Source organism: Gimesia aquarii, from assembly GCF_007748175.1.
GTDB classification, from domain to species: Bacteria; Planctomycetota; Planctomycetia; order Planctomycetales; family Planctomycetaceae; genus Gimesia; species Gimesia aquarii_A.
The window spans coordinates 6,837,623-6,895,293 of sequence record NZ_CP037422.1 but is presented as its reverse complement, the minus strand read 5'-3'; the positions used below and the strand labels follow the sequence as shown (position 1 = coordinate 6,895,293).

The following is a 57,671-nucleotide window of genomic DNA, read 5'->3' as shown; positions in this document are numbered from 1 at the left end:
GAATATCTGTTAGTTAAAACCAGTCCACAGTCTAGCGCCAGAAGCTCTCTGAGGGAACCATCATTTTTCCACAGTGATTTTTGCGTCAGGGAGCGCTGCTTTGAGACGATTGACATTTGCATCTGAAACTTGAGCACGAATTAATCGAATCTCTTTTAAATTTGTCATAGTTGCCAAGCCGTTCACACCCGAGTCTGTTATTGGGACATCAAAGATCCAGAGAAGTTTCAGCTTCTTGAGGTATTGGAGTGAATTCAAAATGGCCTGTTCGGAATTTAAGGGCCCTCCCAAGAACAGATTCTGGAGTTCTGGAAACGCCTGGAGTTGTTCTAATCCTTTGTCATCGATTTTTGTAAGATGAATTTGTAGACCAACCAAATCTTTCAAACTGGCCATCGCCTCTAACGATCGACCTGTGACCAGAGTTTCACCAAGTGAAACACGCATTAATTGTGGATATTGAACGACAGTCTTAATAACTTCATCGTCAAGACCGAGGTTGTTATTGACGTACAATATTTGAAGCTCGAGTTGATCGCTCAATTGCGATAATCCCTGTTTAGTTATATTCGTTCCGGGAACATAAAGGTTATGCAAGTTCTTGAATTGATTGATGACAGCAATACTACTATCTGTGATGTTAGTGTCGTTGAGTAACAAAGATTGTACAGAACTCAGTGGTTGAATATTGGCAAGAGTTGCATCAGTGATATCACACTGAATGAGATCAATTATGGTAATCTCAAAAGGACTCTGTGGTAAATCTGCAGCGCGTTCTATCTTTTGCCCCGTTTTTGTTCTGATTTTTCCACCGACAGAAAAAATCCATGCGATGGCCTCTGCTTCTGTTTTTGCTATAGGAGCCGGTGTGGGAACGGGATTCTCTTGATTCTCAATCACCGCTGGTTTCGTAGGCGCAGGTTGTTTTTTCATGCTGATGGGTTGAGCACGAAGTACCTTTTTCTCATCTTCCGTTCGTGGGCGCTGATAAGCAAAGTAAGCCATGATCAGAAATCCGACCAGAATCACAGATGTGATTCCCAGGAATCGAGGCATTAACCCACTACCTTCACCGGCAGGCCTGTTGGAATCGGGATCGAGGTTTTGAAGACGCTGCTTACTTTTTTGCCGTTTGAGGACCAGCTTGACTCGCTTGTCATAATCTTCACGAAGCTCGGGGTTTAACAGAGTCAGTTCCGCTTCTTCAATTTCATAAATCAGCTGTGTCGCTTCTCGGTGATGTGCACCATGCAAATGATCTTCAATCGAAGATCGTTGACGCTGGGCTGCGGTTTGAATGACTTCTGAGTCCTGTTCATTCACAGAAATTCCCAGCAACTGATAGTAATGGGGTGGCTGTTTTTCCGGCGGGATACCCAGCCATTTATGATAGGAGTCAAAAGACATATAAAAGTTCCAAATGTGTGTTGCGTTGAAGATAAATTATTATCAAGTATATGTGTGCAAATGTGATCTTTTTATTGTAAGATTGGTATGAATTCAAGTCAATCAAGTGATAGTGAGTCGACTGACATCCGCTGGTGGCAAGTGTATCCTTTGACAAAGTTCGTTCTTGATTTCATTTTTTGTAAAAAGGTTTATCTATGCCGTCTCGGTCATCACATTTTGCGTTCATAGTGGCTGTGATTCTGTTTCTAGTCGCGTTCGCAGTATTTATAACCGTCAAAGCGCCGCCGCTGAATCAGGGGCCAGCCGCGAAGGAATTGATTTCCTACGAAAAGGCGAATGAATTACTGCGATTTAAAAATGAAGGCATTGCTTATCTGGAAAATGCACAGTATGCAGAAAGTGATCCATTGCTGGAACGTTTGACAGAAGAACTCCCCAGAGAAGTAATTGGCTTTCGTAATTTAACCATCTGCCGCTTGTTACAACTGACACCCGAAAAAATACAGGCTGACCAGGAATTTGCTAAACAGGCAATTAGTACCGTTAATCAATTGATTCAAATCGCTCCAGATTCTGGTGTCAGCTATGTTCTCTCAGCACGAATCTATACTGCGCTGGGTGACCTTCAACAGGCTTTAGCTGCTTTACAACGTGCGATTCAACATAATCCAGAAGATGCTGCCGTCTGGTATGAGTTATCAGAGGTACAAAAACAGATTCAAAAACCTGAGGAGCAGGAGAAAGCAAAGTCTTCACTTGAAAAAGCCTGGGAACTGCAATCGGATAATCTGTTTCTGACACTCGATTATTTACAAGTTGTAGTAGGTCAGAAAGCAGAACAAGCTGTTCCTGTGTTTGAGAAAGTCAAACAGTTGGCTGGTCCATTGGCAGACAGTGTCAAAGATCATACAAGGCTGGATTTAAACAAACTGATAGACGATTCAGTGACCGCGATTCGGGATCAAAAGTGGAAACTTGTGATTCGAAACGCACGAATTCTGAGAAATGTGTTGATAGCAGAGGATTTAGTCAAAAGTGATCGACGACGTGTAGAGCAGAATCCGCTTGAGTTTGTGATACACGATTTTCCGGCTGAATTTTATACTGCTGTCGAGTGGCCACCACGACAAAAGCCTTTAACGGTTGAATTTGCTGAACCTGATCCATTGAAATTTTCTACGGAACTACCACCTGATATCAGAGATTTACAGATTGCTGACTTCGATCTGGATGGTAAGCCAGATTTGATTCTGTTGAGTGCAGAGCAGGTTTCCGTGTTTACACAGAATGAGTCCGGGATTTGGGAAATCATCGTGAACCAAACTAGTAATGGAGATTATTCTGAAGTCCACGCAGTAGATTTGGACGCAGACGTGCAACAGCTAAACCAGGCTGCTTCCAATCAAAAAAAAGAGCAAACACTGTTTCCAGTGTCGCCGTCCCGCGATGCAGATTTGGATCTGGTACTTTCTGGGAAATCAGGAATCAAAGTTTTCGAGAATCAATGGGATTTTAAAACGGGAAAAAGAACACTCGTTCTGAAAGCGCAAAAGAATGATCTGGCAGTATTAAGCGATGTACTGGCTGTCAATTTTTCTGACATCGACCATGATGGTGACCTGGACCTGGTGGCTTCGACTTCTCGCGGATTATCACTCTGGTCGAATCGAGGTGATTTTTCCTTTCAAGATATCAGTATGAATTCTCAGTTACCTCCTGACAGTCTGGCGGCGACCTCTATTGTACGTGTTGACTGGGATCGGGATGTCGATCTTGATTTGATCTTATGCAGCCGTCAATCGAAGCAGGCAGGCTATCTGGAAAACTTGCGCCATGGCCGATTTCGCTGGAGACAATTTGACGCAAAAGAAAAAGAGTCAGCCATTAATCAGTTTGAGGAATGTCGACTGGCTGATTTTGATCGCAATGGTTCATGGGATCTGATTGGTATTTCCGGAGCACAGATGATGTTGGCAGAGACGAACCGACCTCTACCGGGAAGCGTGCAGATTGCCAGCGTGCGACCTCTCAAAGAGGCAGAGCCTGTCAAGAACGCCGAGAATGCAATGCTACAGACAGGGGATTTAAATAATGATGGAGTTTTGGATGTGGTGGCGTCGAGCTCAAATGGATTGCAGCTATGTTTGGGAACAGCTGAGCAGAAGGCAGGTCAAACTGTCTATGTGCAAGACCAAATGATCGAGTTTCCTAGGCCGATTCAAAAATTCTTGCTATACGATCTGAATCAAGACGGCAGCCTCGACGTGATTGCCGTTACAGAAAACCAAATCGTTCAAAGACAGAATAAAGGCAATGATTACCATTGGCTTGATATTTCACTCCGAGCAGAACAGGTTAAAGGAGAAGTCAAATCAGCCAGTGGTCGTGTGAATCATTACGGAATTGGAAGTTTGCTGGAACTACGGAGTGGTACGATTTATCAGCCACAAATTGTAGCGGGGCAGTCGACACATTTTGGTCTTGGTAAACAAACTGTAGCTGAAGCGATTCGTGTCCTATGGACTAATGGAATTCCCGTAAATATTATCAATGCGAAAACCGATCAGCGAATTTATGAGAAGCAGACTTTGATGGGATCTTGTCCTTATCTCTATACCTGGGATGGCGAACAGTTTTCTTTTTATACAGATCTGCTCTGGGCGGCGCCTATCGGCTTGCAGTTTGGCAAAGGCATTGTGGCCCCTTGTCGTGACTGGGAATTTCTCAAAATTGATGGCGACCGTTTAAAAGAAAAAGACGGTTCTTATGAATTACGGGTGACAGAAGAACTTTGGGAAGCTGGTTATTTCGACACCATACAGTTATTGGCGATTGACCATCCAGCGGATGTCGAAATTTTCTCGAATGAAAAAGTCGGTCCTCTCGATCTGGCTGCGTTCAAAATTCATACGGTAAAAAACTCACAATTACCTGTTGCTGCTATCAATCAGAGAGGTCGCGACGTACTGGCAGAGATTAAACACGCCGATGATGTCTACGCGAAAACCTTCGATCACAAATATCGCCAGGGACTGACCGAAGATCATTTTCTGGAACTGGACCTGAATACTGAAGCGGTACTGAATACGAAGACGCCACCACGGTTGAAATTGTTTCTGACCGGTTGGATTTATCCGACAGATACCGGTATCAACTTGGCTTTATCGGAAAATCCATCGATGCCGTCGCCTCGGCCGCCGTCTCTGTCGGTTCCTGATGAGAACGGCGAATGGAAAACTGTCATGCCTTTCATGGGATTTCCTGGCGGGAAGACGAAAACAATTGCCGTTGATTTGGCAGACCAGTTCTTAACTAACGATTATCGCGTACGAATTAATACAAATATGGAATTCTACTGGGATCAGGCTTTTTTCACTGTAGACGAAGAATCAGCGGAATTTATGATGAGAGTGCTGCCGCTGGAATCAGCGACATTGAAATATCGCGGGTTTTCCACTCCCATTAATCATCCTGGAAATGGCCCGGAACGTTATGATTATGAAAGTCTGTCGTCAGACATCCAGTGGCCACCGATGCAAGGGGGGTTTACACGCTATGGTGATGTGAAAACTTTAGTGGAATCTGCTGACAATCGTCTGGTGATCATGGGCGCCGGCGATGAGATGCGGTTACGATTTGCAGTATCAGCAGCACCAGATAAACCTGGTTGGAAACGCGATTTTATCCTGCATAATGTCGGCTGGGACAAAGACGCTAATTTGCACACAATTCTAGGGCAATCAGTAAAACCACTACCGTTTCGGGAGATGGGGGGGTATCCCTATCCAACCCAGAAATATCCAGACGATAAGGTGTTACAGCAGGACCAAACGCAATATCATACGCGTCGGCAAAACAGTGCCCGCTTCTGGAACGCTCTGCAGAAACCCTGAGTATTTTTTTATGAGTGCATTTGCTTCTGATTTACGATAATATGATTCTTGGTGTTCTTTTTCCTTATCTCGATCAGGTGTTCAAGACGATGCGCTTTTTACCTCGTAGTTTTTCCTGTATTTTGTTTCTGGCATCCTTTTGTACGACTGGTGTGAGTCGAGCTCAGGAGATGTTGTATCCTTTGTCTGTAGCAGCTTCTGACAAAGGGACCGTTTACGTCGCGGATCGGAAGTTACCGGGAATCTGGAGTGTCGAGAAAGGGAAGACCAAAAGTTTCTTCACCGGTTCCAAAGTATTTCGTACTCCTTTGAATGCGGTTCGCTGCGTTACAGTAGACTCGCAAGGGCGAGTCATCGCCGGCGATTCCTCGACGCGCGAAGTGTATCGTTTCGAAAAAGAAGGCGAGAAACCAACACCGTTAACCAATGGGGGTATCGGGATTCCCATGGATGTAGTGGTAACAAAAAACGGCGATCTACTCGTTTCTGATCTGGAATTACATCAAATCTGGAAGGTTCCCGCCGTGGGAGGGGAACCCACACTTTTTGCAAAAGTGAGCGCACCCCGTGGGTTAGCGCTCGATCAGGCAGAGAATCTTTGGGTTGTTTCAGGAACCGCGGACCAGCTTTTGAAAGTCAGTCCCGATGGCAAAGTGACGGTGGTTGTCAAAGGACGTCCCTTCAACTTTCCTCATGACGTGGTCGTGCTCGACGATGGGACGGCAATTGTCAGCGATGGTTATGAGAAAGCACTCTGGAAAGTCACAACTGATGGAAAAACGGAAAAATGGGTGTCCGGTGATCCTTTCAAAAATCCGGTTGGTATCACACTACAAGGCGAAAATGTTCTTGTTTCCGACCCACACGCGAAAACGGTGTTTTCGGTAGATCCCGAGAAAAAAATCAGTGATTTATTGAAGCCTGCGAAATAGCGTCAGAACCTAATTTGATTTCACAGGACCTTCATTCCACCAGATCGAAAACCATTCATTTTGGTCAGTGTCCTGAACTTCAAATGCTCCGACTGCCAGATCAAGGTCTCCATCCTCGTCAAAGTCACCTGCTTCGATCACTGCATGTTGTCCATTTGAAAAATCGAGAGGGTGTCTACTAAACTGCCCCGGTGCTGTCTGTTCGTACCAGACAAGTGTGTTGCGAGGTTCCTGATAATTCCACGTCATCGTACAGGCAGCCAGATCGATGTCGCCGTCTCCATCAAAATCTCCGTGAGTCGCGCAATACGCGCCAGTCAGAACTGCGATATGATGATGTTGAAAAGGAAACGTACCCTTGTTTTCCAGCCATTGCACGGAGTGACTGGGGCGTAATTCAAACGAATCCATTGTATCGCCATTCGTATACAGCAGGTCGAGATCTCCATCCTGATCAAGGTCCACCAGTGAGATACTGGAAGAGCCATAGGCGGGTTCTGGAGCCTGGTAGATCGTCTTTTTTTTGAAGCGACCTGCTCCCTGATTCAAAAAGGCTTCGATGACTTCATGCTCCTGTGAAAAGAGTGTGATCAGATCAGGCAGACCATCATGATTCAAATCTGTGATTAAAACATGACTGGCACCATGACGACCATCGAGCACCTGAAATTCGAATTTCAAACTTGCTTTCGAAGGCGAGACATTTTTCAGATAGAGTAAACGTCCGGTATCTCGCCAGCCAAATTCGGCAATGACAAGGTCCAGGTCTCCATCTTTGTCGAAGTCAGCCGCTTTTACATCGGCGACACGTCCTAATCCTTCCTGGAGGGTCTGTGGTCGATAAGCTTGCTTTTCATTATCGAATACCAACAATGCCACCTTGCCAGAATCATGATCCGCTGGACCGAAACTACCCAGGTCCGCAATCAGATAATCATCATTCTGATCCAGGTTCAGATCGATGCGTTCGATGTGGGCCGGGTTCATCAATTTCGCCACAGGATAATAGCTGGGCTTGGATGAATCGAACTGAATCCACCCGACTTCACCCGAACCCATATCGGTCATCAGGAGTTTTCCTGATTCATTTGCTCCTGGGATCCAATTCAAATGCGAAATGCTGGGCATTTGTTTGTCAGACTGTTGCGGAAACTCTACTTTTCTAAACTTGATAGGACCTTGAGGGGTATCGACAATTGGTATTGGTAAATCATGTTGTTCTGGAGCCTGTGTGACGAAGTATTGAATCACTTCGGCCATGGGTGGTACGCGCAGATTCTTGCGCGGGGATAATTCATAGTGTGCATATTCTCTGGGGATCTGCATCCGCCAGGCTTCTTTGGTTAACACACTTGGATCAGGACAGAGATGACAACTTCCGCAGAAGCTTTGAATTTCGGCATGAAACTCCTGAAATTGAGCTTCAGGTGGAAGTGCAGCATTCGGTTTAACGCCGTCTTCCTGCTTTTCACAGGATAGCGATAACATAAGAATCATGCATAAGCTGAGGCGAATTTTCATTATTGAGACTGTTGGTCAAGAATAGGTTTTAGTACTTTTTCAAATGCATTGGCCTGTCTGAAAAAACCAAGGTCGGTGGGGTGAGATCCATCGACAGTATCTTCGCTGTCATTGCCCAGCAGAGATTCCCCATCCAGATAATACAGATGTTTAACACCTGCTTTTTTCAGTTTTTGATAGGCTTCCTGGAGCGCCTGACGGCTCGTACGATGTCTTTCCTGGCTACTCTTTTTGAGATAAGCATTTGAATAAGTGCGATCTTCTACAAGTAAGATCGGAGTGTCTGGATGCGCTTTACGTAATGTGTTGACGATGGACTCAGTCTCTTTGGCAACCACGGGTGCGGTTACATTGGGCAGGCAATCGATGATGAAGACGCTGGCGTCCAATTCGGCTATCAGCTTCGCGACTTCCGGTTCCATGCGCCCATTGCCAGAAAATCCGAGGTTGATCACCGGACGATTCAGCCTGCGGCCTAGAATGGCAGTATGAACCATGCCGGTTCGAGAAGCACAACCTCCCTGAGTGATCGAAGTACCCCAGAAGACCAGTGGTTTATTTTTACCTGGCTGTCGCGCGGGGGCTTTCCAGAGATGACTGGATTCCGGGATGCCAATCTCAACCGATTTGACACCATTGTAGAGTGGCAGATAGAGAAAATACTCTCGTTTTCCCGGCATCAGGCCTGAGATCAGAGTGACGCTATTTTCTTTTTTTGAAGGGCGGCCTACTGCCAGCCAGCGCCACTTGTCAGAATCGGTTTTGACATAGAGATCTAAGCCACTGACACCAGTTGCAGCCATATGATTCATTGCGATATTGGCAGACGTCAGTTCCCATTTTGCTTTGATCGTGGTGGCATCTGTGACAAAGCGAACGGCAAGACCAGCTGAATGTTTACTGAGCGACCAGACTGGAGGGCGAACAACGCCTTTTGCTTTTTTGGGTAGTCGATCAAAAAATGTTTCCGTATCAGTCCAACCTTTGCCTTCGACACCCAGGTTCTTGATATCGAACCAATGCGTTTTATCTTTTTCATCGACCTTGAATGTAGAGACTGGTTGCGTTTCAGCAAAGACATCTTGTGATAGAAAAAAAGAAAGTACAAGAATCGCAAATACTGATAGCCGAGCGCTGTGTTTTAAACTCATGATTTTTTCCGTGGTCAAGTCTCAGGATGTGAATCAAATCTGAACTTATTTCATATTAGCAGTAGCAATTATGAAAAAGAAAGTCGATTTTAATGGTGGAATTCAAAGTTTCTCCAAGTTAGTTTTCAGGAATCCAGTTTATTGAGTTGAGCAATAAACTTTGATAGCTCTCGCCCTTGAGTCAGAATTTGCTGCTGCTGTTTTTCATTTTTCAAATTACCGGATTCATCGAATGCATCATGGGCACTGGACACGGCCAGTTGTGCGGGGAGCATGATGCATCCCAATCCACCAAGAATTGCTCGTAAATGAACGAGTCCTCTGAGACCTCCTAATCCACCGGGAGAGGCACTCATCAGTGAGACGACTTTCCCACGAAAGGCAGGCAATGACCCGGGAGCTTCACCCGCATCCGCGCGGGTGGCCCAGTCGATGGCATTTTTCAACACGGCTGAAAGTGAGCCATTATATTCAGGTGAGGAAATCAAGATACCATCACTGTCAATCAGCAGTTGTTTGAAATCGCGGGCAGCTTCATTTTTTCCTTCTTTCGTTTCCAGATCTTCATCGAATAAAGGCATGGGGAAATCGCGCAAATCGATCAGCTTCACATCAGCCCCTGATTCTCTGGCGCTGTTAGCTGCAATTCTTACTAAACGTTTATTATAAGAGTTCTCACGTGTACTACCGGCGAAAGCTACAATACGAGGTTGGTAGCTCATATTTCTCATTCCTTAATCTATTAATCTATTTGAAGTATCTCGAATCAGAAAAGCGCTTTGCTTGATTGTTTCATTGTTGTAGATCGATAGGAATTTAGGGAAGGCTATGAAAGAAGAATTCACGTTTTTTTTGGTAGTTTCGGTACGTGTTGGAAGCTCTGGTTTAATGTTAAATTTTTAAAATGAGACAACACGTTTACAAAAAAAGGAGTTGACCTGAAACCAGGTCAACTCCTTGGGATTGAGTCATAAAGCGACTAAAAATCAGAATTCACCCAGGACTTCGCCACCACTTCGTGTGCCTAATGCGCGCCAGATATCAAGAGAAATATTTTCGCTGATAGTACGCACTGAACCATCGACAAGGACCGCGTTGACGACTCCTGTATGATAGCTACGTGAAGTAATAATGGCATAGGTGGGAGAGCCGGCACTTCCATCTCTTCCTTCCTGCCAGGAATTAAAGTCGGCATCATATTCTGTGCCCGCATTGCTATAAGACACATGAGTATTGGGATTCATCGTTACAGTAAAACCGGTATGATGCACTCGGCCATCGGGCCATTCAGTGTGTCCTGTATTGACTTTAAAATTTGCTCCCGATGCGACGATGGTTGCAGCTTCGCCTGCATTATTCGGAATTGTCGTCGTTGACGGTCCTCCATTTCTAGTATAGGCCTGCCAACCTTTCACTTCCGCTGCCAGCAGAGTATTGCTGGTTCCATCTGTAAATGTCGCCATTGTTAAACTGGCGTTTGGGAAAAAAGCGCCATTGCCACCACTTCCATTGGTGGGGTCATACACAAACCAGGTTCCATAATTGAAACCGTAATTTGTAGGATAAAGCTTCACTCTTCCACTACCCGGATCACGCACACGATCGCTATTCGGATCGCTAGGGCAGGCATAAACGGGAATTTTTAAGCCATCGATGGCAGTTTGGAAGTCCCAGGCTATGGAGAGGTCTACATTGTTATAAAGACTTCCTTGTTCAAGCAATGGTAAGATACGACCATGCACGCCCCATGAGCCGTTATTTCCGGTTGAAGTCACTGATAAATCGACGCTTGCCCCGGGAGGCAGATAGCGATAGCTGCTGGTGTAGTTATGAACTGCCAACCCTAATTGTTTGAGGTGATTTTTGCACTGGGTACGCCGGGCTGCTTCGCGTGCCTGCTGCACCGCGGGCAGGAGTAAGGCGATTAAGATCGCGATAATGGCGATCACCACCAGTAATTCGATTAATGTAAATCCACGTCTGTTACGCATTAAAGAGTTTCCTTGTCGTTGTACATGATTTTTTCAGTAGTTCCATTTTAGAAGACCATGACGCAAAATGTGTACCGAAACGACTGTTTTCCAGGGACTTCCGTAATTTCCTGAGTCTGGAGTTCGGTTTATACCGACTTGAGACTAGTTCGGCCTGCAAACAATCCCGGAACGTGTTCTTAAAATAGACACAAGCGCTGAAATGTACGACATATTACCGGCTTACATTCTCAAGTGATGTGATCAACTGCGAGATAAATCTGTCAGGTTAATCATGTTTTCTGCTCCCCACATGACTTAAAATGAAGGTGATCGGAACCATTTTAACAGTAAGAGAAAGCACCCTTGATGATGCGCTGGCCGTTGAGATATCAGATTCTCATTCCCATGGTGGGAATTATGGTTTGTGCTATTGTGAGTGTGACCCTATTACACGCTTATCTCTCGACGAATCAAATCAAGTTGCAGATTCGTGATCAGTTTCGTCAAATTGCGCATACTTTGAATGAAGCGACATTTCCGCTGACGGAAGCGGTTTTAAATCAAACCAAAGGTCTCTCTGGAGCCGACTTTGTACTCGTAGGGAAAAATGACGAGGTTCTCGCTTCGACCCGCCCTGATTTTGTACCACAGGCTGTTGCAGTTGGACCTCCTATGTGGAATGAGTTACAAATTTCCGATGTACTTCAAACTGGCGATGCTCCTTTTTTTCATACCGTCGTAAAAATTCAACCACGTTCCCCAACGCAGGGGCAACAGTATCTGCATATTTATTACCCAGCGAAAGAGTATCGGGATGCATTATCGAATGCCATATATCCTTCTCTGATCGCAGGCAGTGTTGCGTTGGCAGTGGTCGCGTTTTTGGCAACGGTGATTGCAGCCCGCGTGACACGGCCCCTGCAACGTCTTGACAAAAAAGTTGCGCAGATTGCACACGGAGATTTTCAGCCCATGATTCTACCAATCCGCAATGATGAGATCCGCGATTTGAGTATTTCGATCAATCAAATGGCTGAACTGTTAGGTGATTATGAAGATGAGATCAAACGCAGTGAGCGGTTGAAAACTTTGGGGCAGATACGAGGTGCGATTGCACATCAGTTACGAAATGCTGTCACGGGTTGTCGCATTGCCCTGGACTTACATCTCCGTAAATGTGCCGAGAGTCAGGATGAAACGTTACAGGTTGCCAATCGTCAGCTATCGATGATCGAACAGTATTTACAAAGTTTTCTGGAGAATAAGGGGGGCGATGTTTCCCGTTTTGGTCCCATTTGTCTCAATGAGATCATTTCCAAAGTAGTAAGTCTGGTCATGCCGACTGCGAAACATTTTGGAATCAATCTGGAAAATAACGCCGCTTCAGATTCAATTACCGTTCAGGGAGATTCCGAAGCTTTGGAGCAACTGATTTCCAATTTGATCTTGAACGCGATTGAAGCGGTAGTTTCCGCTGAGTCGGAAAAAGACTTGATGGCAGGCGATGTTGGTCAAGTCAGTATCAGACTATTTCAAAGTAGTCCGGAGTCTGTTACTTTGGAAGTACAGGATACAGGAGCAGGTCCAGATTCAAAAATTATCAGTAAAATGTATGAGCCACTCGTAACTGACAAAAAAGACGGAACCGGGTTAGGCTTGTTTGTGGCCAGAAAAATTGTGAAGAATCACGCCGGGCAGATACGCTGGGAGCGGCAAGATCGGACGACATGTTTTGTCGTCGAATTGCCTTTGGTGAACGCGGAGAAAGAGCATGTCGAAATTACTAATCGTTGATGATGAAGAATCCATTTGCTGGGGTTTAAGCCAACTGGGTGAAAGTCATGGTCATCAGGTGATGACAGCATCGACTGCAGAGCAGGCGTTGAGCCTTGCCGAGGAAGATCGTCCCGATGTCGTTGTGATGGATGTGCGTTTGCCAGGTATGGACGGACTGACTGCGATGCAGGGGCTTCGTGATCGAGTTGGTCCTGTGCCCGTGATCGTTATTACCGCTTATGGTGATTTACAAACAGCGGTCGAAGCTGTTCGCAATGGTGCCTTCGATTATATTGTGAAGCCCTTCGATCTGAATCAGATGGAACAGGTGTTGGATAAAGCGATTTATGAGTCGCGGCGTGAGGAACCATCGGTCGGAGAGACTCGACAAGTGGACGGTTTGGTTGGTTCTACTCCTGAAATGCAAGATGTATTCAAGTCCATCGCGCTCGTTTCCGGGTCAGAGGCAAGTGTTCTCCTTTCTGGTGAAAGTGGAACAGGTAAGGAGCTCGCAGCACACGCGATTCACCGATTCAGCGAACGCGCTTCAGGACCGTTTATTGCGGTAAACATAGCTTCTCTGAGTGAAAGTCTGGCAGAAAGTGAACTCTTCGGCCATCTGCAAGGTGCATTTACTGGAGCCGAGTCAACACGTGTTGGTTTTCTGGAGCAGGCTGATCAGGGAACATTGTTTCTCGACGAAGTTGCCGATATTCCACTACCGATTCAGATCAAGCTTTTAAGAGCACTTGAAGAGGGAGAGGTCTTGCCTGTTGGGTCAACCCAGCGAGTGAAAACCAACTTTCGTGTGATTGCGGCGACACACCGGAACCTGGAATCATTAATCAAACAGGGTAAGTTCCGACATGATCTTTATTTTCGATTGTGTACTTTTCAAATTGATATTCCTCCGTTGAGAAAGCGTGTGGGGGATATTTGCACCCTTGCTGAATTTTTCCTGGAGCGATTAGTAGACCGTCAGAGTGGGGTGCAGTATCGATTAACTGCAGAAGCGATTTCAGAATTGGAGAAACGTCCCTGGTATGGAAATGTGCGTGAGTTGAGAAATTCAATTGAACATGCGGCCTTACGTGCTCGCGGGGGGACTATCTTGCCTGAGGATTTGCCGGCTCCCGTTTCCAAGTCATTTCTGGGAAGCGAAGAATCAGATGCAGACTCTGATATCATGATTATTGAGTTGCTCAAGCAGTGGGCTGAACAACAATTGATTGATCCCGTTCAGGCTACGAATCTCTATGAAAAGCTTATGGCACTGATCGAACCTCCTGTGATGAATGTCGCATTGGATCAATTTCATGGGCAATGTGCGCCTGCGGCACGCTGTCTGGGGTTGCATCGAACAACATTGAGTAAGAAACTAAAACAATACGGTATTGAAAATAAATGAAGAACATTCAACTGGGTACATCCTGATGAAACAGATGGCGCGCTCGATTCCAATATTAATCTTCACTTTATTGATATGTGAAAACACATTTGTTTTTGCTGCGCAGAAAGCCACGCAAAAACCGTTGAACTTCGTATTCATATTGGTGGATGATCTCGGCTATATGGACGTGGGCTGTAATAATCCAAAAACATTTTACGAAACGCCTCACATTGATCAGCTTGCTGAAACAGGAATGCGATTTACCAACGGCTATGCTGCCAATCCTGTGTGTAGTCCTACACGTTACAGCATCATGACAGGAAAATATCCGACGCGCGTGGATGCGACCAATTTCTTCTCCGGCAAACGAGCAGGTAAGTTTCTGCCTGCACCGTTGAATAATCGAATGCCTTTAAATGAAGTGACCATCGCTGAAGCCCTTAAAGAGCATGGTTATTCGACATTTTTCGCAGGGAAGTGGCACTTGGGACCGACAGAAGAGTTCTGGCCAGAAAATCAAGGGTTTGATGTAAACCATGGTGGATGGCATCGTGGCGGACCGTATGGTGGCAAGAAGTATTTCTCTCCTTATGGAAATCCACGTTTAACCGATGGACCTGCAGGAGAGCATCTACCCGATCGACTGGCCAGTGAAACGGCTAAGTTCATCGATGAACATCGAGAGCAACCATTCTTTGCCTATCTTTCTTTTTATTCAGTGCATACACCTTTGATGGGACCCAAGCCCTTAGTCGCCAAATACAAGGCAAAGGCGCAACGGTTAGGATTGACAAACCAGAAAGAATTTGCAGAGGAAGAGCAGGTATTCCCGGTTAAAGAAAAGCGACGTGTACGGATTCTGCAAAATCACGCCGTGTATGCGGCGATGGTAGAGTCGATGGATCGCGCAGTGGGCAAGGTACTTAATCAATTAGAGGAGTCAGGCCTGGCTGAGAATACAGTCGTCATGTTATCTGCCGACAATGGTGGCTTGAGTACATCTGAAGGTTCTCCTACCTCGAATCTCCCGCTTCGAGGAGGCAAGGGTTGGTTGTACGAAGGGGGAATTCGCGAAGTATTTCTGATTCGCTGGCCGGGTGGAACGAAGCCTGGAAGTACCTGTGATGAGCCGGTGATCAGCGTTGATTTTTATCCGACAATTCTGGACCTGGCTGGTCTACCCGCTAAACCAGAGCAACATCAGGATGGCGTTAGTTTAAAGCCTTTATTGAAAGGAATGTCACGCTTGGATCGAGAAGCCCTCTATTGGCATTATCCACACTATTCCAATCAGGGCGGAATTCCCGGCGCTGCCATTCGTGAGGGAGACTGGAAGTTGATTGAACGTTTTGAAGACGGAAGCGTCCGACTCTACAATCTGAAAGACGATCTGGGAGAGCAGATGAATCTTGCTATAAAATACCCGGAGCGAGTTTCTTCAATGCGTCAAAAGTTACATCGATGGTATCGCGAAACAGATGCGAAGTTTTTACGCGCAAAACCCAATGGACCACAGCCCTGGCAGCCTGGAAAATGAACGGACGTATTTGGGGCTAATAGGTTTTCTATCTTAACAATAGAGATAACTTCATCAAAAATTTAAAATTGATTTACTCACTTCGAAATATTTCCTTGTCGATCCTTTCATTTTTCTATGATCTGTTATAATTCAATATGTCCCTTGGGTTTGTGATGAAATATCATTTTCGATACGTCACATTGCATCTGCATATCCCCTATCAACACCTAATGATGATTGAGAAGTCATATGGCGCAGTCCACATTGCCGGAACAGAGTGAAGATTATTCCGAAATGCTGAGCCTCTTGAGGAAAAATCTGAGTAACGTGATCCGGGGAAAGTCGGAAAGCATTGACCTGATGATTGTGGCGTTGCTCTCCAGCGGTTCAGTTTTAATGGAAGACGTTCCGGGAACCGGCAAGACCACACTCGCTAAAGCGCTGGCACGCTCTTTGGATGTTCCCTTCAATCGAGTTCAGTTCACCCCCGACTTATTGCCAACCGATATTCTGGGGTCGTCGATTTATAATCCGGTCGATGGTACATTTCATTTTCGAGAAGGTCCGATCTTTTGCAACATTTTATTAGCCGATGAAATTAATCGCGCCTCGCCTCGTACACAGTCTGCTTTGCTGGAAGCCATGAGTGAATCGCAGGCGACCATTGAAGGTGTACGTTATATTCTGCCTGCTCCTTTCTTTGTTTTAGCAACTCAGAATCCTGTCGACTTTCACGGCACCTATCCTTTGCCAGAGGCGCAACTGGATCGATTTTTGATTCATCTGCAACTGGGATATCCTGATGCAGAAAATGAGATGGAAATTCTGTTTGCACAGTCAACCGAACATCCGGTCGATCATCTGAAGCGAGTACTCAGCCATGAGGAAGTTGTCTGCATGCAGGATCAGGTAAAATCGGTGCATGTAGATCAGAGTGTAGCTCGTTATATGATCGATCTGGTACAGACCACGCGCGATGATCCACGGTTGAAGTTGGGGGTCAGCCCCCGTGGTTCATTAATGTTATTTCGAGCTTCACAGGCATTTGCCTTCTTGAAAGGCAGAAACTATGTTCTACCGGATGATGTCCAGCATATGACAGACTATGTATTGGCACATCGTCTCATTTTAACTTCGAAAGCAAAATACAGTAGTATTACCAAACTGGATGTAGTGTCTGATATTGTTCAAAAAGTGAAAGTACCCAGTTAGCATTTTATTGAATGAAGATGAGTGGAATTATCATTTCAACTCATTAGATTAGAGAAGTGTTGAATCTAAAATGCATGTCTCGGAATACGATCCTTATTCACCCACGATCAGAAAGCAGGATTCGTTTACCAATCGTCTTCTCCTGGTACGAATGCACAAGCACTATTGGTACTACCGTGTAACTTATCCGGGAAAGTTGTTGTTATTCGGGTTTTTTCTGTCAGGGATCGGTACGGTTTCGGTCTCTGTGCCGATCTATAATCTTTTCAGTATCTTGATGGCGTTGATTCTCGTCGATGGCATTGTCTCGTGGATTTTCAGGCCTCAGTGTGAATTAACAGGAGATTTTCCTGCTCAGACAACAGCTGGCCAGCCTGCGGTGGGGCATTTTACCGTGACCAACCGGGGTTGGTTACCCGTTTACGATATGGCGGTTGCCTTTCGTTGGTTGGAGAAACCACTCTCACAACCTGATCGCGATGATACATTGAAATCTCTGCCGCGCGGAGAATCTGTGGACGTTACTGTCACTATTGATGCACCACAACGTGGGTTTTATGCACTACCCAAGCTGGGTGTGCATACCTTGTTTCCCTTTCATCTCAACCGATCTGGTAATGCAGCACTTCCCGGAAAATCATTATTGGTACTACCAGCCTTTCATAAGTTGAACAGTATCGATTTACCTGTCGGTAACAAGTTTCAGCCGGGGGGGATTGCTCTGACTTCCAATGTGGGAGAATCTCCCGAATATGTTGGGAATCGGGAATATGTTCCTGGCGAGCCAGCGCGCAGACTTGATTTTCGATCTTGGGCCCGACTTGGTAAACCTGTTGTACGAGAATTTCAGGAGGAGTATTACTGTCGCATAGCTCTGATCTTAGATACCTATATGCCTGCAGATGACAGGTTGACTCGAATGATAAAAGCCATCACTCAGCGTTATCAACCCAAAACGGAAGGTGCGCAACCCATGGATGTGCTGGAAGCAGGAATCAGTTTGACTGCTTCGATAGCAGATGTTCTCTCGCGGGGAGAGTACTTGATAGACCTCTTTGCTGCCGGACCGGAATTGTACGTATTTCGCGCAGGTCGGCATACGGCACATTTTGATAACGTCCTGGAAATCCTGTCATGTGTCGATCGTTGTCCACATGATCCATTCGATACGATCGGACCAGCCGTATTTGAGGAATTGTCCAATGTTTCGACCGCAGTTTGTATTTTCCTTGATTGGGACGAACAACGGGAAAAGATGGCACGGGCTGTATTAGATTCCGGTTCCAGCTTAAAAACGATCATCATTCATGATGGAGAGACTACGCTCCCTTATAATTCAGAGAAATTCGGCCCAGCTTTTCATTTCACACCCGATCAAATCGCGAAAGGGAAGGTGGATTCAATATGAATGCACAGCGTACAATTGCGTTCATTTTGATTAGTCTGGAGAGCGCCGCCTTTGGTGTTCTTTCAGAAACTTTCTTTTTTTCATTCAGCATTGTATTGCTGTCCGCATTATCGTATATGCCAATTTTACGGCACCCTTTTTCCAGTCGGCAGGTATTTTGGACTACCAGTATTTTGGCCATCATTTTCATGGTCAAATACATGATTTCGCAGCATGAATTTGGCTTAGATCAGCTCGCAATTCGAACTCCCCTGGCTTACGCAGCCGCACAGTTTGTAATGGCGGTGCAGCTACGTCAGCTCTTTGATAAACACTTTGTTCCTTTTCTGCCCAATTCCTTTCCTTTATTCGGTATCGTGGCGTTTATTCTGATTGGTGATATTCTTGTTTATGGTTCCAGGCATCTTCTATATCAGGTTCTGGTTTTTAGTTTCGTGTTGTTTTCCGGAGTGTTCTATCAGTTAGGGCATTCTGTGCGTAATCAGAAGAAAAAAGAGAAACATCCGTGGGGAATCTATTTCGTTCGCGCTAACTTTTTTGTCGTAATATGGCTGCTGGCGTGGTTGACCGCGACGGGATTGTACCGTTATGAGCGAGAACTGGATCAACTCTACTACCGTATCATTGAGCCGCGGACATCCGGAATCGCCTCCCGTGCCGGTTTCTCAACAATTTCCAAATTGGGTAGCCTCACCAAACAGTTTGACACCAGCGCGAATCAAATCAAATTACGTGTTAAATCGACTGATGAACCAGGCTATTTGCGTGGCCGGGCATTCGTGCAGTTTCTTAACTCAGAATGGCATTCAGAAATCGGTAACCACAATGCAGCAATTGTTGCGTTACCACCGGCGGGAGTCAAAACCGATGTTTTACAAGATGGCGACTGGTTTCAGATTGGAGAAGCGAAATCTTCTGATTGGATTGAATTCGAAATTTGGTCAGAGACATCGGGGCATATCTTTGCCCCCCTGAATACTCCACTGGTACATGCTGTGGCTGATAGCGTGCAATATGACAGTCAGGATATTCTGACATCGCGTAGTTTGAAATTTGGTTATCCTTATGCGATCTTTTTTCCGAGAAAATTGATCCCACGTCGACCTGAGCCAGAGCAGGCATTACAACGGCTCTTACAACTGCCTGATACTATTTCTCCCGAAGTCAAACAACTGGCCAAACGCATTTTTGCTGACTGTAAGACAACTGCTGAGAAGATCAATCGTGTTCAGGAATACTTTCAGGATCACTATCAATACGAGTTGGGAATTACGGTACCAGCAGGTGAAGATCCGCTGACCTATTTTCTCCTGAAAAAACCAAACGCCCATTGTGAATATTTCGCATCGGGAACCGCGCTATTACTCAGGTTGGCAGAAGTTCCCTGCCGCTATGTGACTGGTTATGTCGTACGCGAACGAAATGATTATGATCAATACTGGATCGCCCGCAACCGTCATGCACATGCCTGGGTAGAAGCATGGGATGAACAGCAGGGTTGGGTGACAGTAGAGTCCACACCTCCTGCCGGTCAACCAGACAAACGCGCTCCTGGCTCCTTCAGACAGTATTGGGAATCTTTTATTAGTCAATTTTCCCGTATCAAAACCGCCTTACAACAAGGGCAGTGGATTCTGGCTCTCTCAGAGGCACAATTACCTTTGGCTCTCATTGTTTGTGGAGTGCTACTCTGGTTTGGTTTGAGCTGGGGGATTCGGCACTATCGAAAGCGGATTCAAGAAAGGGCGACACTTCGCCAAAGGCCGGCTTATGTCCAGGAATTGCATACTCTGTTGGCACAAATGGATCGCTTATTAGGAAAACAAAATCTCGTCCGCAAGCCGGGAGAGACATTGATGCAGTTTTCCAGGCGAATTGAGAGTCAAAGTATGTCGGAATGGTACCAAACCTATGCTGGTAGTAGGTTCATGCCGGAAAGTATGGCGAGACAAGAACTTATTGTTCAATTGAAACAGCAGTTGCAGGAATTCGCCAAACGCACGTCTGCTCGATGATGTTTTTTCGGCAAATTTTGCCTGAGGAACAGGGCTTGGCAGGCAATCGAAGTCTGGCTAAAATCTGCCCCTCATCTCTCAACTCTCAAATGAAACACTTCCCATTTTGTATTAACAAATTAATTTAGACAGGCAACAAATGCGTATTTGCTGCTTGCGCGTCTATTTTCTGAGTACTCATATTGGAACGGGATTCTCTCTCAATGAAAACTCTCTCAAAAGCACTCATAATTGTGACCATACCTTGTATCTCCCTTGTGGCATCCGGGTGCGATTTGCTTCCGCATGCGATTCAGCCCAGCCAGTGGCATAAATTGAACCGTGGCCCGGCTCCTCGTGAAGATACACATTTTTCTGTTCCCGATTATATTCCGGAACTACAACAGAAAACACAATCTGAGCAAGACCACTAGTCGGACAAAGCACATTCCGCAGGCTTATTAAAGAAAGTCCGCCACAGGCTGCGCGCTTATGGTGTTGTTTGTTTACGTACCGGTTTGGCAAAGCTCTGGCGATCCAAGACTTCATTTCCCAAGCTCTTTATCTCAACTTTCATCTCGCCTGAGCTTCGATCACAAGTCAGCAATAAATAAGAATCTTTGCCAGCCAGGAACTTCGAATGCGGATCTGAATATTGTTTTCCTTTTCCACTCAGTGATGTGTTGTAATAAGTCAACCCATCCAGTTCTGCTCGTTCGGCAAAATGACCGAAGCCGGTTACACAAATGGTTCCTCGCTGAAACAGTTGGTGCCATTCTCCCTGGAGTTGATTGCGGATGCTGGCGTTACGCTCGTTGTAAAGTGTGACAAGATGCCCCGGTACATTTTTGGTAATCGATTGATACCACTGGTACTGTTGAGAATCGCGCCCGAAGGCATGACAGGTTTGCCAGTTATTGCCAAAATCGGAAATGTGATTGAAGTCCAGACCAATGAATCGCACACCAAACTCTGGTATCTCAAAGTGCCATTTCCATTCTTCATCGGGAAGTTCAAAAAAGCGGCAAAAGGCAGTGGCATCCACATCATAGACCGCATGTGCAGGAGGCTTACTACCACGGGGATGAATTTGACGATCATGATTTCCCAGAATCGGCATGAAGGGTGTGGATCGAAATAATTCAGGATAGGCGTCAATCAAATTGACATAGGGTGTAATGCAGTTACGTTTTCCAGGTCCACATTTCTGCCAGAGATTGTTTATATTATCTCCCGCAGTCAACAAAAGATGGACATCGTCTTTGATCAAACTGGATAAATCAGGTTGAGATTGCCAGTCTGCTATGATGGCGACACGGAGAATCTCGGTGGGATATGCTTTAAATTTTGCAGCGGCAGACCGTTGGTTTCCTGTTTGAACTGAGTAGTGATAGATTCGATCTCGATGATTCAAAGGAATTTCCACATGATGCAGCTTTGTTGATTCGTTGACTTGTGCACGTTCCATTGTTTCTGGAGAGATTCCATACATTACAACCGAATCACCAGGCTCATTTGTTAACCAGTTCACAACAATTTTATTCGGTTGATTCGTTTTGTGCGTCAGCCAAATACGCTCAATCTCTGCTGCAGCTACCATGGAAGTAAAAAGATGAATACAAGTGAAGAAAACGAGAGATTTCATGAACACTTTCTTGATTGAAAATCGACTTAAAAAACAATTTCGATTCTGATTTGCATTGAACCTTTTAGGTACTGCCATCAGTCTTACCAGTTTCTAAATGACAATACCATCAAAAGAGCCACTCTTAATAATATTTAAAAATACAGCATGATCCTGTGAATTTTTGGCCAACATCGTTCAAGTCGTATTCGTAGTACAGGTTAATCACTATTAACTAATGATAAATCAGTAATTTTATGATTGATTTCTTCATTTGGACAGGAAAAGTACAGATTAGACACCTAAAATTACGTTCTACGGAAGCAGCAGTATTATTCATGATATGATATTTCTGGTGATCGATTGGCAACCAATATTAGCGACTCAAAAGATAAAAAAGCCCTCTCTAGTGCGCGAAATAAAATCGTTCTCTCAGTCATCATTTTTTTCGTTGTCTTATTGAGTTCTTTTGTCTGGGGGCGGGGACTGTGGCTTGATTTCTTTCACCACCGTGCAGAGCTCTGTTTGCAAGATCGGAATCCAGACAGTGCACAGCAATGGCTATCTTATGCACAAGCTCTGAATGCGAAGAATCCAAGGACCAGAATACTGCTCGCACGCTCATACAGAAAATCACACGATGTCGAACAAGCATATCAAGAATTAAAAAACTATTATCAACTGGCTGGATCCAGTGAGGAGTATCTTCAGGAGCAATGGTTGTTAAAAGCACAGATTGGAGATAACGCTGACTTACGCATTCACTTGAGTGAACTTCTCATTAAACCGCAGGGGGATATTCAGGATATTTGTGAGACATACGTAAATAGTTGCATTCTCAACTACCAGTTTGATGATGCACTAAAAATTTTGGATCTTTGGGAAGCCGACTTTCCAGAAGATCCGCTTCCCAATTTTATGCGTGGGAAAATCTTCGAACATAACCGTGCATTGCAGGAAGCAGTAGAAGAGTTTCAAAAAACACTCAGTAAAGATGCCAGATATGCACCAGCGGCATACAGTTTGGCTCGGATTCAGTTAACTCGTAAAAAAACTGAAGCTGCAATGAAGTACTATCAAATAACACTGGATAACACAGAACATCAGGCACCCGCCAAAGTAGGATTGGCGCGTTGCTTACGATTATTAAACAGGAATCAGGAAGCGAAAAATATTCTGACAGAGGTGATCTCAAAAGATCCCGAAGAATTGCAAAAAGACTATCAGGAAATGGGGGATCATAAATCTTCAGCTTACTCTTCAGCACATCTTGAAATGGGAAATCTGGAACTTGCTGAAAAGAATTATGAAGCTGCTTTAAAATGGCTGGAGCCTGCAGCGAAGGCCAATCCCAGAGATCTGGGAGCAAAAAATTCTTTAGTGATTGCTTACAGCCGCTTAGGAAGGAAACAGGAAGCAAAGAAATTAAGTCTGTTGATCAAAGAAACGAATGATGCTCTGGAAGAGATTCAGAAATTGTTGGATCAATTGCTGCAGGAGCCCAATAATGTGGAACTGCGGTTTCAAATTGGAAAAGCTTACTTGAAATATGTTTCCGAACTACAGGGTGTCGTTTGGCTTAATAGTGTTGTACGTTATCAGCCTAATCACCGGGGCGCTCACTCTGAATTAGCCAGGTATTACGAACAAAATCTTTCGCGTGGCGAAAGCTTTCAACGTTTGGCGAAGCTGCATCGTGAGAAAGCAGATGCGATAAAAAAGAATCTCTGAAAGGGCACCTGCCAGGACTCCAGTCTTGTCTGGCCAGAAATAGAAGTCTACCTGGAAACAAACATGATCAAATCAAATGGTTATTTAAGGGGTTTCACCGAGCAGTATTCGTGTTTCAATCGACGAGTAGTCCTGGCATTCTTGGCATCTGGTTTATGCGTTTTGTTAGTCGGGTGTAATTCTGAGACAGTCATGGATGAGCGTCCACAAACGGTGGACATCAAAAATCAGGCACAACAGAAACATTCTGAATCGAGAATTCAGCCCGAATTCATCAATGTTTGGCCTGAGCAGAATTTAGAGTTCACTTACCGTAACGGTCGGGAAGCGGGAGAACTGGCAATTCTCGAAACGCTTGGAGGGGGTACGGCAATTTTCGACTATGATCGGGATGGACTTCTCGATCTCTTTTATACTGGTGGTGGTACATTTGAGAACAAAACTGTCAAAGGTTATCCCTCTATTTTGTTACGACATACTGGGGAGTTTCGTTTTTTTGACATAACAAAGAAAGCGAGCATGGACCTTGAAGCATTTTATAGTAATGGATGTGCCGTCGGCGATTATGACAATGATGGTTTTCAGGATTTGCTTGTGACTGGTTATGGAGGTTCAATTTTCTGGAAGAACTTAGGCGATGGCACGTTTGAAGAAATTTCTATCGCTGCTGGCTTGCGAGACTGTTTCTGGGGATCCAGCGCTGGTTGGGGAGACCTTAATGGAGATGGCTTGTTGGATCTTTACCTCACTCAATATGCTGACTGGTCATTTCAAAATCATCCAGAGTGTGATCTGACGCCTGGTGTTGCTGATGTTTGCTCTCCTCACTCCTTCACAGGAGTCAAAGATCTTGTTTTTTTTAATCGAGGCGATGGCACTTTTTATGATGCCAGCGAACAAGTAAGTTTACTGCCAAAAGGTAAAGGGCTTGGTGTAATTCTGGCAGATTTAGACCATGACACCGATTTGGATATCTATGTTTGTAACGATACGGTCGAGAATTTTTTGTATCTGAATAACGGTCAAGGGAAATTTGAGGAGGTTGGTTTCATTAATGGTGCTGCCGTTGATGATCTGGGAACGCCCAATGGAAGTATGGGCGTTGACATCATGGATTATAATCAAGACGGCTTGACTGACTTATGGGTTGCCAACTATGAGAAAGAAGCCTTCGCTTTATACCGCAATGATGGCGATGCCCAATTTTTACACGTCAGTAATGATACTGGAGTGACTTCGATAGGAGATTTATTTGTGGGTTTTGGGACAGCGTGTGCCGATTTTGATTGGGATGGAGACGAAGACCTGATTGTGGCAAATGGGCATGTCGCGTATTTTTCTACGAATTCTCCGTTTCGACAAAAGCCTCTTTATCTGGAAAACCAAAACGGACGTTTTGCTCAGATTGAATATGACGATTCTTCTTATTTGGGACAGTCCCATACTGGTCGCGGATTAGCTTTGGCAGACTTTAATAACGATGGCAATCTTGATGTGTCTATCTCAAATTTCAGTGACCCTCCAGCAATCCTTAAAAATACGACCAAAACAAAAGGCCAGTGGGTTTCCGTACGTTTCATTGGAAGAGGAAGTAATCGCGATGCAATTGGCACACGTGCGGTGCTACATACAAGTCAAGGGAACCTGATACGACAGATCAAAGGAGGTGGTAGTTATCTCTCTTCCAGCGATTTTTGTCTGCATTGGGGAGTAGGCGAAAAAGTAACTCTCAATGGCATAAGCATTTATTGGCCTTCAGGTGTTCAGCAGAAATGGAATTCACTTAAAGTTAACGCTACAAACCTTATTCTGGAACCTGACTCAAAAAATGATCTTTTCAAACAATAAGAAGCTGTTTGAATCCAGTGCAAACGCTCACTTCATATGCCTCTATCGATATACACGTCTACAAGACTAATTAAATGTAAGTTATTAAAATTAAGGTACTTAAATAAGTGTAATTACTTAAATAAAGAGTGTTTTATCATGATTTTGATAGATGAAAACATTGTTTTTTCTTTAAGAAATCATAAAATTGTATGCTTAGTATGAATAACCATAAAATTACTGTCTATTGCCAAGTCATCCTCTTATTTCCACCCTCAACAGATAGTATCGTTTTCTACTAAGTCAGTAGTTTAACGTGTCCTTTTTACCTTATTTAAATTACTTATCAGGAGAGTCTCGATGCATCTTTTACGCAGGAGAAGAGCCTTTACGCTCATTGAATTGCTTGTTGTGATTGCCATCATTGCGATTTTAATTGCACTACTATTACCTGCAGTGCAGCAGGCGAGAGAGGCAGCGCGCCGATCAACGTGTAAAAATAACCTTAAGCAGTTTGGTTTAGCTTTGCACAACTACCATGAAACTCATCGTTGTTTTGGCCAGTTGGTACTTCCTGGTCAAAGAAGTGGGGTGACTACACCTTGGGTTGGCTTTAGTACCCAGACAATGTTGCTACCATTCATGGATCAGGCCAGTATCTATAATTCTATGGATTTTAATTTTCACTGCGATGAGTCTCCTAACACCGATCAAGTAATTAGAGCTGCTGGGATTGAAGTTTTTCGGTGTCCTTCCGATCCGCGATATCAAATCTATTCGGAAGGTCATTTGAATTACTATATGTCGGCCGGTCCTTGCATGGGATTTAACCCGGACCGCCAATTTCAGTTAGGGTTTTCCCGTTATCAGCTTGTTACCCGAGTTTCTGATATTCTGGATGGAACATCAAATGTAGTTGCTATGGCGGAACGCATTATGGGATCGGCTAATTCAAGTGCTTTTGATCGTAATGGTGATGTACGCCGGAATGTAACGTTCACTTCTCCTACATCTCCTTTCAGAAATACAACATTTCCCTCAAAAGCACTGCTGGATGCACATGGGACAGCGTGTGCTGGAGCAGGTGCTTTCTATTCTCATCGTGGATCGCGTTGGATGCGGGGTGATGAAACCTGGTTCAACACCTGGAATACTCCCAACTCACCTAATGATGACTGTAGCACTGGTAACGGAGGTCATGCAGGAGGTGATGCACCAGCAACTCAGGCAGCACGAAGCCGTCACACCGGAGGTGCTCATGCTTTGATGGCCGATGGTTCTGTGCACTTTGTATCAGAAAATATTGATCTGCTGAAATGGCAGCAATTAGGAGCGATTGCCGATGGTGCCGCTGTTAGCATCAGCGAGTAAGCCACCGATTGTTTAACGGCATTCATCAATCAGCTCGGTAATTTCTGTTTTTTGCCGAGCTGTTTTTCTTCTCAAGATAAAAATTTAAAAAGTAAAAAATTATTTACGAACAAAAGAAAGGCTACCAATGAATAAACTGGGTTTATTCTGTCTGTCATTTAGTATTTTATTTACAGGCTGTGGAGGAGGAGGTACTGTTGATGTAGCGCCTGCCAATCAGGAAACACCGCCCGTTCAGGACTTATCGGCCATTAAAGCAACATTAAATAGCATCGCAGAATCCGGGGTAGTCGACAGTGGTTTCTTTGGAATTCCGGAAAGTCTGGAACAAGCGGGTAAACCAAAATTGGCTGAAGAAGCAAAAAAAATGGAGTCATTGAAGAGCAAAAAACAAATTCAGGCTGCAGCCAAGAAAATCGCTGATCAACTTTAATTCTATAGCCTTAAATATTTATCATATTTGTAGTATTTTTTAATCACCTTCAACATATTACTGTCGGATGTGTTTATAGCGAATTTCTTGATTTGGCATCTAAAAAAGGGAGCCGGCAAATACCGGCTCCCTTTTTTGCTATTTCTCGTTCCTCAGAAGCTAAACCGCATCAGACTTTGGGTTCCCAGCCTGGTTCGTAGTCTCGCGTCCATAGTGCCATGGCGGCTTTATCGTTTTGAATATGACCATTCGAAGGATCACAGGTCATTGTGCGACCTGTGCGATGTGCAATGTTTCCAATATGGCATAACAACGTGCTTTTATGACCGATCTCAATTTCGGCATTCAGGCTGAGTGGTTCATTGTTACGTATGGCATCAATGAAGTTTTGAGCATGCTCGGACATGCCTTGCCCACCGCCTACTTTTTCAACTTCTTTATCTTTGGCATCTAATACTCTGTAGCCGCCTGAGCCGCCAATAATCAATGTTCCTTTACTACCGAAGAAAGTGACAAATTCATTCTTGTGACGATTGCAGCTAGTTCCCTGCCAGGTAATCTGTTTCCCTCCGTCAAACTCGTAAGCGACGACGTGTGTGTCTGGCGTTTGTTGATCATCGTTGTAGGCGTATCGACCGCCACTCGAAACAACACGTGTAGGATAATCTACATCCAGTCCCCAACGACAAACATCCAGGGAATGCACGCCATTATTACCCAGTTCACCGTTGCCATAATTCCAGAACCAGTGCCAATTATAGTGTACGACGTTATCCATATATTTTTGGCGAGGGGCTGGTCCCTGCCAGAGATCGTAATTCAAATAACCGGGGACAGAAGCAGGTTTACCGGTGCCAATTGAACCACGGGCACTTTGGTAGAAAGCGCGTGCGAGGTATACATCGCCAATAACCCCCTCTTTGACTTTTTGAATCCCTTCCATAATCGATTCACTACTACGTCGCTGGCTTCCCATCTGGACCGCACGTTTGTTTTTGCGAGCGGCTTCAACCATCATTTCACCTTCTTTAGGATTATGACTGCAAGGTTTTTCAACGTAAACGTGCTTGCCTGCTGAGCAGCCTAGAATAGTCGCTGGTGAATGCCAGTGGTTGGGAGCTGCAACGATCAGGGCATCAACCGCTTTGTCATCCAGAATTTTACGGAAGTCTGCGATTGGCTCGGGTGCTTTTTGGGTCGCTTTCTCAACAGTCTTGGCTGCGTTAGCCGCTCGGTTATCGTCAGTATCGCAAACATACTTGATTTCGACGCCGTCCAGAGCACCAAATGTTTTCGCCAAAGCGAGTCCACGTTGCATACCCATGATACCGATAGTGACTTTTTTGCTAGGGGCTTTATTCGCGGCTGAAAGAAGTGCTGGGGCAGCGAAACTCGCAGCAGAGGCTGCTGCAGTTTGACCTAGAAAAGTACGACGGTTGACAGAATCAGTCATCTTTGGTTCTCCATAGCAGGGGAGTTAAAGCGAGGCAGGATTAAGCATAAAACAAACTTTGTATTTTATACGCTTCTCAAAGTGATTAACACGGAAAAAATAAGCAATGTGGCAATTTGTTAAAAAAACTAATAATGTGGTACGGGTCAACCATGAATAACAGATTCTGTATGCACCAAATCACGCCTTTCGAATATAGTGGGCTGCGTAACTTCTTATTTCCTGGCCATTAAGGACATGGAACATTCTGAGTTGCTGGATGGTTTCCTGACTGAATCGTCCCAGTGGGACATGAATCAATTTTTTCTGATAACGTTTTGCTAAGCGTCGCCAGCCAATCCCGGGAGGCGCCTCACTCAGCAGGGCGATATGTGATTCTTCACTATAATGGCAGGCAGCAACCAGCAGACGCTCTTCGAGTGTATCCACAAAATCAAACTGGAGGTCATTCCAGATATCACTGACAGGCCGGGGAGGGAACAGGAAGAGTGCTCCGCCGTAAGTTGCCATACCAATTCCAGGTCCTACCATTTCTTTACGGTGGTCGGTCGCAAAAAATGCCAGTGTCGATTCATCCTGGTGTTCAGCATGCCAGGTAAGTCGATAGGGATAGTCTCGGGGATCTGCGGGTGAGTCGAAGAGCATGATCACACAATCAAGCCGACCTCGACTCGGAGGAAGCACTTTGACATGGATCTCACCGGTATGCCAGTTCCTTAGCGTTTCGCGGAGATCAAGTCCATCTTTCATGCTTGTTGTAAACTTTTCGGTTCGTGCCAGATCCACTCCCAGAAGAGAAAGTGCATGATCTTTGACACTGGTACGAAACTTTTCTATGGCGACGTCTTCCGGTGGCCAACTGCATTGTTTAAATGGATCCCACCTCATCTCCCATTCATCCTGTTTTGGCTTAGGAGGTTTTGGGGTCAGTTCACAATTTCTCCAGGAAATAGGGTTACCCGGTAAGCGGTTACTCAACTCAAACATTGTGCCATTGGGGAGTTGAGCTTGTTCAATTCCAAAGCTGATTTTATCGAATGGCAGCAAATGCACGAATGGGTATTCTCGCGCTGTTTCTGCAATTTGAATGGCAAATTGATCGCCGGCGACTTGTTGGGCTGCTTTGACCAGCGTATATAGGTCGGGTGTCATACGTCGTTCGATAAGTGATAGATTGCGTATATAACGAAAATAGACGGAAAGGACTTTCGGGGTGATTTTTCTGCCGCGTGATTTCAATTCCAGTCGATAACGATCTCGAGCAGTCAATGCCAGTTCCTTGATGCCATCGACTGACAGATTCTCATCATCATTCAGTTCGGAGCGGGCTGCTTCATACAGACCTGTAATATAGGGGAGCTCACCAAGTAAAAATAAAAGGGTTTCAGAATCTGCAGTGTAAATATTCGTTTCGTTGACTTCTTCGTCTTCGACCTCCAGTGGCATTTGTTCGATGTAGGCATCGTGAATCCAGGGCCAATCCAGAAGTGAGCAGACCAGCAGAATCGATTTATATTTCTTCTCCAATTCGCGCAAACGATGCGCCATCATCTTACAGCGATCCAGAGGCTGTCCTTCAGGTAATTTATTCAGGGCTGGCAATACTGCCGCGGAAAATTTTTCAAGAGGCACTTTCTTCAATGCATAGGGATCAGGTAATGAAGCAGAAATACTTTCAAAGCGTTGTGTTTCCAGATCGATAAAATGGCGATCAATGTGTTCCATCATCGCAAGCCTGAGGGCGGCAATCACTCCCTGACAGGGATCGATGGGAACATAGCTGCAGACACGCTGAATATCGTCTTCCTCTTCCTCGTCATCTTCTTCCCAGGGAGCAGAACCGGAGATGGGAGGTTCTTCTTGCAAGACAGCGGTGATACTTGGCAAAAACGAGATACCTCGTTCGACGTTGGCTTGAAATGAGGGGGGCAATGGAACGGCCAGACAATCAAACTCGTTGTTCAACATGACACGGCGTACTTCAATGGCGTAATCGCCACTACCATGGATCAGTGGTAAAACTGAAATACGGGGACTGATTTTGAGAAAACTGGAATGAAGTGATGTCATTATGAATGTGTCCAGTTTCTTGCTACTGAAGATATCAATATGCGTAGTTTGACAATAAAGTTACTTTGGCCATTGCCAGCCGGTTGTATTTTTCAGATTCACAACGCACTCCTGAGGCCAATCTCCCTGATATAATTTTACAATGTTCTGAGCTGCCATGGCATACGCATCACGGTGAGATTCCTTGTCCAGACCGCCGATATGACAACTCAATAACACATTTTCTAAGTTTATCAGCGGACTTTCAACGGGCAAAGGTTCTTTTTTGAAAACATCCAGACCAGCGGCACGTAAGTGACCAGACTGAAGAGCTTCAATCAAGGCCTCCTCGTCAACGAGCCCCCCGCGCGCCGTATTGATCAAAACAGAACCGGATTTCATTTTTGCCAGGGTCTCTTTATTAATGATGTCGATAGTCTCTGATGTTACAGGCAGGTGTAACGTGACGTAATCTGACTGTTTCAGTAATTCATCGAGATCAACGAGTTTGATCTGATGTTCGGCCACAAATGATTGATTAGGAAAGGGGTCATAAGCGAGAACCTGCATTCCCATTCCAATCGCACGAGTTGCGACTGCCTGACCGATACGCCCCAGCCCCACAATGCCAATGGTACTTCCCCAGACACGGGGTGTAAGAGCTCGTTCCCACTTTCCACTACGAACAGCACGGTCTTGTGAGCGAGTCAAGCGTGCTACTCCCATTAATAGAGCAAAAGCTTGTTCTGCGACCGAATGATGGTTCACACCGGGTGTAATTGTGACGGCAATTCCCAGGTCATCTGCGGCTTGTAAATCGACGGCATCAAAGCCAACCCCATAACGTGAGATCACTTTTAAGTCCGGAAGTTGTTCCAGGACTTCTCTAGAATAGATCTCCGCGCCGGCAAGGATGGCATCGAAGCCCTCTACTTGTTCGACGACTCTATCTGGTTCTTTTCGTAAATCAACCTCGGCGGGGACAGTGGCTACTTCAAATCCACCGTCTTGAAGAATTTCAAAATGGGGTCCAAATTCACACATTTTCGCAGTACAAATTGTACGAGGCATGATCAAATATTTCTAAAGAGATAGAGTTAAAATAAGAAATTACCGGTACTGCTACTCTAGCGAAATGCTCGATTGACTGACACTGTTCGCAGGGCAAAAAAACGAAATGCGTTCTAATCCTTACTTATCGAACGATGAATAAGCGTTCTGCGCTTTTAACTGTTTTCGGATCTTTTTCACGCAGTTTTTTAAGCAACTGCTTTGCTTTTCCCGCAGTATTGGGATCGGCACCAATTCCTTTTTTGTTTCTGCCTTTAGAGGCGACCAAAAGATATCTTATAATAGCGCGTTTGATCGAAGAGTTATTATAGTCTTCTGTTTGATACATTTGCATTAGACGATCCAGTACGCTCCAATCATTCCAGCGTGCAAGATCCGCGATTACCAGATCGGTTAACTCAGGTCGATCCAGCAGCAATCTCATTGACTTTCGCAATCGTTCTTTGCTGATCCGTTCATTTCCATAAGCCCACATAAAATACAACGCTTGTATCGCGGCTTTTGTTTCAGAGTAAGGAACTGTTTCGGAAACGAATTTAGTTTGTTCAATTTTGTTTAAACCATCTGCACCGGTCTGTAGCAGGTATCCTGAGATCAGGCCATCAATGCCAAATCGAACTTTTTTAACGGGTTCATTGATCTTCGATTCCATAAATGCAATATCTGATTCCTGTCCACACAGCCCCAGTAACAAGCCATACAACCCCAATCGGACTACAGGGGTATCAGGACTCACAATCCATGTTCGAATTTTTTTTCGCGGCAGCTCTTTGGCGAGAGGAGTGATCTTTTCATAGGGAGCATTTGCAAATTCAGCAAAGGCATCATTGGCGATCATCGGATCTGAGTGTTCCAGAAACTTCAGGAAATACCGCAGGCGTTTGGATGTTTGTTCTTTTGCGGGAGGAGCTTGAGAAATGTATTGAAAACAGGTTTCAGTAATTGGAATCAGGTTTTTCCAATTCATACTGGTCTCGTTGGTTCCCAGTAATAAAAACAACTGACTTCTTTTCCCGGAGCGATGCCGATTGATGATGATCTGACCGCCAACATCCAAATGGTCCTTGTCGGACTTACGAATAACTTTTTTGATTTCAAAAAGCGTATTACCAGATTTTTCCAGTGTCCCTTTTTTTGTTTCAATCCATTTCGCGAGAACAGTTATTTCAGATTCAGAGAGTTGCTCAGTCAATGTTCGCGAGGGGCCAGAGCAGAAAGGGCATGCATGAAGCACAATTGCATTTGAAAAGATGAGTAGTGCACTCAGCAGTCCTATATCAATGCGAACTTTCATGTGTTGTTTTCGTCCAGTCATTCCAGATCCTTCTGGTGATTGAGACAAGTTTTGTGACCGTTAGTCCCTCACGCGGCTCCAAAAAATCCAGATGTCAAAATGTCTGTGTTTCTTATTTGAAGAAAAAGAAGCGTTCTGCACTTTTAACTGTTTTGGGGTCTTCTTTACGTAATTTGTCAAGCAGCAACTTTGCTTTTTCCGCCGTTGCCGGGTCTGCACCGCCTCCTTTTTTGTTCTTGCCTTTGGAAGCGACCAGCAGATAACGCACAATGGCACGCTTGATAGAAGGGATGTCATAATCTCCCGTACCATACATTTTCATCAAGCGATCCAGGACGCTCCAGTCATCCCAGCGTGCGAGATCAGCCACAACGAGATCGGTTAACTCAGGACGATCCAGTAATAATCGCATTGATTTGCGCAAGCGATCTTTGCTGATGCGGCCATCCGCGTAAGTCCACATGAAACGTAGTGCCTGCATGGCGGCGTAAGTTTCGCTGAAGGCAACTTTCTTGGGGATAAACTTGGTTTCATCAATTTTGTCCAAACCATCTGCACCAGTCAGTAGGAGATATCCAGAAATGACACCATCAATGCCCAGTCGAAACTCTTTGGTTGGTTCATTAATCTTCTTTTCCATAAAGGCGACGTCAGATTCCTGTCCACATAACCCCAGTAACAGACCATATAGCCCCAGGCGAGTCACGGGAGTATTGGAATCAACGACCCATTTCCGAATTTTTTCCCGTGGCATGTCTTTCGCAAGAGGAGTGATATCTTCATAAGGAGCATTGGCAAATTCTGCATACGCATCGTTTGCGACCATCTGATCAGGATATTCCAGGAACTTCAGGAAGTAACGCAAACGCTTGGATGTCTTTTCCTCAGGAGGAGGTGCTTGTGAGATGTAGTGGAAGCTCGTTTCTGTCACTTCAATCGGGTCCCCCCAATCAACGCTCGTGCCTTTGGTACCGAGCAGTAAAAACAAGTTTCCTTTTTTACCAGGACGATGACGATTGATAACGATCTTGTCGCCGACTTTCAGTTTGTCTTTGTCCGACTGTTTGACAATTTCTTTAATTTCAAACACCGTCTTACCGGCTTTTTCTAACGTGCCTTTTTCCGCCTCTGTCCATTGTGCAAGTACTGCGACATCAGATTGCGAGAGCTGCTCGGTTAAGGTTAGTGATGGGGCAGAACAGAAAGGGCAGGCTACCGAGGAGTTTGACTGTGAAATCACAATCAGACTGCAGAGGAGTCCCATAAAAAATCGGTTATTGATGTAGTGTTTGAGACGATTCATTGCCTGACCTCGTGGCGATTGAAATATGTTTCTTGAAATTGAATTTTTAATATGTTTCTAACAGTGATTCTATCATCATTTTTGATCGATAACGATGGCGTCGTCGATCATATAGATACGCTCTAGTTCATCATCGATGGATTCCGCTTTTATATGGAACGTGCCTACCACGTCAAAGGGGCGGTTCAGAATATAGTCGGTTGTCACACCGTCACGCATCACAACAGGAAATAAGTCATAAATTTTCGGGTTTTTCCCAAAACAACAGATCTGATTGTCACGGGCCAGCATGAAAAATTCATTTCCAGTTTGCTGAAAGGGAGGGTACATAAACCCTCGAATACGAATCCGTGCGCCATCCAGATTCTTTAACCATTGTGGCATTAATTCTGGTGCATTGGGAGTGACCGGTTCCATATTCAACACTTTCAACAAATCAATATCGTCATAGGAGACACGCAGAGCGTCTCCGGGTGATGTTTTTTGAAAAGTACGATTTTTGATGAGTAATTTGACTTCCCGCGGTTCGAGAGCAGCCAGCTCTTTTTTTTCCTGTTCTGTTAACGCACGATCTTTCGGATCCGGTTTGCGCGCGATAAGAGCCAGAGTTTTATCTTCCGAAGCTTTGGTTTCCGTTTTTGGGGCGATCTGTTTTGCGGTTGTCTTGGCCAGTGTTTTGTCTTCAGGGGTTTCCTTTGGATTGGCTACTTCTGTTGGAGATTTTGTTTCAGCATTTTGTGTTTGCTGACTGTCGACAGATGATTTTGAATCGACAATCTCAGTGGGGCTAGTATCCTGACTCTTTTGGTCAATCTGATCGCTGAACTGGCGATACTCTGTCGGCTCTGATGATGTACAGCCTGTTTCTAAAACAGAAAGACTACTCAGAATCAGAAAGGCCAAAAAAAATATTGTCAGCCGGGTGGGATAAAGGTGGGCCTGCACGTGATCAAACTCCTGATGATCGGGTGGTTGCACCAACTTCGTTACAAAGTTGATAATGGCTCAGACTGTCAATCAATCTGAGCCATTCGGTAAACAAGTTTTATAATAGTTCTTTCTCTCTGTTTCTCAAAGACACAATGATTAATAGGCGGTCCTTGCCTGTTCAAAATGTGTTCCCTTTAATTGATAAACGGGTCTCAGTTCACCTGCTTGTGTGGGGGCTTCGGCCTGAAATTCGCCAGCCACTGCTACCAGTCCAGCATAAAAATCAGCACGGTGATCGCCTTGCATTTCAACCAGGATCATATCTTTGGCATCAGGTTGTCCCCCAAAGCAGCACTGGCCATTGTCTTTCACGAGAATAAAGTTTTTCAGATTTTTAGTATCTCTGGTAGGGTACATGTAACCTTTGAGGAAGATCTTTTGTTTGTCCAGCTTCAGTACTTCCGGATCAACTCGCGTAACCCCGTCTTTCTGAATAAAATCTTTGGCGGAAATATCACTGGTAAAATTGAGTCGCTGAAAACCGTCTGGGACTTCATGCGCGTAAACATAAGACTGATAGGAAATTCCAGTGGCTAAGAAAAATGCGGAGAGCGCGACCCCTGCAATGGCCACTGTTTTACCTCCCAGTTCACCCGCAGCGCGTTTGATACTGAATAAGCTAATGAGAGAAACAATGATTCCGACGACGGCAATCCCCAGACCAATAATTCCAAACAATGCGATGAACGAGAGCAATCCTAATGCTAAACCAACAACGGCAGTAGGAGGCACAGGTTTGTACGAAAACTCGTTCTCGGTATCGACGGCGTCGTGCAAAAATTGATTGGATCCATCAAGAACTTGCGACATTTTGCAAGGCCTTTCAAAATTCAGCAAGAATGAAAATTAAGAAAAAACGAATATGATAGTTATAGAGTGTGACTACTCACTTACACTGAATGCGTTCAGAGATTCGAGGTGGTCCAACTCCTATTATTTAAATCATATCATGCTAAAAGGGGCAGATCACCCCTGAATTCCCATAGAAAACCACAGAAATCATGAGAGAGGAGTCAGAACCCCTATTAATTTCAAAGACCGGAATAATCACTCCATAGTTCTCTTCTCTAAGCAGCTTACATAATACTACTAATATAGTATATACGGAGAGAATTTCATTTCTGTTGATTATTTAACCAATCTTAAAGAATGCAAGGCATGTATCTGACAATCAGAATCATTCAAAAAATGAATCTGAAGAGATAGAAAGAGTATAAAACATTATTAAATAGACACTTATGAGCCTTGTCTTCAATACACTATCAGACAGATCCACTAGAAATTGCTGGAAGTGTTTTTTTGTATAATTATTCTTATGGTTTGGTCCATAAGCTTAGTCACTTAACGTACTGGCGACATCAGTTCGATATGCGGTCATAGCTGGGATAAATCCTACCAGTGAAGCTAGCACGACAAGGATCGGCAGCAGGATCAATTCGATTGAGCTGAATGCAAACGGGTTGATCAACAGTCCGCTACGTGCTTCGATGATGGGAGAGGCGATGAAGACGAGACCATGTCCAAGGATGATTCCTAAGATGCCTCCACCCAGACAGAGCAGCACGGATTCAGAAAGAATGATCGAAAAGACGGTAGTGCGCCCGGCACCCAGGGCGCGCATAATGGCGATTTCTCTTTTGCGATCCGACATCGAATTATAAATGCTGACGAAAATACTGACGCCGGAAACGACAATGATCAACGATGTCAAAATGATGAGCATCGTGCGCACATTGCCCACGATATTAGTCATCAGCCAGCTGATTTGCCGAATCGGATTGACGGCCATCGCTTGATTCGCCTCTTTGAGTTCAGACTGAAACTTGATTGTTGTAAATCCGCGTAATCGGTCCCCCTTCATTTGTACAAGAATCGCGGTGACTTCTTTCTGGGCATCGGGTACTTCATGTGCGTGGTTGTGTCCATGATCATGACCACTATGATCATGGGCTGCATTCTCTTTCATCAACCTTTTCAGTTTTTCTTCATCGAGCGTTTCTCCAAAAAAAGCGGCTTCCCGTTTGAGCGCTTCATCCAGAGGTTTTTCATGCCCGGAGACCTGATAAAAACCACGCAGGTTTACGAACACAGTACGATCATTGGGGGTTCCCGTTGGTGCCAGAATACCCACAATTTTAAATTTTTCATCATGGACGTGTCCACTTTCTGCGGAACCGTGAATCAGTTGGAATTCATCGCCCATCTTCCAGTTATTTTGTTTCGCAACCACAGAGCCAATCACGGCGTCCCAGGTTCCCGGTAGAAATTTTCCCTCTTTGTTAATGCGAAAATGGCGACCGGGAATGTATTCCAGCGCAAAGTAACGTGGAATGGTTCCCACGATGGGGAACGCACCTTTCTGTGTCACATCACCAATGGCAAAAGGAATGGCTTCCTCAATGCGTGGGTCTTTTTTCAATTCGGTGTAGTATCGATAAGGCAGATTTTCGATCGGTGCTCCGACGCGAAAGACGGTACTCAAGACCAATTGCAGTGGGCTGCCTTGCGCGCCAACAATCAAGTCATAGCCACTGGCAGTCTGATTAAACATACGGTCAATGACGTCATTGATGACCAGGACGGAGACCAAGAGTGTGACACCCAAAGCGACACTCAAAGCCGTTAACAGTGAGGAGACGCGACGTTGTTGGATACTTTTCCAGGCAATAGTGACAGTATTCATAGTGGGGAATTACTTCGTTCACTGAGGATAAAAAATATCATGAATAAAATGAGTGTTATATTTCTGCGTGAATTTTATTAAAATCAGATAACGTTTCCACGCGGTCAAACTGTTTGGCGACTTCTTGCGAGTGGGTTACCAGCAGCATCGAAATCTGGTTCTGTGCGCAAGCATCTCGTAATAATTGCAGAATCGTTTCCTGGTTGGAAATATCCACATTGGCGGTAGGTTCATCTGCGAGTAAGAGCTTGGGTTGATTGGCCAATGCGCGAGCGACTGCCACACGCTGTTGTTCTCCAACAGACATTTGTTGGGGGCGATGATGTAAGCGATGTTCCAAGCCAACCTGTGCCAAGAGTTCTTTCGCGCGATTCCGATTTGGTTTTTCGCGTGAGAAACTCATACCTAGTAAGACATTTTCCAAAGCAGAAAAAGCGGGTAACAGATTAAATGTCTGGAAAACAAAACCGATCCGTTCGGCTCGAAATCGATCGCGGACCACCTCCGCCATCGAAGCGATTTCGGTGCCGGCAATGGTTACTTTTCCACTATCGGCTGAAGTAATTCCCGAGATGACATTCAGGAGGGTCGATTTCCCTGAACCACTCTCGCCAATCAGCACGGCCTGTTCACTTTCTTTCAGTTCAAATCGTTCAATATTCAGAATGGGGAGAATGGAACCATTGGGTTCCCGGTAGCTCTTTTTGACGTTTTCCAGCAGCAAAGACATGCTGACCTCGTTTGTTCGATGGAAGAATGATACTACGGATGAAAATTCTTTCGCTGATTAGTGCTGTTGTTTTTGCAAATGTTATGCAATAAGCCAGTTGTTCGCTAGTGTTGTTTTCGCAAATCTTTGCAATTATTCCCGATCAGAGGGTCTTAAAAAAGTCCCTTAAACAATTGTCGTTAGATAACTTATGTCGCAACAATTTCGACTTATTTTTATCGGGATCGCGGTAGGCTTGTTTTGAGTGTTTTGCTATAGTTCCGCCTCTTTCGTGTTAAAACAATCTGCGAAATAATACATGAAACAACTGTGAATCAAGGATGATTACAAGATGCGAAGTCATCAACGGAACCGACTAATGACTCCCTTTCGAGTCGTAATGTTTATAGGGCTGGGAATTTTGGGGACTGCTGCCTGGAGATATGAGTGGATTCCATTTCATGTGGGCGGAGCACAAACCGGGGCCTTGATTGATGATTCTTCTCAAAATTCGTCCGAGACTGGTAAGCGACAAGAAACTTCCGATGATGAAGAGCCGGTTTTGGAGCAGGAAACCATCATTGCTCAGTCGGAACCTCCCGCAGAAGAATTAACGGAGGGAAGTGATAATCAACGTACATACCATAGGAGAGAAATCGAAGTACCTCGTATTTATAAGCGAACGATTACCGGTACGATTGTAGAGACGGCTCCTCAAGTCGATTCTCCTGTGAATGCTGCTATTGAACCCAATCATTTCAAAGCTTCTGCACAACCTTTGGCCAAAGAGGATCAGGTCTCGCCTCAACTGGCTTCAAAAGAGCTCAATGCTCCGAAGAAATTGAACCCGCCAGAAGGGATCAAACGTGCGAGTGCTCGTGTGATCAAAACGGCCAAGCATGCGAGTTTTGATGAAGAAATAGGGAAAAGCCAGACAGAAAATTCCACTCCTGATCTGATCGCCATTGATCAACTCATTCAGCAGGGAAAAATTATCGATGCTCATAAGCGGCTTTCTAAAATTTATTGGAAACAACCTCAATTATACCCGGTCATCAAATCACGAATTGAAGAGACCGCACGCATGATTTACTTTTCTCCTCAGCCACATTTTATGACACCTCATGAAATAGAGCCCGGAGATCAATTGCGAAAAGTGTCAAAACAATATCAGATTCCCTGGGAGTACCTGTCAAAGCTGAATCGGATTGACCCCAGAAAAATCAGACCTGGTCAGAAGCTCAAGGTCATCAAGGGCCCATTTTCCGTATTTGTGGATTTGAGTGATTTTACTTTGACCGTGCATGCACATGGTTACTTTGTAAAACGTTATGCCATTGGAACTGGCAAAGATCATTCCACACCGACGGGTAAATTTCTCGTAAAAGACAAGTTGGTGGATCCTACTTATTATGGTCCAGAGGGAGTGATCGCCAACGATGATCCGGCGAATCCCCTGGGCGAACGATGGATTGATATTGGCGATAGCTATGGCATTCATGGCACAATCAATCCTGCTTCGATTGGTAAAGCAGAGTCCAAAGGCTGTTTGAGGATGCACAACCAGGACGTTGCTGAGGTTTACGACATGCTGGGGATAGGCTCAGAAGTTGTGATTCGTCCCTGATTTCTTATTGTTATTTCGCAGGCATTCTTAAGCGGATCCTAAGAAATCTTTATGGGATAATTTTTTAGTCCCATGGCTTTCGAACGTAATAATAAACTCGAATTCGGGTGATTCTTTCTCTGCAGTCTGTTTGAATGTGGAATTCGAGCCTGTAGAATACGTGTGGCTGAACCAGAGAGAGCACAAGGATAAAGCATGTGCTTATCAATGGTTCTTCATCATAATGACACACATTCAGGGTAGAGAAGAGAATATTTATGTTTGATCGGGAAAAGCTGATCGAGTTATTTCGAGAGCGCGCTTTAAAGTTTGGAGACTTCACACTCGCTTCGGGTAAAAAAAGTAGTTATTACCTTGATGGAAAACAGGTTGTACTACATTCGCATGGGTTGCGTTTAGTGAGCACCGGATTATTAGAAATGTTGGCTGACGTCGAATTTGATGCCATTGGCGGCATGTCAATAGGTGCAGATCCAATTGTAGCCGGTGTGCTGGCGATAGCTGCGGAACAAGGAAAGTCGCTCAACGGGTTTATGGTTCGCAAAGAACCCAAAGGACATGGAACGAATAAATATGTGGAAGGGCCTGTCCAGCCAGGTGATAAAGTCGTGATTGTGGATGATGTCATTACCACGGCTGGTAGTGCGTTGTTATCTGTTGATCGTGCCGAAGAATTTGGCTGCGAAGTGGTGCAGGCTTTAGGGGTCGTCGATCGTTTACAAGGGGGGGCTGCGAACTTTGAAAAACGCAATATTCCCTTCAAAGCGTTATTGACGATTCAAGACTTTGGAATCGAACCACCGGCGGAAGATGAGTAAACTTTCAAGCTTTCATGAAAGAGACATTTCTAATGGCAAATTTCCTACGCTATGATGATTCAGCAGCTCGACGTTTGATTGATAATCAATTATACGAGGCACTCCAGCCAGATCTAATCGCAGCACGCGAAGAAATGCTGAAAGACGTGACCCTGCTGGGGACCGACCAGATACCGTCCGGCAAACAGCCTTTAGATGCTGGTTTCCAGAATTTGCCGCAGCAACTCCTAGATGAATATGAATCGCAAAAGAGTGAAAGTTTACTGGGAAAAATCCAGGCCAAGGCCCAGGAGTTGCGCGAACAGTCGGATCGATTTCTGGTTTTGGGAATTGGCGGTTCTTATATGGGGATGCGGGCATTGTTCGAAGCTTTGGCGCATCCCTGGCATAATGAATTAACGCGTGAGCAGAGGCAGGGTGTTCCCCGCCTTTATTTCGAAGGAAATAATGTCGACAACGATTCGGTGACGGCACTCAAGGATTTACTACAAAGCGGTTGCCAGGATCCACATGATCTGCTGCAACGTTGGAGTCTGACTGTCATCAGTAAATCAGGGGGCACATTAGAAACCGCGGTCGGATTTCGGCTCTTTCGTGAAGCGCTGGAAGCATACTACGGAGCCGATTCGGATGAAAGCCGTTCGCTCGTCGTTCCTATTACCGGTCTGGAAGGAAAGTTGAGAAACTTTTCTAATGAGAAAGGATATTCCAGTGTCTTTCCGATTCCCGATAATGTCGGAGGGCGTTTTTCCGTTTTCACCGCAGTCGGTTTATTCCCCGCTGCCGTGATGGGGATTGACATCAAACAACTTTTGCAGGGGGCAGCCGATATGACACAGAGATTTGTCACTCAGCCGATGGGTGACAATGCGGTGTTAGACTACACGGCGACCTGTCATCTCTTTGAAAAAGAGAAGCAGAACACGATTCGGATCCTTTCTACTTGGGGAAAACGACTTGAAGCATTAGGACTCTGGTATGATCAATTGCTGGCTGAAAGTCTGGGCAAACAGGAAAAAGGAGCGACTCCTTTGACGGTTGTGAACACCAGAGACTTACATAGTCGCGGGCAGCAGCACCAGGAGGGAGCTCTCGATAAATTGATTACAAACCTGATTGTCGAGCAACCCGATTCGACTCCCGTTTCAGTTCCTCTGGTTCCCGAAAGTCAAAACCAGGATCAGCTTAATAAACTGAAAGGGAAAACGGTTCCTGATATTCTTTCTGCAGCGATTGAAGGAACAAACCGCGCTTATGCCGACGTAAATCGTCCCACGGCAGATTTGATCCTACCCTGTCTGAATGAATATACGTTGGGGCAGACTTTGCAGATGTTAATGCTGGCAACCGTTTTAGAAGGTCGTTTAATTGACATCAATCCGTATGGCCAGCCCGGTGTGGAAGCCTACAAAAAGAACATGCAGGAAGTGTTGAATCGCTGAATGATGAGAACTCTTGCTTAGCTGGTTCCCGGGATTTCCTGATTTTTATCAATTGGCACGCCAATCATTTGACCACTGAAAACCATGTCTCCATCAACGAGACCTTGGAAGTTGAACTCGGCTCTCTTGCCAGCGCGGATGCGTGCCAACTGCGCCATGATGACCAGACGCTGGTTAGGAAAGACAGGGCGGCGAAAACGAACATCGTTCATTCCACCAAATCCCAGGAAGTCACCGCCGAGCAACTTGAATTTGCGAGCGTAAAAACCAGCCAACTGGGCTGAACATTCACAAAGCACTACCCCTGGCATCAAAGGAAAACCGGGCATGTGCCCACGCACCCAAAATTCATTCTCAGTAATATCTTTAAAACCGACAATGCCATGCTTTTCGTTATCGATATGGACGATACCGGAAAGTTGTTCCATCTCAAATCGCTGAGGATTGATTTCTCTGATGTCTTCGATTCCGAATAAAGGGTTCTCGAAATCGAAATCAATTCCATCATAAAGCAACTTGGGTGGCATGGTCTCTTTTCTCCAAAAGGGGCATTATCGAAAACAGCACTCGATTTTTAATTGGGGTCATCAAATGAATGAAATAGTTTTTCAAGGTAACTACTGTTTTTCCTAAGATTCACAAGGTAATGAAGTCAATACTCATCGCCCTTGAAGCCTGTGATCTTAGCAAACTCGGTAGCATTTGTTAATCGAGGATTTCAGCTAATTGGTTCAGATTAGTGATCAACCTGTCAGGCTTTAAATCAGGATTTCGAACTTCTTTTTTACTCGCTTGCATACTCAGTGAATCGCCTGCAAATAAAACGGTCTTCATTCCAAAGCGTCTGGCCATCGCCAGGTCTTCATGAATACGAGTCCCAACATGCAGAATTTGCTCTGGTGAAATACCCAATTGTTCGAAACGACTGATAAGTCTTTCATAAAGAGACATCGATGGTTTACGGACTTCTTCACGATAAGACAAACAGAAACACTCCTGAGTGAAGAGTTCCGAGAGTGGCGGCAGTGTACCTTGAGAGCTTAATCCCCGCAATACTTGGACTAAAGTGAAAGGCTGTGCATCTGCGAAAAGGGCGACTTTTTTACCTCGTTCTCCTAATTTGTTAAGAATAACCAGGGCTTCAGGCATTGCCTCGACACCTTGCAGACAGGAATGAAAGAAATAAGCTACTTTTGCACTGAAGTCATCCAGCCCACCATAAAAGGATTCGTCAATGTGATATTCATTCTTCTGCAGTCGAATGATAAGTTGTTTCCAGATTTCGACAGAGTTGATTTCCGGTTTTTCTCCCTTAGCAATTTTGCGAGACATTCTCTGGTCTTCAAGGATGTTGCGATATTGTGACAGCATATATTCCCAGGGAGCACCTGGTTTGCGTGACATGCTATTCCACATATTGAACTCTTTGATTGTCTTATCGAGAGCTATTTGCATCCGCAATTGTTGTTCATGATCGAACAGTAAACAACCATCAGAAATATGGAGTAATGTTCCATAGACGCTGAATGTGACTGCAGCGACGTCCCTCATAGGCTTCAAAAAAGGCGTTGCCTTCGGGACCACTAGCGCTGGAGGGATCGGCCAGATAAGATCATCACGGTGAGCCAGCCATTCAGCATATTCTTGGAGAGATTGAGCCATAACAATTCTATCAGTTCAGGATCGAGAAATTTCGATCATTGAATTTTAACGAATAGAGGACAAGAAGAGGAGTCTATGAAAAGAAGCGTCAAGCGCAGGTTCTAAGAAATGTCTATATCGTCATGATGCTAAATCTTTCATAAGTGGTAGATAGCGAAAGAGTTCCTGGAGAACCTTGGATTATTGTGTTCTGATCTTAGACCAGCCAGCCATGATAGAGCAAGCAAAAAAGTGAGATTTCAACGACTTTCAAATTTGGAGAAATAGGTATCAATTTTCGAAAAGCGACCAACAGAAATCGGCATAATTGACGTAATAGATCTGAAAGTTCAATTGCATGGAACCCGATGCTGGTCGCTGTTGTCATAACGATTATCCGACCGTTTCTCTCCGACTCACGAGAAAAGCGGCGGGAAGCGGTATGAAAAATTCAAGTCCCCCAAGAAATTTGGTTCATATCTTAAGTATTTTCCAGAAGTGGATTAAGTCCCTGAATTGTAGGGGATTACGGCATAATATTCCTCACAGTTGTTTCTTCCCTATCAGCTATTCCCAGTGTCTCTCTCACTACTGCACTCTCTCTTGTCAAAGAACTTAAAGTCCTCACCGTCGATTCGTCGATGCAATTAGGGCAGACGGTTGAAACCGGAAAGACGTAAAAACCACGTCGAACCAGTCAACATCAGTTTGAATGGTTCAGTCCCTTCGATCGTTTGTAAGGGGGGAGAGGACAAGATGGATCTAGTCTGACGAACTGATCTGAATGGTATTGCGATTGTCATTCAGTCCGACCCCAAAAGTATTACGTACCAGATCCCAAATTTCCTTAAAATTAAAGATTGGCAATTTGAAACAGTTTTTAGAGATGCTGTCTCTGAAAGCAAACCCCGACCCAAGACTACTCAGGTTACAACTTTAAAGTGACTGGCCAGGATAGCCGTTGACAGTAGTAGGGGTTAAAGCAGAAGAAGTGTAACCCTTCTTCGATTGAAATTTGCCAAACATGTGATTGGAGAGCCCGCAATGAAAACGATCTTCACTACTGGCCAAGTAGCAAAGATCTGTAAGGTTGCACCCCGCACGGTTAGTAAGTGGTTCGACTCTGGACGCTTGAGAGGATACCGGATCCCCGGTTCTCAGGATCGTCGAATCCCACGTGAGCACCTTATTCGATTTCTTAAAGAACACGGCATGCCGTTAGGCGAATTGGAAGATGAAGCAATGGGCAAATTGTTGCTCGTTGGGGCAGACACTCAGGTTCGTGCAAGTCTCGATGACCTGATGGCTACCGAAGATTTCAAAATTGAATATGCCGTAAGTGGTTTTGAAGCTGGTATCCAGGCTGAATCTTTGCATCCCGATTGCGTGATTGTTGATTTTGCAATGGGCCGCAATGAAGCTCTGATGATCGCTCAAAACCTGCGACGAAACAAAGACTACACTGATTCTGTATTGATTGCCCTTCTGAGCGATGAGGATAATGCCAGTGGGTTTGACAGAACTCTGTTTAACGAAACTTTCCGGAAGCCATTTGATGCTGCATTACTAGCTGAACGGATTCGGACCTTGGTTGGACGAAAAAAGCAGATCGCCTAATGAGGGGCAAGAATGCCCTGTGGTGAGATTGCCAGGGACGTGTAGTTCTCGATATTATGGACGGTGTCGAGAGAACGGCCCGCTGGTCAACCAAAACAATCGCAAAGGGATTTGCTGGTTTGCGTGAACGAATAGACCCGGCCAAGAGGTAAGACTCTTGGCCGGGTTTTTTACGTGCCTGGTGTTTCGTTACAAACCGATATGAATCTATTAAATCAACATCACGAATCCGAGAAGAAAAAGCGGTTACCTAATTCCGTCTGGTATCTGCTGCTTGCTCTTATTGCTTTTTTATTTGTGTCCTCTCAGCTCGATTGTGCACAGGATCTTTACTTTACCGGGGCGGGTCCCGGGATGACTGTAGATGAACCGTTTAATGTTGGACAAGGAGTGTTCCTCGTTCGTGCGATTGAGGTCTATGGCCTGGGAATCTTCTCGCCCGACAGCTTGCGGGAGATTTTTGAACATCCCAATTATTTGCCTGATCACCCTCCATTGGGACGTTTACTGATTGGAGTTTCGCACGAATTGGTTTCCTGGTTAGCAGGGAGTGATGATCGTCCTTTTGTAGTAACCTATGGTCGATATGCTTCAGCCTTCAGTTTAGCCTGTCTCGTGTTTGTGGTGGGATGGTTTACCTTTCTCCAATGGGGGCACAAAAGCGGTTTGATTACTGCTGCCACGTTGATCTGCTTACCTCGATTATTTGGGCATGCACATCTGGCAGCGTTGGAAATGGTAACAGCACTGTTTTATGTATTAGCGGTATTATCTGTTGTACATTTTTGGAATTTAGAACAGCCTCCCGGGTACAAACGGTCTTGCCTCACAGGGCTGTTATTGGGACTCGCACTGCTAACCAAGATTCAGGCAGTTTTGATTCCGATTCCTGTGATCATCTGGGCGCTCTGGAAATGGCGACAAAAAGCGATTGTGCCATTACTCTGTTGGGGGAGTATAGGGGTATTGATTTTCTTTGCAGGCTGGCCTTGGCTCTGGTTTGATCCCGTGGATCGGATCAGTGAATATCTTGGCAGAACCACAGAGCGTGCGGCTCTCTACGTAGAATATTTCGGTATCAAATATACTGATCGTAATCTGCCCTGGCATTATCCCTGGGTCATGTTTCTGACGACGATTCCAGTAGGGCTTGCTCTCTTCGGCTTATTAGGTTTCTGGAACACAATTCGTTCATTTCGTGAATCTCCAAAACAAAAACCTGGTGGAGAAATTTTGTTGCTGCTTTCGATATTGTGGCCCTTGATCTTATTTTCTTTGCCAGGGATTACCGTCTACGATGGTGTGCGATTGTTTTTAATGGTCTTTCCGCTGACGGCAGTATTTATTGGTCGCGGCGTAGCGATAGTCATTGATTGGGTAAACCAACAGCTTCCACCCAAGTTTGCAATAACTGCTGTTGCCTTGCTCCTGCTCTCGCAATCCTATGCCACCTTCGTATTGGCTCCCTGCTGGCTTAGTTATTATAGTTTGCTGACTGGTGGCCTGAATGGGGCAAACGTTCTTGGTATGGAAGTCACCTACTGGGGCGATTCAATTACCGCCGACATGTTACAACAAGTTGTGAACGATGTACCTGAGAATTCAGTCATTCAAGTCGCACCAGTTTTGCATCCCGCTTATTTACAAACCTTGCAGGAAACACCCGAGCTAAAACGGAAGGGGATTCAATTGGTACCCTTCGAATCAGAGAAACCAGTTTCCGAATACGTGTTATATTTTCAACGGAATCCTTATTTGCCAGAGATCCTTCAAGCAGGGCAACAGGAATCGCAGAACATCATTACCGAAGTTTCCAGGTCGAATATCCCTTTAGCTCGTCTGATTCGTTTGAATAGTTCGCGATGATGTTGTTACTTCTTGACAGGCAGTGCTGGATGAAACCCAGGGATTTTACAGGGAATCCGATATAAGCCGCTACCCGCAGTGATATAAAGCGTTGACGCATCTTTACCAATCCCGAACGTGCAGTTGGTAGGCAGTGTGGGAGTTGGGATATATGCCAGTTCTTTTCCTTCGGGTGAAAAGACGACAATGCCGAATCGGCTTTCTGCACGGAACGCCGCGTAGATATTCCCGTTTTGATCAACGGTCATTCCATCAATTCCAGTCTCTTTAGCACCGAAGTCCGCAAGTATTTTCTTCTTACCCAAGGAGCCATCTTTATGAATCGGAAATGCGTTGAGGGTCATCCGTTTCTTGGGTTTTTTGGGGGGATTTTTTTCCAGACCAGTGGCCCCATTATTGGTTTCAGCAACATAGAGTGTTTTACCATCAGGTGAAACAACCACTCCATTAGGCTTACTGATATCAGTTGTGACCCGTTCTACGGTTTTCGATTTTGGGTCGTAGCGAAAAACACTCATGTGATCCAGTTCCAGTGGTTCAGTGCCGACATAACGTGGATCCGTAAAATAGACCCATCCTTTTGGATGCACAACCAGATCATTGGGAGCATTGAATTTTTTTCCTTGATAACGATCAACCAGGCATTTCACTTTCCCTTTTTTTGAGATTTGTGCCAAACACTGTTTTCCATTATTCGCACCGCAGGCAGCCAGCATTTTACCTTTTTGATTGATCATCAATCCGTTGCTTTGCCCACTGTCTGAACTGAAAACTGTGGTTTTTCCGGTTGCAGGATCAAAGGCCATAATTTTTCCCAGACCGCCGGAGAAATTAATATCGCTGAAGTAGATGATGCCATCAACGTCAACACAGGCCCCTTCTGTGAATCCTTTATCGTTCCACAGTTCCTCCACTTTGGACTGCGGTGAAACAATCGATGAATCACCAGAGGGGCTAGGAATTGCCGCATAAACCATTGAGCAAGCCATTGCTGAAAATGCCACTCCATAGATGAAGATGTTTTGCCAGTTGATCATGGTTTGTACCTCTTTGCTGTTGCCTGTTGAAAACAAGTTATGTTTGGTTTGTTAGTTACGCCATCATATCTGTTTCTGCTTCATTCATTCGATGCTACTTTTATTCTTCCCCACTATCATTGGCAGAATTGTTATTACGGACAAGCCACAGTGAGGGCACGGCCAAGGCTGCTCCTGCAATGGGACCGACAATATAAATCCAGAGAGACGTCAAATTCTGGCTGACCAGTGCGGGGGCTAAAGAGCGCGCCGGGTTCATGGAAGCACCGGAGATTGGTCCGGCGAACATTGCTTCCAGCGCGATCACAGCTCCGATGGCAACTCCTGCCAAAATTCCGGTTTCTTTCGCACCTGTACTTACACAAAGCACAACGAACATCAGTATCCAGGTCAAAATTCCTTCCAGAACAAGCGACTGCATTTCGCTGCCAGCAGGAAGTGTCATTCCGTAATTCTTCAAATCGGGAAAGAGGAATTTCAAAATCAGACATGCCACCATAGCACCAATGATCTGGCAGACAATATAAGGAATCACCTGTTTTGCTGGAAAGCGGCCTGAGACCCAGAATGCGATGGTAACTGCTGGATTGATATGGGCACCAGAAATTTCGCCAATGGCATAAATGACTGCAGTGACAACGAGTCCAAACACAAGAGCAATTCCAACATGTGTCACGGCTCCCTGTGAAGCCTGATTGGTAACGATGGCACCCGCCCCTGAAAATAGCAGGATGAATGTGCCAAAAATCTCAGCATAGTATTTTTGCATCAGTTGTCGATTCCAGGTTGTAGATTCAATGACTAATCATTTTCAGGGCGGGCAGGGTTAAGCCAATGGCCGGATGGATCTGTGCCGGCAACAATCACTCCTTTGGCATTCCAGTCCATTCCCGCTCTCACATCCGCGGCACAATAACGGAGTGTTAAACCACAACGTCTACGGTCTGATTCATTCGCTTCTGAGCCGTGTAGTAGTAAATCGGAATGAATAGAAATTTCTCCGGCTTTCAATGAGTCGTCAACCGGTGATCCATATTGCTCCGGGTTTTCAATCGTCTGGTTCAATACATTATCTTCGTGCGAGCCACTCGGACGATACGTCATGTGACCATGGTGATGACTCCCGGCAATAAACCGCATGTTGGCGTTTTCGGGATCAGCATCATCAATGGCTAACCACACAGTGACTGCTTTGGAAGGAGATAAAGGCCAATAGCTGGCATCCTGATGCCAGGAGACCGATTTCCCATCATGAGGCATTTTGCAGAAAAAATGAGAACCCCAGGCAATCAAATTGTCTCCCAGTAAATCTTTGACATAGGCAACGATTTTAGGATGTGTCAGCAGATCATAAACCTTGCCATACTTCATATGAGCGGTACTGATGGAATAGCTATCCCCGCCTTCAGCCATGACTTTTTCTAACAACGCGTCAAAATACTGTCGGTTCACAGCGACTTCCTGTTCATTGAAGATGCGGAGGCTGCGGAGATACCCGTCCTGATTGAATTGCTCGATCTGAGCGCTGGTTAAAACTTGGGGGTCCGTTGTTGTAGAAGGATAGAATTTCAAGTCACGTTCGATTTGAGAGAGTTCTTCTTCCTCGGGGACTGCCTGGAATTCTTTGGATTCTGTCATGATATGCCTTTTCAATAATATCAGAGTCAATCAGTCGTGGGCGAAACAGTTTTTGGCGCGTCGTTCCCAGGAAAGAAATATATTCCTATTGTAAATAGGGCTCAGTTCAGGAACAACTTAGAAGCAAGAATTGCCGGAAGTCGGAACCATTTTCATTAGAAGATAATAAACCGATGAAATCTACTAAGATGTACTTCGCGTTTTCGTTGGCTTGCTTTTTGGGGCAGGGGCAGTGGTTTTGCGGCTGGCAGCATTCGTGGCCAGGCCTTCTGCAGAGATGAGATGGACCAAATCTTGTGAATTCTGATCCATTTCCATAACAAGAGCATCGACACGACCTGCAAGGTACATATACATAATCAATGAAGGAATGGCAATTCCCAAACCGAAGGCCGTTGTTAACAAAGCCATCGCAATACCAATCGCGAGCTCCTCTGCCTTGCCCATGGCACTGCTATTGGCAATTTCGTTGAAGGCTTGAATCATTCCGATTACGGTGCCCAGCAGTCCCATCAAGGGTGCCACTGTCGCCACTCCATTAATGACTCGCAGATGCTTACGTAATTGGGAAAGTTGACGTTCACCGCCATCGATGATTGCCTGTTCCACTTCGACACTCGGTTTCCCCCATTTACGGACGCCATGCGCAAAGACCGAAGCAATAGGGCTCGGATTTTCCTCACATAATTTTAAAGCTGAGCGCGCATTCAGTTTTCCATCTTTGAGTAGTTTCAAGAAACGACTGACAAAGTGACGCGGGATCACGCGTGCGGTTCTGAGAATAACCAGTCGCTCAATAATGAACCACATAGAGATGATAGAGGCAATGACAAACGGGAGTAGAAAATACCCCATTTCATCGATGATTGCTTCCGGCGTGGAAGGAATACCTGAATTCCGTTTGACTGGCAGTACTCCATCCGGTAGCGGACCTTCGGCTTCCACAAATCCTCCATCGACGGGTTCTACCACTTTGGGTAATCGTTCTTGTGCTTCCGTGGAGCTGGATATCAGAAGTAGAGCGGTAACGCTAATCACGACGAACGGTAGCAGTAGTCGGGAGAACCACATGAATGTGAAGTTTGTAGATTTTCCTCGATGGGGATGATCAGCGGAGGGATTTTGTTGATTGCTGATAAAATTGACCATGAGAAATAATTGTCACGCTAAAATGAAGGGGACTGGCTAAGTGCCTCTGTTATCTGATCCAGATTTGGGTTACTCGTAGCAGCATTTGCCCCGTTAGTACTTTATCGTAAGTCAACATACGATTGTAAGAAGCGGTCTAGTTTACGCCAGATTGGCTTTCCCGTCGAGCCTGGAATCAAATTTCCTGATCAAACGTTTGTAAGACAAAATCTTACTTTGGGTTATTTATTGCGACTTATCTTGGCTTGAACTGTTTTCATCCGCTCTTTGGCACGAGGAACCAGTTCATGTTCAGGGAAACGTTTCAGAAAATCCTGATACGTTTTTAAAGCTTGAGTCCATTCGTTCAGCGCTTCATGGCAGGTACCGGCTTGAAAGAGTGCAGGGGCTTGCCATTCGGGAAATTTGTACTGAATATCAACCTGCAAATACGCCAGAAGTGCTGCTTTGAATTTTTCTTGAATCATCAAAGTTTCTGCCAGAAGAAATTGGCACTTGGCTGCGGTTTCGGTGCGTCTGCTATTTTCAGATTCTGTGATTTGTTGAAATACTTTGCGTGCCTCTTCAAATTTTGCCTGATTTTTCAAGCTGCGTCCCAGAACTTCTTCTGCTTGATAGAGGAAGGGGTTTTTCGCATCCCAGCTACGAAAACGCTCCACTGTTTTTTGCACATCATCATATTTTTTCTGTCGAAAGTATGTTTCTGCTAAAAGTACCCACGCGCGCGGATACCAGGGTTCCTGACCCAGTTTCGCACTTTTATCGTCATTGACGATTTTCAGTAGTTCTTCCTGTGCTGTTTTGGTCTGATTTAGATACAAGGCCGCTTCTGCCTGATGGAATTGAGCAAAGGATGCGTATTCATTTTTGGGAAATCGTTTGAGCAATTCTCTGGCAAATTTTTCGACGAGGTCCCATTTTTTCAACTCCAGATAAATTTCAATCAGCCGATAAAGGGAGACTTGTTGTACTTTTTCATCAGACTTTGCAGAGGCTTGTAATTCATCGAATGCTTTTGCGGCTACCTGTAATTTACCGGCGATCAATTCACTTTCTGCCAGACTCAAACGTGCGTTATCAGCTAGATCGCTATTGGGGGTCTCTTGCACCAGGCGCTGAAAGATCGTATCTGACATTTCAAATCGCTCTGCCTCGTAGTTGATCAAAGCCCACTCATCAAGAATTTTGTCGAGATTCTCAGGTTTGGGGAATTTCTGCAAGAGGGTTTCGTAGGCTTCGTTAACGGCATCGATTTTATTGAGTTTGAATAACGTTCGTGCTGCCTGTAAACCCGAGAGCATTGCATAACGCGAAGGGGCAAATTTGGTCAACGCGTTCTGGAAAACAGTGGCGGCTGCCTCCAGTTGTTTATTGTCTTCCAGACTGCGCCCCTGCATGAAAGTTGCTTCAGCAGCCAAGGGGCTTTCTGGAAACTCTTGGACAAATTGTTCAAAATGTTTTGCCGCAGATGCATACTCTTCGAGTTGAAATTCTGACCAGGCCAATCCCGAGAGTGCAGCCGGATATTCTGGAGTATCCAATCCGGGTTTTACGATTTCAGCGAAGAATTTTTTTGCGCGTTTCCACTGCTTTTGCTCGTAGTTTCTTTCTGCTAACTGACTATAGGTCCGAAGCAACAACTCAGTATCTGGTTTGCGTGCTTTCAATTGATCGAGATATTTATCAACTTCCTGGGGTTTATTATTTTTATTAGTGATAATAATCAGATTGGCAAGGATCTGATTAACTCTAGGACCATTTGGGAATTGCTTGAGATATTCGGTAGAAAGAGTTTCTGCCTCGGCATACTTCTTTAGAGAACTGAAGCTACTGCTTTGCAGAACCAGTGCGTCGGCGTATTCGCTTGATTGTTTGTTGACTTTAGGGTCGTTTAAATACGGCTCCAGCACTTCTACTGACTTGTCAAATTGATTCAATTTTTGGAACGTGCGTGCCAGATACAACCGTGCCAGTAGTTTTGTGTTCTCAAGCTTGGTTTGTGCAAGTACATTTTGAAAATGAGCCAAAGCGATTTTCAGATCTTCGGTGCTACCCAATGCATCTCGAATACGGCCTTTCAGCAGTTCCTGATGCAGCCGCAGACCACTCTGTGGGTACTCCTTTTCAAACTGCATTGCCAGTTGTGCCGCTTCCGTTAATTGATCGTTCAGCAGTGCAGATTCGATGGCAAAATGTAAACTGTCATCGGCGAGATCACTGGTTGGCCATTGTTTTATGAAATCAAGAAATAAAGGCTTTGCCTTGGCTGGTTCTCCAGAGCGTAACAGAGTATCCGCCAGTTGATAGGTCGCTAACTCTTTTTGCTCTGGACTGGGTTTTGATTTGAGTGTTTGTTCTAAGACCGCGATTGCTTCAGGAAATTTCTGCACTCCTTTCAGACTGACTCCCTTCCAATACAAGGCATTCGCAGTTTGTTTCGGATCTTTGGCAACGAGATCAAACTGCTCGATTGCTTTGGCATACTCATTTAGATCGTAAAATGCATAACCTGCATTAAGTCGCGCGGTTGTACCAAGGGGGCTCTCAGGGAACTTCTCAGGTATTTCCAGAAACGCATTTGCAGCCGCTTTAAACTGTTTACGATCAAATAAAGAGGTGGCTAGCGACATTTGAGCATCACTGGCGCGGGAGTGATTTTTTTTGTCGGCGATTTCTTTAAATCGTTTTTCGGCTTCTGCCGGTTGTTTATTTTGCAAGTAAGCTGATGCGAGACCAAATTCAGCATCTTCGCGCATGGCTCCTTTAGGGTGGCGTTCTAATGATCTCTGAAAACTTTTTACAGCCATTTCGGATTTGCCACGCCTAAGCATGACATCACCAAAATAAGGGTAGGCCCACTCTTCCAGTGCGTGCTTAGGATGGAGTTTGAGAAATTCTGTGAATTCTTTGTCCGCTGCTTCCAGGTCATCCAGCAAGTAACTGCATTCACCGATGCGATAAAGTGCATCGGGTCTATTCTGGTTTTGGGGGTACTCTTTTACAAAGTTTCTGAGGACGTCTCTCGCTTCCCGATACTTTTGTTGATTAACGAGAGTCAGGCCGAGATAAAACTTAGCCAAAGGAACGCTGGCGTGCTTAGGATAATTCTTCAAATATTTTTGAAATGTTTCTGTCGCCAGTTCCCAGCGGTTTTGTTTGTACAGGCCGATCGCCAGCTGAAATTCATCGGACGCTTTATCAGCAAGAACAAACTGAACAGGCAAAAATGTGAATGCCAGGAAAATCAGACAAATTTTGCCGATACGTAAGTCATATGAGAAGAGGGGCCGGATACGGTTATTCATCATCATGGAATCGCGAAATCAATTTAAAGTGGTAAAGTGTGAAACATTCATATTATCGTGGCACTTCTGGCTGAGGCAAGCGGCGTTGTCGAAATCTCCTTCTGGAGCAGCGAAAACCCACGATACACGTACTTTGTGCACTGGTATTTCTGCTGATAAATCACCAAATACGTAGCTCTTGATTCAACTTCGTCGTCGAGAGAGGTTAGATCTATGGGGTTCAGCTGCCACGAAAGTGTCGATCTGCGAAATCGAGGTATTGCTTCCAGTCATAATCGATTACATCATGTTTGCCGGTACGAATATGATATCCCATCTGCTGCTGTACGGGTTGATTGACTTCCGGCATCTGTTTTGCGCCGAATCCGGAAGTTCCCAATAATTTATAGACTGGCTCTGCATTCAGTACAGATAAGAACTCACCACGTGGATCTGCCCAGCGGTCCTCAACTGCGCTGGCTACATATACAGGACGGGGTGCAATTAAAGAGACCAGCATGTGTTGATCAACGGGAAGTTGCTCTTCTTTGTCAATGTACTTATTGAAATTATCACAAAACCAATGCGGGAATGCATTGTTGATTACATTCAGTGTTTCGCCAAAACGACGGCGGCTGAGGGCGGCGCCTCCGCAACCAGAATTATTGGAAATGACCAGTGCAAAGCGTTGATCTTGTGCTCCGGCCCAAAGCGATGTTTTGCCAAGTCGTGAATGACCGATGAGGGCGACATGCTTTTGATCGATTTGATCGTCTGTTTCGAGATAATCCATTGCACGACTCAAGCCCCAGGCCCAGGCGGCAATAGTGCCCCATTCGTCGGCCGCAGGCTTCTTTTGTCCTGCCTTATTAAACAGAGGATGAATGCCGTTTTGAAAGCCATCGTCATAATCAGGATCAATGTCACCACAATAAATGGCAACTAACCCATAGCCACGGTCAAGGATTTCATCAATAGCCCAGCGCGAGGCCGAGGTGCCTCTTGATTTTTCAGTCGCTCGATGATTGACGATAGCTTTCGCTTTATTGGCCCGCATCCATTTGGTTGAGAGTGTGATTTCAGGATCATTGGCAATGGTGTGATTACCATAGAAATTGAGTCCCATGAAGACCGGCACCGGTTTCGTAGCTTTGGCCGGCAAGTAAATCAGCAGGTCCATACGGGGCTCTTCTTTTTTTCCGGAAAAAAAGACGGAAACCTCTTTTCGGATTGCTTTGCCATGCAGTGCATCATTTTTTTGTGATATCACTTCGAACAGAATATTTTCTGGTGGTGCCGGACTTTTTCCATAGACTTCACTTTCAAACAGATGCAGAATTTCCGGGCGTCTGACTTTCCACCAAAGTTCAGCAGAGTCGACCTTCCTGCCATCAGAAGTTTTCAAAACAGCGGGTAATTTATATTGCGGAACCTTTGCTTCATCATAATTGGGTTTAGGACGCTGTGCCTGCGCCGTTTGCATAGAGACTACGAATATGCTTAAGAGGGTCAAGGTGGCAAAGAGCAGTTGTTTCATATGATTAGTGGCCTTTATTCTGGTGGGATTTTCAGCAATCTGAAGTCTGACGATGTCGTTCGGAGCCTGTCAGGCTATCATAATGAGGATAAAATTTTCAAATCTCTCTTATCATCGTGTTCGTTTCTGTGACGATTAGCAATATGAAATTATCTCTGTATGTGAAAAAATGGCTAACTCTTTATTTATTTGCACAGGGAATTGGCGGCATTTTATGGTGGTGTCTACTGTTTAGTGTGCCAGCGAGTCGCTCATTTTTTCTATCGGATATGCTTCCGGATCGTGTGTTGATTTCGTTCTGGCTGCCCGATTTATTTATTTTTATTCTCTGTTCATTGATGGTTGCTTATGGATGGAGGAAAAACCGGGGCTGGGTTCAGCCTGTTCTTTATTTTTTAACCGGAGGCATTGCTTATGCCAGTCTCTACTGTCTCGCGTTGAGTCTCTCAACGAGAGGGGGATGGTTGGGGACTCTGATTATGTTGTTTTGTATGTTCGTCATGTTCTATGTCTGTAGCGTTGTTCGAAGTAGTGAAACGCATCCCGGGGATTGAGATCCCTCATTGTTGATGGTTGTGAGCCGACGCCATTGTGAGGAAGCACATATCAATGAAGACCTATTTTGTCCCGGCGGCTGAGGACTCCCCACTTTGGTGGATCTTGCTCAAAATCTTTCTCCAGACAACGATTTTCTGGGGATTGTTTTTGTTTGTGATCCCCGGTGGTCTTGTGTGGTTGGAACAGTTGTGGGGTGAGATTCATTTCCATTTTTCAGGACAGCGAATTTTGGGTATCGTCTTGTTTGTACTAGGAGGGAGCCTGGGTTTGATGAGTGGAGCTATTATGGGTATTTACGGTCGAGGAACACCACTTCCCCTCGATTCAGCACGCCAACTGGTCATTGTGGGTCCTTATCGTTATGTACGGAATCCCATGGCCATCGCTGGTTTAACACAAGGTATTGCTGTCGCTTTCTATGTTGGCTCATGGCTTACATTGATCTACGTCATCATCGGTTTTTTTCTTTGGAACTACTATGTGCGACCTATTGAAGAGCATGATCTTTTACTGCGATTTAAAGAGGAGTATTCCGATTATCGACGGGCGATTCGATGTTGGATTCCCCGCATTCGAGGCTATGATCCGCCTGTAAAGAAAGCTCATAATAGAGATTGAACCGACAATTATGATCCTGAATCTCGTAATCTGTGTATATAATTGTTAACATAGCCCTGACGAAGTGGATTGTTTTTATTTAATGACCCGATGTGGCACCCGGATATATCGCAATGAAAAAT

The 57,671-nt window shown here is 45.0% G+C and carries 44 protein-coding genes (1 of these 44 cut by a window edge); 21 read left to right on the top strand and 23 right to left on the bottom strand.

All coding sequences use genetic code 11. From position 1 onward, the window contains the following. Positions 1 to 60 precede the first annotated feature (60 nt). A complete protein-coding gene (locus tag V202x_RS26005; protein ID WP_145179793.1) occupies positions 61 to 1,407 on the bottom strand; it encodes a hypothetical protein in 1,347 nt (448 codons plus the stop codon). Positions 1,408 to 1,604: 197 nt separating this feature from the next. Here V202x_RS26005 and V202x_RS26000 point away from each other — a divergent pair, with 197 nt between their 5' ends. After that, positions 1,605 to 5,303, top strand: coding sequence for an FG-GAP-like repeat-containing protein (locus V202x_RS26000; RefSeq protein ID WP_145179791.1), 3,699 nt, complete (start codon positions 1,605 to 1,607; stop codon positions 5,301 to 5,303). 89 nt (positions 5,304 to 5,392) lie between these two features. After that, positions 5,393 to 6,235, top strand: a complete 843-nt coding sequence (locus V202x_RS25995; RefSeq protein ID WP_145179789.1) for a hypothetical protein — start codon at positions 5,393 to 5,395, stop codon at positions 6,233 to 6,235. Between the two features lie 9 nt (positions 6,236 to 6,244). On the opposite strand, the gene V202x_RS25990 is transcribed toward V202x_RS25995, so the two are convergent. The 4 genes from V202x_RS25990 to V202x_RS25975 form a co-directional block, all read right to left on the bottom strand. Beyond that, positions 6,245 to 7,723, bottom strand: a complete 1,479-nt coding sequence (locus V202x_RS25990; RefSeq protein ID WP_197993101.1) for an FG-GAP-like repeat-containing protein — start codon at positions 7,721 to 7,723, stop codon at positions 6,245 to 6,247. 32 nt (positions 7,724 to 7,755) lie between these two features. After that, positions 7,756 to 8,907, bottom strand: coding sequence for an SGNH/GDSL hydrolase family protein (locus V202x_RS25985; protein ID WP_145179785.1), 1,152 nt, complete (start codon positions 8,905 to 8,907; stop codon positions 7,756 to 7,758). A gap of 125 nt (positions 8,908 to 9,032) precedes the next feature. Beyond that, a complete protein-coding gene (locus V202x_RS25980; protein WP_145179783.1) occupies positions 9,033 to 9,629 on the bottom strand; it encodes an NADPH-dependent FMN reductase in 597 nt (198 codons plus the stop codon). Between the two features lie 264 nt (positions 9,630 to 9,893). After that, a complete protein-coding gene (locus V202x_RS25975) occupies positions 9,894 to 10,898 on the bottom strand; it encodes a DUF1559 domain-containing protein (protein WP_145179781.1) in 1,005 nt (334 codons plus the stop codon). 348 nt (positions 10,899 to 11,246) lie between these two features. On the opposite strand from V202x_RS25975, the gene V202x_RS25970 reads away from it, so the two are divergent. From V202x_RS25970 to V202x_RS25940, 7 genes are all read left to right on the top strand, one after another. Then, the gene (locus V202x_RS25970; protein ID WP_145179779.1) at positions 11,247 to 12,674 is read left to right on the top strand and encodes a sensor histidine kinase; all 1,428 of its coding nucleotides are present in this window, start codon (positions 11,247 to 11,249) and stop codon (positions 12,672 to 12,674) included. Then, positions 12,652 to 14,064 carry a sigma-54-dependent transcriptional regulator gene (locus V202x_RS25965; protein WP_145179777.1) on the top strand — a complete coding sequence of 471 codons (1,413 nt, stop codon included), beginning with the start codon at positions 12,652 to 12,654 and terminating at the stop codon, positions 14,062 to 14,064. The genes V202x_RS25970 and V202x_RS25965 overlap by 23 nt, the downstream gene beginning before the upstream one ends. Before the next feature lie 34 nt (positions 14,065 to 14,098). Further along, positions 14,099 to 15,583 (top strand): sulfatase, encoded by a 1,485-nt coding sequence (locus tag V202x_RS25960; RefSeq protein WP_409996692.1) that lies wholly within the window; start codon positions 14,099 to 14,101, stop codon positions 15,581 to 15,583. 231 nt (positions 15,584 to 15,814) lie between these two features. Next, positions 15,815 to 16,777, top strand: coding sequence for an AAA family ATPase (locus V202x_RS25955; protein WP_145179773.1), 963 nt, complete (start codon positions 15,815 to 15,817; stop codon positions 16,775 to 16,777). A 70-nt stretch (positions 16,778 to 16,847) separates the two neighbouring features. Beyond that, on the top strand, positions 16,848 to 18,185 hold the full coding sequence (locus tag V202x_RS25950) for a DUF58 domain-containing protein (protein ID WP_145179772.1): 1,338 nt from the start codon (positions 16,848 to 16,850) through the stop codon (positions 18,183 to 18,185). Continuing rightward, positions 18,182 to 20,200, top strand: a complete 2,019-nt coding sequence (locus tag V202x_RS25945; protein ID WP_145179770.1) for a transglutaminase-like domain-containing protein — start codon at positions 18,182 to 18,184, stop codon at positions 20,198 to 20,200. Before V202x_RS25950 ends, V202x_RS25945 begins: the two co-directional genes overlap by 4 nt. A gap of 203 nt (positions 20,201 to 20,403) precedes the next feature. Further along, complete coding sequence (locus V202x_RS25940) at positions 20,404 to 20,613, top strand: hypothetical protein (protein ID WP_145179768.1); 210 nt, start codon at positions 20,404 to 20,406, stop codon at positions 20,611 to 20,613. A gap of 56 nt (positions 20,614 to 20,669) precedes the next feature. Here V202x_RS25940 and V202x_RS25935 read toward each other — a convergent pair whose 3' ends face one another. Further along, entirely contained in the window at positions 20,670 to 21,824 is a 1,155-nt protein-coding gene (locus V202x_RS25935) for a metallophosphoesterase (protein WP_145179766.1), read from the bottom strand. Between the two features lie 342 nt (positions 21,825 to 22,166). On the opposite strand from V202x_RS25935, the gene V202x_RS25930 reads away from it, so the two are divergent. The 4 genes from V202x_RS25930 to V202x_RS25915 all read left to right on the top strand — a co-directional run bounded on the left by V202x_RS25930 (position 22,167) and on the right by V202x_RS25915 (position 27,165). Next, the gene (locus tag V202x_RS25930) at positions 22,167 to 23,534 is read left to right on the top strand and encodes a tetratricopeptide repeat protein (protein WP_145179765.1); all 1,368 of its coding nucleotides are present in this window, start codon (positions 22,167 to 22,169) and stop codon (positions 23,532 to 23,534) included. A gap of 63 nt (positions 23,535 to 23,597) precedes the next feature. Continuing rightward, the gene (locus tag V202x_RS25925) at positions 23,598 to 25,382 is read left to right on the top strand and encodes a CRTAC1 family protein (RefSeq protein ID WP_145179763.1); all 1,785 of its coding nucleotides are present in this window, start codon (positions 23,598 to 23,600) and stop codon (positions 25,380 to 25,382) included. Between the two features lie 339 nt (positions 25,383 to 25,721). Beyond that, on the top strand, positions 25,722 to 26,732 hold the full coding sequence (locus V202x_RS25920) for a DUF1559 domain-containing protein (RefSeq protein WP_145179761.1): 1,011 nt from the start codon (positions 25,722 to 25,724) through the stop codon (positions 26,730 to 26,732). Positions 26,733 to 26,859: 127 nt separating this feature from the next. Next, positions 26,860 to 27,165 (top strand): hypothetical protein, encoded by a 306-nt coding sequence (locus V202x_RS25915; protein WP_145179759.1) that lies wholly within the window; start codon positions 26,860 to 26,862, stop codon positions 27,163 to 27,165. A 169-nt stretch (positions 27,166 to 27,334) separates the two neighbouring features. On the opposite strand, the gene V202x_RS25910 is transcribed toward V202x_RS25915, so the two are convergent. The 9 genes from V202x_RS25910 to V202x_RS25870 form a co-directional block, all read right to left on the bottom strand. Beyond that, positions 27,335 to 28,618 (bottom strand): Gfo/Idh/MocA family protein, encoded by a 1,284-nt coding sequence (locus V202x_RS25910; RefSeq protein ID WP_145179757.1) that lies wholly within the window; start codon positions 28,616 to 28,618, stop codon positions 27,335 to 27,337. Between the two features lie 180 nt (positions 28,619 to 28,798). Then, complete coding sequence (locus tag V202x_RS25905) at positions 28,799 to 30,688, bottom strand: hypothetical protein (RefSeq protein ID WP_145179755.1); 1,890 nt, start codon at positions 30,686 to 30,688, stop codon at positions 28,799 to 28,801. Positions 30,689 to 30,748: 60 nt separating this feature from the next. Then, a complete protein-coding gene (locus V202x_RS25900) occupies positions 30,749 to 31,738 on the bottom strand; it encodes a phosphoglycerate dehydrogenase (protein ID WP_145179753.1) in 990 nt (329 codons plus the stop codon). A 124-nt stretch (positions 31,739 to 31,862) separates the two neighbouring features. Beyond that, a complete protein-coding gene (locus V202x_RS25895; RefSeq protein WP_145179751.1) occupies positions 31,863 to 33,053 on the bottom strand; it encodes a hypothetical protein in 1,191 nt (396 codons plus the stop codon). Between the two features lie 91 nt (positions 33,054 to 33,144). After that, positions 33,145 to 34,335 (bottom strand): hypothetical protein, encoded by a 1,191-nt coding sequence (locus V202x_RS25890; RefSeq protein ID WP_145179749.1) that lies wholly within the window; start codon positions 34,333 to 34,335, stop codon positions 33,145 to 33,147. A gap of 75 nt (positions 34,336 to 34,410) precedes the next feature. After that, positions 34,411 to 35,280 carry a hypothetical protein gene (locus V202x_RS25885; protein ID WP_145179747.1) on the bottom strand — a complete coding sequence of 290 codons (870 nt, stop codon included), beginning with the start codon at positions 35,278 to 35,280 and terminating at the stop codon, positions 34,411 to 34,413. Positions 35,281 to 35,421: 141 nt separating this feature from the next. After that, positions 35,422 to 36,135, bottom strand: a complete 714-nt coding sequence (locus V202x_RS25880) for a DUF4190 domain-containing protein (protein ID WP_145179745.1) — start codon at positions 36,133 to 36,135, stop codon at positions 35,422 to 35,424. Between the two features lie 523 nt (positions 36,136 to 36,658). Beyond that, positions 36,659 to 38,008 carry an ABC transporter permease gene (locus V202x_RS25875; RefSeq protein WP_145179743.1) on the bottom strand — a complete coding sequence of 450 codons (1,350 nt, stop codon included), beginning with the start codon at positions 38,006 to 38,008 and terminating at the stop codon, positions 36,659 to 36,661. A gap of 55 nt (positions 38,009 to 38,063) precedes the next feature. After that, positions 38,064 to 38,738, bottom strand: a complete 675-nt coding sequence (locus V202x_RS25870; RefSeq protein ID WP_145179741.1) for an ABC transporter ATP-binding protein — start codon at positions 38,736 to 38,738, stop codon at positions 38,064 to 38,066. A gap of 331 nt (positions 38,739 to 39,069) precedes the next feature. Here V202x_RS25870 and V202x_RS25865 point away from each other — a divergent pair, with 331 nt between their 5' ends. The 3 genes from V202x_RS25865 to V202x_RS25855 all read left to right on the top strand — a co-directional run bounded on the left by V202x_RS25865 (position 39,070) and on the right by V202x_RS25855 (position 42,604). Next, positions 39,070 to 40,344, top strand: coding sequence for a L,D-transpeptidase family protein (locus V202x_RS25865; protein ID WP_145179739.1), 1,275 nt, complete (start codon positions 39,070 to 39,072; stop codon positions 40,342 to 40,344). Between the two features lie 257 nt (positions 40,345 to 40,601). Then, positions 40,602 to 41,162, top strand: coding sequence for an orotate phosphoribosyltransferase (gene pyrE, locus V202x_RS25860; protein ID WP_145179737.1), 561 nt, complete (start codon positions 40,602 to 40,604; stop codon positions 41,160 to 41,162). Between the two features lie 32 nt (positions 41,163 to 41,194). Next, on the top strand, positions 41,195 to 42,604 hold the full coding sequence (locus V202x_RS25855) for a glucose-6-phosphate isomerase (RefSeq protein WP_145179735.1): 1,410 nt from the start codon (positions 41,195 to 41,197) through the stop codon (positions 42,602 to 42,604). Positions 42,605 to 42,621: 17 nt separating this feature from the next. On the opposite strand, the gene V202x_RS25850 is transcribed toward V202x_RS25855, so the two are convergent. Next, positions 42,622 to 43,131, bottom strand: a complete 510-nt coding sequence (locus V202x_RS25850; protein ID WP_145179733.1) for a 3-hydroxyacyl-ACP dehydratase FabZ family protein — start codon at positions 43,129 to 43,131, stop codon at positions 42,622 to 42,624. A 178-nt stretch (positions 43,132 to 43,309) separates the two neighbouring features. Continuing rightward, positions 43,310 to 44,266: an HAD family hydrolase gene (locus V202x_RS25845; RefSeq protein ID WP_145179731.1), complete on the bottom strand. Its 957-nt coding sequence runs from the start codon at positions 44,264 to 44,266 to the stop codon at positions 43,310 to 43,312. Between the two features lie 1,023 nt (positions 44,267 to 45,289). Between V202x_RS25845 and V202x_RS25840 the strand changes: the two genes are divergently transcribed. Further along, positions 45,290 to 45,862, top strand: a complete 573-nt coding sequence (locus tag V202x_RS25840; protein ID WP_044238118.1) for a helix-turn-helix domain-containing protein — start codon at positions 45,290 to 45,292, stop codon at positions 45,860 to 45,862. Positions 45,863 to 46,036: 174 nt separating this feature from the next. After that, positions 46,037 to 47,728: a phospholipid carrier-dependent glycosyltransferase gene (locus tag V202x_RS25835; RefSeq protein WP_145179729.1), complete on the top strand. Its 1,692-nt coding sequence runs from the start codon at positions 46,037 to 46,039 to the stop codon at positions 47,726 to 47,728. Positions 47,729 to 47,733: 5 nt separating this feature from the next. Here V202x_RS25835 and V202x_RS25830 read toward each other — a convergent pair whose 3' ends face one another. The 6 genes from V202x_RS25830 to V202x_RS25805 all read right to left on the bottom strand — a co-directional run bounded on the left by V202x_RS25830 (position 47,734) and on the right by V202x_RS25805 (position 56,373). Next, entirely contained in the window at positions 47,734 to 48,765 is a 1,032-nt protein-coding gene (locus tag V202x_RS25830; protein WP_145179727.1) for an SMP-30/gluconolactonase/LRE family protein, read from the bottom strand. A 100-nt stretch (positions 48,766 to 48,865) separates the two neighbouring features. Next, positions 48,866 to 49,534, bottom strand: a complete 669-nt coding sequence (locus tag V202x_RS25825; protein WP_145179725.1) for an MIP/aquaporin family protein — start codon at positions 49,532 to 49,534, stop codon at positions 48,866 to 48,868. A 32-nt stretch (positions 49,535 to 49,566) separates the two neighbouring features. After that, complete coding sequence (locus tag V202x_RS25820; protein ID WP_145179723.1) at positions 49,567 to 50,403, bottom strand: phytanoyl-CoA dioxygenase family protein; 837 nt, start codon at positions 50,401 to 50,403, stop codon at positions 49,567 to 49,569. Positions 50,404 to 50,586: 183 nt separating this feature from the next. Next, the gene (locus tag V202x_RS25815) at positions 50,587 to 51,552 is read right to left on the bottom strand and encodes a MotA/TolQ/ExbB proton channel family protein (protein ID WP_232098717.1); all 966 of its coding nucleotides are present in this window, start codon (positions 51,550 to 51,552) and stop codon (positions 50,587 to 50,589) included. A gap of 221 nt (positions 51,553 to 51,773) precedes the next feature. Next, positions 51,774 to 54,863: a tetratricopeptide repeat protein gene (locus tag V202x_RS25810; protein ID WP_145179721.1), complete on the bottom strand. Its 3,090-nt coding sequence runs from the start codon at positions 54,861 to 54,863 to the stop codon at positions 51,774 to 51,776. A gap of 214 nt (positions 54,864 to 55,077) precedes the next feature. Continuing rightward, positions 55,078 to 56,373, bottom strand: a complete 1,296-nt coding sequence (locus tag V202x_RS25805; RefSeq protein ID WP_197993100.1) for an acetylxylan esterase — start codon at positions 56,371 to 56,373, stop codon at positions 55,078 to 55,080. Between the two features lie 143 nt (positions 56,374 to 56,516). Here V202x_RS25805 and V202x_RS25800 point away from each other — a divergent pair, with 143 nt between their 5' ends. The 3 genes from V202x_RS25800 to V202x_RS25790 form a co-directional block, all read left to right on the top strand. Continuing rightward, positions 56,517 to 56,927 carry a hypothetical protein gene (locus V202x_RS25800; protein WP_145179719.1) on the top strand — a complete coding sequence of 137 codons (411 nt, stop codon included), beginning with the start codon at positions 56,517 to 56,519 and terminating at the stop codon, positions 56,925 to 56,927. 55 nt (positions 56,928 to 56,982) lie between these two features. Beyond that, a complete protein-coding gene (locus tag V202x_RS25795) occupies positions 56,983 to 57,549 on the top strand; it encodes a methyltransferase family protein (RefSeq protein ID WP_145179717.1) in 567 nt (188 codons plus the stop codon). 113 nt (positions 57,550 to 57,662) lie between these two features. After that, positions 57,663 to 57,671, top strand: partial view of a Fur family transcriptional regulator gene (locus tag V202x_RS25790; protein WP_144990009.1) — the 5' end (the start) only. The gene runs 435 nt beyond the window's last position; only the first 9 of its 444 coding nucleotides appear in the window; it begins with the start codon at positions 57,663 to 57,665; its stop codon lies beyond the right edge, outside the window.

Bases quoted from the DNA above. Each gene is read 5' to 3' on its own strand.
- V202x_RS25805 (WP_197993100.1), bottom strand. From the start codon at position 56,373: ATGAAACAACTGCTCTTTGCCACCTTGACCCTCTTAAGCATATTCGTA.
- V202x_RS25875 (WP_145179743.1), bottom strand. From the start codon at position 38,008: ATGAATACTGTCACTATTGCCTGGAAAAGTATCCAACAACGTCGCGTC.
- pyrE (WP_145179737.1), top strand. From the start codon at position 40,602: ATGTTTGATCGGGAAAAGCTGATCGAGTTATTTCGAGAGCGCGCTTTA.
- V202x_RS25945 (WP_145179770.1), top strand. From the start codon at position 18,182: ATGAATGCACAGCGTACAATTGCGTTCATTTTGATTAGTCTGGAGAGC.
- V202x_RS25915 (WP_145179759.1), top strand. From the start codon at position 26,860: ATGAATAAACTGGGTTTATTCTGTCTGTCATTTAGTATTTTATTTACA.
- V202x_RS25880 (WP_145179745.1), bottom strand. From the start codon at position 36,135: ATGTCGCAAGTTCTTGATGGATCCAATCAATTTTTGCACGACGCCGTC.
- V202x_RS25800 (WP_145179719.1), top strand. From the start codon at position 56,517: ATGAAATTATCTCTGTATGTGAAAAAATGGCTAACTCTTTATTTATTT.
- V202x_RS25845 (WP_145179731.1), bottom strand. From the start codon at position 44,266: ATGGCTCAATCTCTCCAAGAATATGCTGAATGGCTGGCTCACCGTGAT.
- V202x_RS25960 (WP_409996692.1), top strand. From the start codon at position 14,099: ATGGCGCGCTCGATTCCAATATTAATCTTCACTTTATTGATATGTGAA.
- V202x_RS25975 (WP_145179781.1), bottom strand. From the start codon at position 10,898: ATGCGTAACAGACGTGGATTTACATTAATCGAATTACTGGTGGTGATC.
- V202x_RS25955 (WP_145179773.1), top strand. From the start codon at position 15,815: ATGGCGCAGTCCACATTGCCGGAACAGAGTGAAGATTATTCCGAAATG.
- V202x_RS25905 (WP_145179755.1), bottom strand. From the start codon at position 30,688: ATGACATCACTTCATTCCAGTTTTCTCAAAATCAGTCCCCGTATTTCA.
- V202x_RS25920 (WP_145179761.1), top strand. From the start codon at position 25,722: ATGCATCTTTTACGCAGGAGAAGAGCCTTTACGCTCATTGAATTGCTT.
- V202x_RS25980 (WP_145179783.1), bottom strand. From the start codon at position 9,629: ATGAGCTACCAACCTCGTATTGTAGCTTTCGCCGGTAGTACACGTGAG.
- V202x_RS25990 (WP_197993101.1), bottom strand. From the start codon at position 7,723: ATGTTATCGCTATCCTGTGAAAAGCAGGAAGACGGCGTTAAACCGAAT.
- V202x_RS25910 (WP_145179757.1), bottom strand. From the start codon at position 28,618: ATGACTGATTCTGTCAACCGTCGTACTTTTCTAGGTCAAACTGCAGCA.
- V202x_RS25940 (WP_145179768.1), top strand. From the start codon at position 20,404: ATGAAAACTCTCTCAAAAGCACTCATAATTGTGACCATACCTTGTATC.
- V202x_RS25985 (WP_145179785.1), bottom strand. From the start codon at position 8,907: ATGAGTTTAAAACACAGCGCTCGGCTATCAGTATTTGCGATTCTTGTA.
- V202x_RS25830 (WP_145179727.1), bottom strand. From the start codon at position 48,765: ATGATCAACTGGCAAAACATCTTCATCTATGGAGTGGCATTTTCAGCA.
- V202x_RS25795 (WP_145179717.1), top strand. From the start codon at position 56,983: ATGAAGACCTATTTTGTCCCGGCGGCTGAGGACTCCCCACTTTGGTGG.
- V202x_RS25840 (WP_044238118.1), top strand. From the start codon at position 45,290: ATGAAAACGATCTTCACTACTGGCCAAGTAGCAAAGATCTGTAAGGTT.
- V202x_RS25815 (WP_232098717.1), bottom strand. From the start codon at position 51,552: ATGGTCAATTTTATCAGCAATCAACAAAATCCCTCCGCTGATCATCCC.
- V202x_RS25925 (WP_145179763.1), top strand. From the start codon at position 23,598: ATGATCAAATCAAATGGTTATTTAAGGGGTTTCACCGAGCAGTATTCG.
- V202x_RS25995 (WP_145179789.1), top strand. From the start codon at position 5,393: ATGCGCTTTTTACCTCGTAGTTTTTCCTGTATTTTGTTTCTGGCATCC.
- V202x_RS25895 (WP_145179751.1), bottom strand. From the start codon at position 33,053: ATGACTGGACGAAAACAACACATGAAAGTTCGCATTGATATAGGACTG.
- V202x_RS25810 (WP_145179721.1), bottom strand. From the start codon at position 54,863: ATGATGATGAATAACCGTATCCGGCCCCTCTTCTCATATGACTTACGT.
- V202x_RS25855 (WP_145179735.1), top strand. From the start codon at position 41,195: ATGGCAAATTTCCTACGCTATGATGATTCAGCAGCTCGACGTTTGATT.
- V202x_RS25870 (WP_145179741.1), bottom strand. From the start codon at position 38,738: ATGTCTTTGCTGCTGGAAAACGTCAAAAAGAGCTACCGGGAACCCAAT.
- V202x_RS25890 (WP_145179749.1), bottom strand. From the start codon at position 34,335: ATGAATCGTCTCAAACACTACATCAATAACCGATTTTTTATGGGACTC.
- V202x_RS25865 (WP_145179739.1), top strand. From the start codon at position 39,070: ATGCGAAGTCATCAACGGAACCGACTAATGACTCCCTTTCGAGTCGTA.
- V202x_RS25850 (WP_145179733.1), bottom strand. From the start codon at position 43,131: ATGCCACCCAAGTTGCTTTATGATGGAATTGATTTCGATTTCGAGAAC.
- V202x_RS25950 (WP_145179772.1), top strand. From the start codon at position 16,848: ATGCATGTCTCGGAATACGATCCTTATTCACCCACGATCAGAAAGCAG.
- V202x_RS26005 (WP_145179793.1), bottom strand. From the start codon at position 1,407: ATGTCTTTTGACTCCTATCATAAATGGCTGGGTATCCCGCCGGAAAAA.
- V202x_RS25825 (WP_145179725.1), bottom strand. From the start codon at position 49,534: ATGCAAAAATACTATGCTGAGATTTTTGGCACATTCATCCTGCTATTT.
- V202x_RS26000 (WP_145179791.1), top strand. From the start codon at position 1,605: ATGCCGTCTCGGTCATCACATTTTGCGTTCATAGTGGCTGTGATTCTG.
- V202x_RS25900 (WP_145179753.1), bottom strand. From the start codon at position 31,738: ATGCCTCGTACAATTTGTACTGCGAAAATGTGTGAATTTGGACCCCAT.
- V202x_RS25935 (WP_145179766.1), bottom strand. From the start codon at position 21,824: ATGAAATCTCTCGTTTTCTTCACTTGTATTCATCTTTTTACTTCCATG.
- V202x_RS25820 (WP_145179723.1), bottom strand. From the start codon at position 50,403: ATGACAGAATCCAAAGAATTCCAGGCAGTCCCCGAGGAAGAAGAACTC.
- V202x_RS25965 (WP_145179777.1), top strand. From the start codon at position 12,652: ATGTCGAAATTACTAATCGTTGATGATGAAGAATCCATTTGCTGGGGT.
- V202x_RS25970 (WP_145179779.1), top strand. From the start codon at position 11,247: ATGATGCGCTGGCCGTTGAGATATCAGATTCTCATTCCCATGGTGGGA.